The sequence below is a fragment of the Paenibacillus oryzae genome (genome assembly GCF_001675045.1).
Taxonomy (GTDB): domain Bacteria; phylum Bacillota; class Bacilli; order Paenibacillales; family Paenibacillaceae; genus Pristimantibacillus; species Pristimantibacillus oryzae.
This window is the reverse complement of the sequence record NZ_LYPA01000031.1, coordinates 115,344-173,014: the sequence shown is the minus strand read 5'-3', so window position 1 is coordinate 173,014 and position 57,671 is coordinate 115,344. Positions and strand designations below refer to the sequence as shown.

Genomic DNA, 57,671 nt, shown 5'->3' with positions numbered 1-57,671 from the left:
CCAGCAGCAGGAGGTCCGCTTCCTTCAAGCGCCGCTTGCCATTCCTTCTGCATGACGGTGGCAAGCCCATAAGGGGAACCAAGCAGCTCGCTGGCTATCCGTTCGATAATTTCCCTGTGATTCGGTTTTTCGGTCGTCTCACGGTGGATATCATTGCGAAAGGCCAACAAAAGGGTACCGGAGGAAACGGCAACAAGCTCTCCGTCCTTAAGCCAGGCATGGAGGGTTACCTTCTCTTCCTTAACCCGCTGCAAAACGTTGCCCCATTTTGCCCGGGCTGCAACGGATTCCTGGCTTTCTGCGGCCGCTAGATAAGGATCAAGCTTCACCTTGCTCCGTATGCCGCCGCTGCCGCCGCCAAAAATCCCGCGTCCTGTGTTTCGTGCAGGAGCAGCCTGGCTTCTGCCAGACCCTTCGGTTGAAGATGAGGCCGTTACGCCGTTTTTGAGCAGCTCGCCAAGTTGGCGCTCCAATGCCGCTACTTGCTGGCGCAAGGCATTAATCTCGGCAGTCGAGGCGCCGCCAGAGACATTGGCGGATGCCGCACCCCTTGCGCCGCCGCCTTCTTCGAATGTGCAAAGCTTCAGCAGCGCCACTTCAAACAGCGTTTGCGGCTGCGTGGCATGCTTCAGCTCTCCCTGATAACGGCCCAATATATCGATCATGGCAAAAAGCCTCTCAGGCGTGTATGATTCCGCCATGGCCTGAAACCGCTCTCGGTCCACGACCCGCTCCGTCTCCGCGTTGCCCTGTGGAGCAAGCTTAAGCACAAGCAGATCACGGAAATAATATAACAGATTTTCCATGCATTTGTCCGCACTTTTGCCGCTCTGTGCAAGACTTTCCACTAATGGCAGCACTGCGGCCGCGTTTCGGTCGCGCACAGCTTCGGCGAGCTGATAGAATTGCTCCGCGGCCAATCCTCCGGTAACGTCAACGGCCGACTCCAGCGTGATGCCGCCCCCGCTGAAAGCGGAAACCTGCTCCAGCAGGCTAATCGCATCCCTCATTCCGCCTTCAGACAGTCTTGCAATATAAGCAATGGCATCCTCCTCATAGGTAATGCCCTCATCGGCGCATATCTCCTTGAGACGATCCATCTGCTCCTGAAGGGACACTTGCCGGAAGTCGAAGCGCTGGCATCTGGAAATAATAGTAGCAGGCAGCTTATGCGGCTCCGTTGTCGCCAGAATAAAAATAACATGGCCCGGCGGCTCCTCCAGCGTTTTGAGCAACGCGTTAAAGGCTTCCGTCGTCAGCATATGCACTTCGTCGATGATATACACCTTGTAGCGCACGTCGGAAGGCGCATACCTCACCTTGTCGCGAATATCTCTGATTTCGTCAATGCCGCGATTGGAGGCCGCATCTATTTCAACAACATCCATAATATGGCCTGCAGTTATCCCGCGGCAAGCATCGCATTCATTGCAGGGCTCAACCGCCGGACCGCGTTCGCAGTTAACCGCTTTGGCCAGCACCTTCGCTGTTGTTGTTTTGCCCGTGCCTCTAGGCCCGTTAAACAAATATGCATGGGAAACCCTGTTTTCCCGAATGGCATTCTGCAAGGTTTGAATAATATGCTGTTGTCCAACCATATCCCGAAAGGTCTGGGGACGCCAGGCTCGGTATAAAGCAATATGAGACACAGAATCCTTCCCTTTCAGCTTGCTTATAGTCCTTTACTTCGATTCACAATGCCTTTATTATACTACATCCCGCCAGCGAGAAAAATAAAGAAGTCCCGATATGCAAAAAAAGCCCGCATCATCTCCCCCAGACGGAGGCGATCATGCAGACTTCTATTGTGCAAGGCATGTCTAGCCTTGGATATACAGCATTAGGACCGTGCACCTGCCTTTGATACATGCGACCCAAGCGGCATTATTGCTCCACAGCTCGAGTCAGGCACTCCCCCGGCACATGAACAAACTTGCTTACGGCTGCTTCCTTCCGGACCTGACCGGGTTCACAAGCGTCCATTGCGGAGGACCCGACTGTCAACACTGCTTGCAAGCGCCAGCCTCACATCGGCATAACCTTGAGCAGGAATTCAACCTCGCTATAGCGGATTGCGAGTTACAGGGCACCGCTACCTCCCCATCTAGCACGGCAAAAACAAGTATAGTACATTCCAGCCCAAAGCGCAACTGAGTATCGAACAAGTCCGTCGCAAACGGACGGATTCCTCTTTCAGGTCTTATGGTCTTGCCATTCTGACGTTAACCTTGTAGTCTGGCATATTATATTTAACGGTTTCAAGGGCATGCTGCGTCAAGCGGTTCTGTGCCTCCCGCGTCAAGCCCTCTCTCGGAGTCAGAGTGACAAGCACCCGGCTTCCGCTAAACGATATTTTGACATCCCTGATGCCCTGAAAAGGTTCCAATACTTGCCGGATAAGCGCAGTATCCTCGCCGTACGAACGGGTGGAATGCCGGTTTATGGTGTTGGGATTGCTATTGGAAAAGCCCATATAGCCATCATGTCCATAAGAGCGGCGCTCCTCCTGCGATTCGCCGGAGCAGCCTCCCCCCAGCACCAATAAGACGCCTAAAACAAGCACGGCTGCTGCCTTCCATAGCCATCCGAGAACGGCCCCGGTATTGTTTTTGTCCATGAAAAAACCTCCCTTCATATCCATAGGATGGCTGAGGGAGGTTACTGTATTCTGCCAAATAAAGGCTAGACGCGCACCATATATTAGATGCCGTATTTCTTCTTGAAACGGTCGACACGGCCACCGGCATCCAGGAACTTTTGCTTACCCGTGAAGAACGGGTGGCATGCGGAACAAACTTCAACACGAAGAGTCGATTTGATCGAACCTGTCTCGAATGTATTTCCGCAAGCGCAAGTTGCTGTAATGACGTTATAGGTCGGATGAATACCTTGTTTCATCTTCTTCACCTCTTTCCGCCCTGGATCACATTCGAATCCAGAGTAAAATCACACATAGGAGATTATAGCACGAAGCCGCCTAAGCCGCAATGTTAATTCAAGGGCTGCCGCAATGCGGCCCCGTTCCAACCGTCCGTTATTGAGAGACGCGCTGCCGGCGCAGCTCAAGAGGCGGCACATGCGTATAGGAGCCGATCACAACATCGGGCAGCTCCTGACGGAATATTTCCAGCATTGTTTTCATGCCATAAATCTCGCCTTGAGCTTTGGGGATCAGCTCCAGATAGCTCTCTGGATCGATATTCAGATTGCGCATCTGAATAAGCTTAAGACCGCTGCGCTTTACAAATCCAATCATCGCTTCAATCTCTTCCTCGCGGTCGGTTACGCCGGGGAATATCAAATAGTTGATGGACGTATAAACCCCTTTATCCGTTGCATAACGGAGAGACTTCTCCACATTTTGCAGCGTATAGCCGCGCGGCTTGTAGTAAGCGTTATAGTGATCGTCCAGCGCGCTGATTGTGCTGACCCGCATCAGATCAAGGCCAGCGTCGACGATAGCGCGTATAAAATCGGTCAAACCGGCATTTGTGTTGATATTAATAAACCCGTTTGAGGTCTGGCTCCGCACTTCCTTCATTGCTTCCACAATAATTTTCACCTGAGTGGACGGTTCTCCCTCGCAGCCTTGCCCAAAGCTGATAATGGCATCGGGATGCTTCAAATGCTCCAGCATAATATCCACGACTTCCTGAACCTGAGGTTTAAAGTTCATCCGGGTTTGCGGAGCGACGAAGCCGCTATCGTCGGGCTGCTCCGAAATGCAGCCAAAACAGCCTGCATTGCAGGAATACGAGACGGGAACCGCGCCTTCCCAGCGGCCAAGGAAGGTGTTGGAGGCCGTCAGACACTCATAACCAAGAGCGCAATTGGACAAATGCTGGAACAAGCGGTTTTCGGGATATTTTTGGAGGAGTCTTTCCACTTGAACGTTAAGCTCCCCCTGATCGCAATTGAGAGGGTCCCAACGCTCGGGATCGTCGGATTGCTCCGCAGCTACGTAAAATCCGCCATCCTTCCATACAACAGCGGTATAGCCGAACAACGGCAGCTTTTCGTTTTTGTCGGCTTTGACGTAGCCGGGCAAGCAAAGGCGCGTATACCCCTGCGGAAGCAGCGCCCCGACTGCTTGAGCACCGTCCGGAACCACTTCCATATTACCGGATGCCGGATTGAGGCCAATCGGTTTAGTAAAAGGGAGGCTGACGAGCGTTGCCCCTTCGGGCAGCGGAATCAGCTCCTCCTCTAGCATTTCCACAATCATATCTCCGCTTCGCCCAAGCGCTTCATAATGGGGATGGTCAAATACGTTGCCGTCTTTGTCGGCATATACGAGATTCATGTTGTCCTCCTTCTGCCGCCGCGCTACGCGTTTGGCGTTGTCCGCGCAGCAGGCCTTCTGGCTCCGGCAGCCGATGACGAGCTTGCGCTGCTTCTGGCAGCTGGGCGCTCTTGTCGGCCTGCCTCTGCGGCAGATGTATCCAGCGACATCAGAAATTGTTCATTGTTATCGGATTCCTTCAGCTTTTTCAGGAAATTGTCCACAAAATCCGGAGTATCCGTCATGCTTTTGCGAATCGCCCATACTTTATCCAGCTCTTCCTTGGACAACAGCATTTCCTCGCGTCTAGTGCCCGATTTGCGGATATCCAAGGCAGGGAAAATACGTCTTTCCGCCAGCTTGCGATCCAGATGCAGCTCCATGTTGCCCGTTCCCTTGAATTCCTCGTAGATGACATCATCCATGCGGGAGCCCGTCTCCACAAGCGCCGTTGCCAGAATCGTCAGGCTGCCGCCTTCCTCGACATTACGCGCCGAGCCGAAGAACCGTTTGGGACGATGGAAAGCTGCCGGGTCGATACCGCCGCTGAGCGTCCTGCCGGAGGGAGGAATGACCAGATTGTAGGCACGCGCCAAACGTGTGATGCTATCCAGCAGAATGACGACATCCTTTTTGTGCTCCACCAGACGCAAGGCCCGTTCAAGCACCAATTCCGCTACCTTGATATGATTTTCGGGAAGCTCGTCAAACGTCGAAGCCACAACCTCCCCTTTAACCGAACGCTGCATATCCGTTACTTCCTCCGGACGTTCGTCGATCAGCAGCACAAAAAGCTCGATATCGGGATGATTTTGCGAAATGCTATTGGCGATTTCTTTAAGAAGCAGTGTTTTTCCCGCTTTTGGAGGAGCAACGATCAAGCCCCTTTGTCCAAGGCCAACGGGAGCCAGCAAGTCCATAATTCGGGTGGAAATTTTGTTTTGGGCTGTTTCCAGCACCAGCTTCTTTTCGGGGAAAAGAGGAGTAAGAGCAGGAAAATGAAGGCGTTCCGATGCCGTATCAGGGTTTTCGCCGTTTACCGCATTTACCTGAAGCAGGCCAAAATATCTTTCATTTTCTTTTGGAGGACGGCATTTGCCTGATACCAAATCACCGCTTCTCAGATCGAATCTGCGAATCTGCGAGGCCGATATATAGATATCCTCTTTGCTCGGAAGGTAGTTGATGGGCCGCAAAAAGCCAAACCCTTCTTGCAAAATATCCAATACGCCTTCCATAAACATAAGTCCGCTTTTTTCCGCCTGCGCGCGTAAAATAGCAAAAATCAATTCTTTCTTTTTCAATGTGCCGTAATAGGCGATTTGATATTGCTTCGCGAGCTTATAAAGCTCGGTAAGCTTCATTTCTTCCAGATCTGAAATCTGTAGATCGGACATATTCTCACCACTTATTCTCAAATGTATTATTGCGCTTCACTCTCATGATTTCCATATCATTCCATATCTATTCCGAATCATTAACCCGCCATACCTCTGCGCCCAGTCTGGACAGATTTTCAACGAGGTGATCGTAGCCGCGATCGATGTATTCCACGCCTGTAATTTCAGTAACGCCGTCTTCAACGGTCAAGGCTGCAACCACCAGAGCCGCTCCTGCCCGCAAATCGGCCGCCTTTACCTTAGCCGCATTTAGCTTGCCGCCTTCAATAATGGCGGAACGCCCTTCAACACGTATGTTGGCCCCCATGCGGGCAAGCTCGGGCACATGCTTGAAGCGTGTACCGTATACATAATCGGTCAAAATACTGACACCTTTGGCTTGGGTCAGCAAGGTAGTCATAGGAGATTGCAAATCCGTTGCAAAGCCGGGATACACCAACGCCTTTACATCTATTGCTGTATAATGCGGGCCTCCGACGATACGGATGGATTCGTCCATCTCGTGAACTTCTACGCCCATTTCCTCCAGCTTGGCTGTGATCGCTTCCATATGCTTGGGAATGATGTTGTCTATGAGGACATCACCGCGCGTTGCCGCAGCGGCAATCATGTACGTACCTGCTTGTATGCGATCAGGGATGATGGAATGACGGCAGCCGTGAAGCCGATCCACGCCTTCAATCCGGATCGTTTCGGTGCCCGCGCCTTTGATTGTGGCGCCCATCGCGTTAAGGAGAGTAGCTACATCTATAATTTCAGGCTCTTTTGCCGCATTTTCAATAATCGTGGACCCTTTGGCCCTGGAGGCCGCCAGCATAATATTAATGGTTGCACCGACACTCGCTACATCCAGATAAATCTTTGCTCCTCTGAGCTGTTTTGCCGTAATTCGTATGGCTCCGTGTTCATTGGTCACCGTAGCGCCAAGAGCCTCAAACCCTTTAATATGCTGATCGATGGGACGCGGTTCAAAATTACAGCCGCCGGGAAGTCCGATAATGGCTTCTCCAAACCGGCCAAGCATAGCACCCATCAGGTAATAGCTTGCTCTTAATAACTTGACCTTTCCATTAGGCATCGGTTTCGGGATCAGTCGAGAAGGGTCAATCTTCATCGTATCGCCGTTCCGTTCAACCTTGGCCCCCAAATCCTGCAAAATATCTGAATAAACTGCAACATCACTAATTTGCGGCAAGTTGTCCAAAACAACCTCTGTCTCCGCTAGTATAGCGGCAGGCACCAGGGCCACAGCGCTGTTTTTCGCTCCGCTGATCTGAACGGTTCCGCGAAGCGGCCGTCCGCCGCGTATCATCAATTTCTCCATGAAATCATTGATCCTCCCGCTCTGTTGGAAAGAGAATAAAGGAAAAAACCGCCGCGGCAAGCAGGAGATACGGTTATGCCGAATTCATCCTGCTTGCACTGTTCAGGCGGTTTGCATGCCTTTAACTCCGAATGACTGGATTAAGCTTGGTTGTTGCTTCCGAACAAACGGATTTTTTCTTTGATGACTGCCTTCATAGCTGCGCGTGCAGGAGTCAAATATTTACGAGGGTCGATAACTTCGCTGTTAGCAAGCAAAACTTCGCGGATTGCGTTTGTGCAAGCCACTTGGTTTTCGGTGTTTACGTTGATTTTGCCAACGCCTGCTTGGATCGACAGACGGATCGCTTCGTCCGGTACGCCGGAACCGCCATGAAGAACGATTGGCACTGGAATAGCGTCAGCAACCTTTTGAATGATATCATAATGAATTTTAGGCTCGCCTTTGTACATGCCGTGCGCTGTGCCAACAGCAATTGCCAGACAGTCAACGCCTGTTTCTTCGTAGAAACGGATTGCTTCAGCAGGGTCAGCCATTTTTGCATCAGCTTCGTCAACGCTCAGGTCGTCCTCAACGCCGCCGATTGTGCCCAGCTCGCCTTCAACGGAAACGCCCATTGCGCGTGCAGCCTTAACCACTTCTTTAGTCAGGGCGATGTTTTCTTCCAGACCATAGTGGGAGCCGTCGAACATAACGGAAGAGAAGCCAGCGCGGATACATTTCATAGCTACGTCAAAGCTGCTGCCATGGTCAAGGTGCAGAGCGATTGGCAATCCCGATTTATCAGCTGCGGCTTTAGCCATAGCTACTGTAAACTCGATTCCCATATATTTAAGAGCGCCTTCGCTTACGCCGTAAATAAATGGAGAATTTTCTTCAATGGCGGCTTCAACAGTCGCTTGTGCAAACTCCAGGTTGTTCATGTTGAATTGTCCTACCGCATACTTGTTTGCCTTAGCCTTAGGCAATAATTCATTCATTGATACGAGTGGCATAGTTCTGTTCCTCCTAATAGTAGCTTTCTGTTTAAAATCTTCTGCACCAAGCCCGTTCCGACTTGTTATTCTGTGCTATTATACCATAACCCGCACAAAAGTAATAATGCTGTATATCACAATTAAATGAATCAGCCACAGGCGCCTCAAAAAACGGCATTGCCGCTTTTGGCGTCAATGCCGTTCCCTATCTGTCAGGAGCTTACCGCAAACCGGTCAGGCGGGTTTCCGCCTTGCAGATGGCGATTAACCTCCATCCGCATCTCGTCGATGTCAAAAGGCTTGGTGAAGTGCATGAGCGCGCCAAGATCCGTGGCTTCCTTAATCATATCCAGCTCGCCGTAAGCCGTCATCATGATGACCTTGATGTCGGGATTAATCGCCTTGATATGCTTCAGTATTTCGAGACCGTCCATACCCGGAATCTTCATATCCAGCAAAACCAGGTCAGGGGCTTCCGAGCTCACAATTTCCAAGGCAATCTTGCCGTTTGGCGCTTGAAAAGTGTGATATCCCTCGCTGTTGAACACTTCCAAGAGCAGGATGCGAATGCCGTTCTGATCATCTACAATCAATACCTTTTTCTTATCCAAGCTACATCTACCCCCCGTGGCTGAACTTCAACATGAGACAACTTCCATCCATCGAAGCACATTGAGGACGAGCGGCCGCGTTCACAAAGACGGCAGCAAAACGTGGACAACTCTCCCATATTTAAATATATATTCGAGAAGTGTAGGGAATTTCCTTCTCGTTTATACAAAATCCTGCATAGTCTGCTGAAATTCTGACAAACGAGATTGGAAATCCTGCATTAACGCTGTCCGTAGGCAAGCGCAGCTTGGACAAAACCTTTAAATAATGGCTGCGGACGGTTCGGTCTGGACGTAAATTCCGGATGGAACTGAACCGCCAGGAACCACGGATGATCGGCAAGCTCAACCATTTCCACCAAACGGCCATCCGGGGATGTTCCGGAAATAACCAATCCCGCAGCTTCGATTGCTTCGCGATATTCATTATTGAATTCGTACCGGTGACGGTGACGCTCGTAAACAAGCTCTTCCCCGTACTCCCTGAACGCGGTTGTTTCATGAGAAATTTTGCAAGGATACAAGCCCAGACGCATCGTGCCGCCCAGGTCTTCAATGTCCTTCTGATCCGGAAGCAGGTCAATAACGGGATATGGCGTTGAAGGATTGATTTCCGCACTGTTGGCGCCGTTCAGGCCAACGACATTGCGCGCATATTCAATAACTGCAACCTGCATGCCAAGGCAAATCCCGAAAAACGGAACGGAAGATTCCCGCGCATAACGAATGGCGCTGATTTTGCCCTCGATACCGCGGTCTCCGAATCCGCCCGGCACCAAAATGCCATGTACCCCGTTCAGCTCGTCCGCTACATTTTCGTCGGTCAGCAGTTCGGCGTCGACCCAGCGGATTTTCACTTCGGAATCCGCGGAAATGCCTGCATGTCCAAGCGACTCAACAATGCTCAGGTAGGCGTCATGAAGGGCGACATATTTGCCAACGATGGCGATTTCAGTCGTTTTGTGCAGCGACTTGACGCGGGCAACAAGCTGTTCCCATTCCGTCATATCCGGCTGGCCAGCTTGCAGCTTGAGGTGATTGACAACAATATCGTCGAGCCCTTGCTCCCGAAGCATCAGCGGCACCTCGTACAGCGTGGAAGCGTCGCGGCATTCCACTACCGCCCCGGCGTCAACATCGCAGAATTGGCCGATTTTGCGTTTCAGATCGTCAGCAAGCGGATACTCCGTGCGGCAAACGATAACGTTTGGCTGGATGCCGATGCTGCGCAGCTCCTTGACGCTGTGCTGGGTCGGCTTGGTTTTTACTTCGCCAGCCGCTTTAATATAAGGAATAAGCGTAACGTGAACATACATGACATTGTCCCGGCCAATGTCGCTTTTGATCTGGCGGATCGCCTCAAGAAACGGCAAGCTTTCGATATCGCCGACCGTGCCGCCGATTTCCGTAATGACCACATCGGAGCCGGCTTCCTTGCCCGCGCGGAATACGCGTTCCTTGATTTCGTTCGTAATATGCGGAATCACTTGCACCGTGCCGCCAAGATAGTCTCCGCGACGTTCCTTCGTAATGACATGAGAGTAAATTTTACCCGTCGTGACATTGCTGTTTTTGGACAAGTTGATATCAATAAAACGCTCATAGTGGCCCAGGTCCAGGTCGGTTTCCGCGCCATCGTCGGTTACGAACACTTCGCCGTGCTGATACGGGCTCATCGTTCCCGGGTCAACGTTGATGTAAGGATCAAATTTCTGGATGGTTACTTTAAGTCCTCTGTTCTTCAGCAATCTGCCCAATGATGCCGCCGTAATCCCCTTGCCGAGCGAGGAAACCACTCCGCCGGTTACAAAAATATACTTGGTCACTGTGATGATACCCTCCATGCGCTTATGCTATATTTTAAGTCTGCCCAAAATTCAGAGCGTCAAAGCCTGTAAAAACGGCGAAATGCTCCAGACATTCCGCCATTCAAACAAAAAAAGTGACACCCGTAGCTACGGGGGCACTTTTCTCTTTATGCATAAATATATGCGTTATTTGCAACCAAATCTAAAGCCCATGCAATAGTTTACTCCGGCCCATTGGACATGTCAAGCTAAAGTAAACGCAAACTTGATTAACGTTCCTCTTCGTCATCCACATCTTCAAAATCGTCTTCTTCCTCTTCGTCCTCAAGCTCTTCGTCGAGCTCTCCGTCCACTTCGTCTTCCAGATCTTCGTCTTCGATTTCTACTTCTTCATCCACTTCAGACTCTTCCGTTTCCTCGAAGTCTTCGTTTTCTTCATCATAGCTATCGAAGTCGTCTTCTGCGGAGAATGAATCATCCTCTTCTTCTCCGTACAAGTCGTCTTCCTCCAGATCGTCGTCGTCATTGATAATGCGCGTACGCTTCGCATTGCCGACCGGATCTTCGGAGCGCTCTACCGGATACCAGCGCTTGAGGCCCCATGTATTATTTCCAACGCAGGCAAAACGGCCGTCTATATTGATTTCGGTATAAACCTGCGCGATGAACTGATTAATGCCGTCCTGGGACAAACCCCGTATTTTAGCGATCTCCATCATCAGATCGCGATAATAATAAGGCGTATTAGCCGCTTTCAGCACCTCGAAGGCCAAATCAACCATCGGCATTTCCTTCATGCGTTCAGGATCAAGCTTTAACGTCAGATTGCTGCCGCTCATATCGACACATCCTCTCTTGCACTCAAAAGTTTTACTGCCCGTTTTTTCTAAGGCTGCTTGTTAGTCACAGTATAGTAAAACCTATTTTATGCAAAAAAGCAAGCGCTCTGTAACGCGCCCCTCACGTCACGCCAAAAAAGCGAAGGGTCGCCCCTTCGCCGTGACTGTATCCAACCGGCTTTCACCGGTGATGTAAGAGCCCCAAGCTCTTCATTTATTCTATGTAAACGGGGGAGTTTTGACACGGAGCCCCGCCTATTTATTTCATACGGGGCAAGTGGCTCATGCGGCTCCAGAGGGGGCTTCATAGTATAGTGGAGCATCGTCCTTCGGGAAGGGGAAGCCTACAAATGGATATTGCCACACTATTGCACTGGCTTCAGCAAGCCGCGACTGAACGGCCCGCCGCCCAGTGCATCATCCGCTTCCGAAGCGGCAGCTATTACCGCCGCTTCCTCTATCGGCTCTCCAAAGCCGCATCGGCATCCGGCCTTTCGGATGTTTACAGACCGCTGCCCATTATCAGGGGCATCTGCTGCAGGCTGCCAAACGATGTCGAACTTGGTACGGCAACCGGTCCTATCTGGATTGAAAAGGATTGCAAAATCAGCGTCAGCCCTTCGCTCAAAAAATATGCTTCCTTCGAAAACGGCGTCCAATGGGGCGTAAAGCAGATCAAAGCGCCGCAAGCATGGAGCATCACTACGGGACATCGGATCAAAATCGGCGTCATCGACACCGGCATCGACTTTGGGCATCCCGATTTGCAGCATTCCTTGCTCAGGGGCATCAATTTGCTGAACAGAAGCAAGCTGCCTCACGACGACAACGGCCACGGCACCCATATCGCCGGAACAATCGCCGCGGTTGGCGGCATACACGGGATGACAGGCGTTGCTCCGCGCTCGCTAATCGCACCTGTCAAAGCCTTTGACCGCAATGGCAGCGCCTATGTGTCGGATATCATTCTGGGCATCGACTGGTGCGTCCGCAACGGCATGAATATTATCAACATGAGCTTTGGCATGAAAACCCGCAGCAAGGCGCTCCTTAGCGCAGTCAACAATGCATACAATTCCGGCGTCATAATTATTGCCTCCTCGGGCAATGACGGAAAGCTGCGCTCCGTGGATTATCCCGCGCGTTACCCGCAGACGATATCGGTCGGCGCCACCAATCGACAACGAAAGGTCGCGTCATTCAGCAACAGAGGCGCATACATCGACATTTACGCCCCCGGGGACAAAATCCCCTCCGCTTGGCTGCGCGGCCAATACAACGAAATGAGCGGAACCTCAATGGCCACCTCGCATGTAAGCGGCGCGGTAGCCCTTCTATTGTCCTTGTACCCGGGGCTTTCCCCCGGCGAAATCAAAGCGATTATGAAACGTTCCATGCAGCCGCTAAAAAACAGCAAAACTCGCCGCAATGTCGGCGAGCTGGATATTTCGCGCATGCTGCAAGCCGCAAAGCAGCGTTAGTGCGTGTCTTCAAAAGAAGACACCCTTTAGCTTTGCGGCTTGGCTTTTGGACACTTCCGGCAATACTCCGGAGCCATCTCATAATAAAGGCAACAGGTTTTGCGAACCCGCTCCGCCAAAAACGAAGCTTTTGGCGAAGCAGGCTCCAAAAAGGCCAACAACGGATTGCGACGTTCCCCGAACAATTCGGCGGACGCCCCGCTTACGATATAATTGTAATCCTCTCTAGCTGTTTCTATGAAGAGGACGTCTTCAAATACCGGCGCAATGCGAACCGCCGCATTTTCCCATAATATAGCCTTTGGAACGCCGCCCGCCTCCGCCAAGACGCGAAATAAAGGGGCGATATGGCCGGCAAACAGCTCCTTCAATATGTCATCACGCCAGGGAAATCTTTCGCCAGCCGCCGGGATAGACATCATTAAGGCTTGCCCGTCCAGAAGAAGCTCCGGGAATTTCGACCTTTCCGGCAATATTCCGCTATAATCCGGCGTAATCAAACGGCAGTTGTCAAGCGATAGGCCTAACCCTTTGTTGTACCCGGTCATGGCATGCAGAACCGGAGCGATAACGAGGTAGGCGTACCGTTTGGCAAGCATGGAGGCCGCCACCCTTCGGGAGGGCGCTCCGATATGAGCGCCAAGCCAATCCAGATAACGGACGCAATTCTCCTTGTCCAGCAGCTCGGAGGCCAGTATGGATGACAGTAAAGGCATCTCAATCTCCTTTGCATCCATGGCAAAACGGCTTGGAAGCCCCTCCCATTCCTTGGGCGTCAGAAACAACGGGCTGTTAGCTGCCGCCAAGAATCGCTTCCTCCACTTGATCCACGATCATATTGATAGCGATTGGACCATAATACGCAATCCATAGAGTCGTATCCACCGTGTACACATGGTTTTCCTTAACCGGCTTCAGGGATTTCCAGGTTTCTGTATTCTGGAATTCTTGAACCTGATCCTTGAACATATCGTCCGTCAGCAGGAAATAATGGTCGGCGCCAACGTCCGCCAACGCCTCAAGCGAAATATGATAAGCAGTGTCATCCTGCTGCTTGACAGCTTCCGGTACGGTTAATCCCAAATCGTTGTACAAAATAGCTCCGGTGCGGTGAGCCGCCGTATGAACGCGAATTTCGCCATCGCGAGGACGCAGAAGCGCAACGCTTTCTCCGTTCAGCTTCTCTTGCAGCTTTTCCTTCAGGCTGGCAACCTTCTCTTTGTAGTTATCCAGCACAACATTTGCTTCCTGCTCTTTACCAACGATTTTGCCTACCGTAACCAAGGTGTCCTTCCAATCCTCGTCAAAATCCAGCATGATCGTTGTAGCAATTTTGGAAACCTGGTCATAAACCTTCTCCTGGAACCCCGTTAAAATGATCAAGTCCGGGTCCATTGCCACTATCGCCTCCAGATTGGGCTCGTCACGCGTGCCCAGCACCTTGACGTCATTCAGCTGACCAGCCAAATATTCCGGGAAGTCGGAGTCCGATCCGGCAGCCGTAACACTGCCCGCAGGCATCTCTTGCAGCGTTACCAGCTGATCGACGAATTTGGTGTCCAGCACCGCAATTCGCTCCGGCTTTTGCTCCAGTGTAACGTCGCCTCTCAAATCCTTGATGGTTACAGGGTAACTGGCTTGCGCCGCTTGCGTCGGGGTTGAGGTCGCCGCTGCCGTTGTGGATGTCGGTGATGGCGAAGCTCCTTCTCCGCCATTGGTTCTTGCCCCGTTTGCTCCGCCAGAGCATGCCCCTAATATAAGCGTCAATGTAAGCATGACGCTGACTGCCAGCATAGATGTTGTTCGTTTAGCCACTTGTGTATCTCCTTCGCTTTTGTATTGATAATGATTTGCACTATCAAAACTATACGGGAGATACGCTTCGCCTCCAATGGAATTTAACGACAAATCGGATGTAGAATTGCGACAGCGGTTGCGGTATTGGAGGGGAGAATAGCCGCTGTACTTTTTGAAGGCGCGGCTGAAATAATAGCTGTCCGTATAGCCAGTAGCCTCCGCAATGTCCCGCAAGGTCGCTCCAGTGCCGGCAAGCAGCTCGCTTGCCCGCTTCATGCGCACCCCAATGAGATAATCCATAGGCGTTACGGCAAGCTTCGATTTGAATTGGCGCTGCAGCGATCTTGGCGCCGCCTGAAGCGCAGAAGCAAGCTCCTGCAGCGTAATCGCCTCCCCGTATCGCGTGTCCATGTAGTGCACCGCCTGGCTGACCAGATCGTCTCCGCGCGCTCCCCCATGCTCCTGCTCGCTCCGCTGCCGCAGCAGCTCTCCTGCCAGTTGATAGAATAAGGCTCTTGCCTGAAACCTCTCCAGCTGCCCTCGTTCTCTCCATAGCCGGTGCATTTCTTCCATTAGAGTAAAGATAGCAAGATGGCGGCTTGGGACAAAGCCGAAGAAATCGCAAAACGGATTGTTGTCCCTTTGGATTCGGAGCAGCCCCCTCCAGTAGGGCGGTGCCAAAAACGCCTTGTAATAAACAAGATCAAATTCCAGCGGCTCCTGTACAAGGGTAACGGTCAGACGAAATCCCTTGGGAACATGACATATGTAAGGACCGCTGACCCGATGAGGGGTTCCGTCAAGCTCAATTATTGCATTTCCCCGATGAACCAGAAGAAATGCGCTGCCTGCCATGTCGGCGGCTTTTGTTTCGTTACGCTGCACGACCATCCGGCGGATGTCGTTTACAAACAAGGCCGACCGGTTCCATACTTGCAAATGCTCCTCCAACGACACCACTCACGCCTCCCGTGCATTTCTTTTCCACCGATTATATCAAGAACAATTCTCATTATCAACGCTATTAATCAAGCTTTACAATTGATTATGCTTTGTCCGAACATACCGGAACAGTCGGCCTTGGCTACAACCTTTTTCCCCAGCCTGCGTTTATTCTAATGAACTATATTCAGGAGATAATTTGAAAAAAAGGAGAGTGTTTGTTATCAAAAAGTTTCTATTGGGTCTGATATGCGGACTGGCACTGTTTGCGGCAACGGCAGCCGCAGCGTCCAATGAGATCAGAGCGCTCATCAGCAGCATTGCCGTGAGTTATCACGTGGGGGGAGAAACGCTGGACACAAAGGATGATGGCAGTATCGCGCTGAATTACAAAGGACAGCTCTATGTCCCCCTCAGAACGTTTGCAGAAACGTTAGGCGCCTCCGTCTATTACCACGGTCCAGCGAACGGGGAAAGAGCGAAGGTAGAGGTTTATTCCGAGGATGACCGCGATCTTACAGTTAGAGACAAAGAAGGCTATGTGCGGGCGGGCTATTTGGAGCGTACCTCCTTTACGTACAACGAAGCCGGGAAGACTTTGACGGGCAGCCCGGAGGTGTCGGGAACGATACGTTTTGTCAAAAGCATACCTGCCGGGAAGGAGCTTGCTTTTGCATTGACAGACAAATCAGGCAAGCAGTATGGTCTATCGGGAAGGGTTACACTAAAAACGCTTCATAACCGCGAAACGAGTCTTTATCAGAAAATGCCGGGCGACCTTGCCCTCTTCACGGCCCCTCTCCCTCTGCTGGATAATCTGGAGGAGCTTGAACTGACACCAGTCGTGATCGACAAGCGTGACTGGTCGTTCGCCCAGCATCCGGTTGAAGGCTGCGCCTGCGGAGCAGGAGGCATGAATGGCCATCCGCTTGCCGTCAATATTGACTACAGAGATGTTGGCTCGCAAATGAAAGAGAATACCCCCTGGATAGTCACTATGATTAACTTTGATGATGACAGTCACGTTACCTTAACTCATCCAATTTCGTTTACAATCAACATTTACCGGGCAGACGAGTCTCGTAAAATCGTCCGCACCTTAACCACTAAGGCATTTGAAGGTACGGTTTATCGCATGAGAGGCGCAGTGCAAACGGAGATCGTTTGGGACTGGAAGGACAGCAACGGCAATCCCGTCGCTCCGGGACAATACGCTGCGCAAATGGTATTGCCCCAAACCGCGACAGGCCATTGGGGAGAGAACGAGGGAAGTGAAACTTCGTTTACGTTAGAGGATTCCATGCAAGCTGTATCCTATACAGACGTTACAAAGCAATAAACCCTGACTCGACCGTGGCGCACAGCCATATCCTTTTACTGAACACCATCCTGGGCTATATTCGCGAAAAAAAGCAAGCCCCCGGGAACGCAGCATAATGAGCGTTTTCCGGGGGTTGCTTTCTTCTTTATTTATCGGGTCAATGCCACAGGTCTACATCCGTTCTGGCGCGGACACGCCTACCAGACGCAGCACGTTGGCGAGGGCGACACGAACAGCGGCCAGCAAAGCCAGACGCGCAGCAGTCTGCTCGCTATCCTCCGTAATGACGCGTTCAGCGCGATAATAGCTGTGAAGCTGCGAAGCAAGCTCATAGACGTAACGGATCAGACGGTGCGGAGCATAGCCGGACGCTGCATCCGCCACTTCCTGAGGCAGCTCGCCGATTTTGCGCAGCAGATCATATTCCGCTTCCGAGTTCAGCTTGGACAGGTTTACACTGCCGATTTCAGGCAGCTTGATGCCTTGCTCCTCCGCCTGGCGGAAAATGCTGCAAATCCGCGCATGGGCGTATTGAACATAAAATACCGGATTTTCATTGGAGGTGGAAATCGCCAAATCCATATCAAAATCGAGATGCGAATCCATGCTGCGCATGCTGAAGAAATAACGCATGGCGTCTACGCCAACCTCGTCCATCAAATCCTCCATCGTCACCGCTTTGCCGGTGCGCTTGGACATTTTGACTTTTTCGCCGTTCTGGAACAGACTCACCATTTGGGCGATCAGCACTGTAAGCTTTCCGGGATCGTTGCCCAATGCTTCCATGGCCGCTTTCATCCGAGGGATGTAGCCATGATGGTCCGCGCCCCAAATATTGATCATCCGGTCGTATCCCCGGCTGTATTTATCACGATGGTAGGCGATGTCCGGCGTCAAATAGGTATAGGAGCCGTCATTTTTCACCAGCACGCGATTTTTGTCATCTCCAAATGTAGTCGTGGCCAGCCACGTTGCGCCGTCCTCCTCATAGACATGACCGGACGCCTTGAGCGCCTCCAGTCCTTGCACGACCTGCCCGGATTCATAAAGCGACGTTTCGCTGTACCACAGATCAAACCCAACGCGGAACCGCTCCAGATCGCGTTTGATTTTGCCAAGCTCCTTCTCCAGGCCAAATGTCCGGAAAAAAGCAGAGCGTTCCTCTGCGGACAGCGAAAGCAAACGGTCTCCCTCTTGCTCCGCCAGCTCCTTGGCAAAACCAACGATATCTTCGCCATGGTAGCCGTCCTCAGGCATTTCAGCCTCCTGGCCAAGCGCCTGACGATAACGGGCCTCCAGCGACAAGGCGAGATTTTCCACCTGTTTGCCGGCATCGTTAATGTAATATTCACGAGTAACATCATAACCCGCAAAATCCAGCACATTGCATAACGCATCGCCAACAGCCGCTCCACGCGCATGTCCCAAATGCAGACTGCCCGTCGGATTGGCGCTGACAAATTCCATCTCAACCTTTTGACCCGCTCCGATTGTTACCCGGCCGTAATCGCCGCCGCCCTGCAGCGCCTCGCTCACAACAGGATACAGGTAGCTTTTATCCAGGCGGAAATTAATAAAGCCCGGGCCTGCAATTTCGGCCGCCGTAATAAATGCCTTGCCTCCGTCCAGGTTGGCGATGATAGCTTCCGCTATTTGACGCGGATTTTTTTTGGCCAGCTTGGTCAGCTGCATAGCCGCATTGGTAGCCAAGTCGCCATGAGCCTTATCCTTGGGCACCTCCAGCACAAAAGCAGGCAGCTCCTCTCTGGCTGCAAGCCCCGCTGCAACAACCGCGTCAGCGATTGCGCCTTTTACCCCTTCGTACAATTGCTCCAACACATTTCCGCTCATCCTCAAGACTCCTCCTGTATATGGAGACAAATATGGAAGTTACCCGCTATTTGTCCGCCGACTTTCAATTTATACCGCCATTCCAAGTCAAAAGGAAGGCTGCCGGGCAGTTCAGCCGTTTCCCCCGCGTCCCGCTTGACCACAAGCGACGTTGTCGTCGTTTCAAGCTGAAAAGCGGCCTGCGGCGTAGTGTAGGAACCGACTCTGCTCTGCCCCGGAACAAAAAGCTGCTCCGACGACACGCCTCCGCTTCGTTTAAGGGACAGCTCCCCCGGCGTATACCGAAGCAGCGCTTGATTGCCCTCGCCTTCGGCATAGCGTATGTAGATCGACTTTTCCTTGCGGAACCACTCGCCCTTGTAGCGGTGGACCTCCTTCCGGCCATCGATCCTGCTCTCCAGCACAAGCTGGACCTTTGCTCGCTGATTCATGGCTTCGCTCCCGCATTCCTTCCATTCATATGTTACTACTATATACAGGAAGGCTTTTAAATTCAACACTTCATTGCGCCTGCTATCTACATTGTATAACACCGCTTATGACTCTTCGGTAAAAGGAATAATAACCTTCCATGCGGCAACACGGTCTTCCAGATTCCTCATCGTTCGGGTAGGGATAGGGCTGCTTGAAGGAAGCTTGAGCAGCGTCACGTCCCCGGCGGCGTTTGCGCCGTGAGCCTTCATGTAGGTATCATAAGCTTTACTCCCGTTGAAGGCCACGCATCGGATGCCAGGGTAGCGCCTTAGCAGGCCCGGAATATCGCTTGCCGTCTCCGATTTGATATTGACATCCAGACTGCCCTCGCGGGCGCAGGAATGAATAACGTCCCATAAGGCCAACCGATGATTCTGTAAAAAAGAAAGCCTGTTTTCGTAGATGGGGTCGGGCACGCCATAACCCTCGTCGCCAGGCATCAGGCCCTGGAACAGCGCATAAACAATCCTCCAGAAGTAATTTTGAGGGTGACCGTAGAATTGCCCTCTCTCCAATGATTTGACACTAGGGGCCGTTCCCGCCACCAGGACGCGCGCCCGTTCGTCCACGACGGGAGGAAACGAATAAATGAACGACATGCTCGCCACCTCTTTTCTTTTTCCATTATAGCCAAATATCAATAGTCTTTGAAAACTCCGCAAAAAAACCTTGAACCGCAGCAAGGCGGCGCAAGGTTTTGAAAAGCGTAATCTACGTTAAGTCCCGACAAGCAATAAGCCGCTTATTTCGGCGTTAAGCCTGACTTGCATTCTCCTTTAGCATTCTGACAATTTCTTTAATTTGAAGCTTGAGGGAAATAGGATCATTACCCCAGAACAAGTCGGGATCAAGCGGCATGACACGGTTATTTTTGACGGCATCCAGCGACTTCCATACCCCTTCATTGTTGCCCCACACCTCGGAAATCATGGCTCCCTGATCAATAAAGATGTAATCGCCCGCATATTCATCCACGACCTCATACGAGATTTGCCTGTACTGCTCCTTCCCGATCATCTCTTCCAGCTGCTTTCTCGGAGGTGTCAGCTTCAGATGCGTATAGATGGCTTCACCGCCGCGATAACCTCCATCGCCATAAATATAGAAGCCGCTGTCTACTACAAATACGCCCATTAATGCAAAGGTAGACTCCGGCTCGACGATACCCTCCAGCTCGGCGCGCGCTTCAGCGACAGTCTGATCCAGCCCCGCCAGCCATTCCTCGCCCTCCGCTTTTTTATTCAGCGCATCGCCCAGGAAGCCGATCGTTTCATGAATGCTGTTGAAGTAACCATACGGCACAGAAAGAGTCGGGGCGATTTTTTGATATTGCTCCAGAATGGCCATGTCCGATGTCCACGTTACAATCAGGTCCGGCTCAAGCGAGAGAATCACCTCAAGCGATCTTTCTCCTGTGCTTTGAATGCCTTCTATTTGATCCTGAATCACCTTGTTTTCCAGTTCAAAGCCAGTGGAGCCAACCGGTTTGACGCCAAGCACCAGCAATTCGGGCAAATACCCGTCGGTGACAATTCGCTGCGGATTTTGGGGAATTTCAACATCGCCTAACGGCGCTTTTACAATCTTGGTAAAGGATTCTTCATGGGTATCAGGCGCAGCTTCCGGCGTCTGGTTTTCTGCTGCTGTCGGGCTTGGAGCGTTGGCCTCGTTGCCATCTCCTCTACTGCTGCAAGCGCTAATAACACTCATCAATACAACCAAAATAATAATGACGAAAAAATGTTTTTGTTTCAAGCTAAACCCTCCATTAATAATGATTATCATTCGCGAACATAAACTCATTATAATGGTGGTTTTTACCGCAAGTCGACGTAGAAAAATTGGATACCTGTCTGGTACATTTGTTGGATTGTTATTCGCCAGTCAATAATGACACCATAATAGTCAACTGCTTCTGCAGTGACACTCCTTCATCCATCCAAAATTCATCAAGCGAAAGCATATAGAGACGGCAGCCTTGCTCCTGAACGAGCTGACGCCACACTTTTCGCTGCATCAGCTTGCTGCGATAGGTCTCCGGGTCTTTTCCGGGCACAATGACAAACATATGGCCGGCAGCATAAAGCGGAAGCTCCTGCTCTTTGATTCTGACTGCTTTATTAGGCTCCAGCACATCTTCCTCAATTCGCCTCGGAGCTTTTAATCCCAATATTTCGTACAGATTATAGGTGGAACGCACCGGCCAATGAGGAATCATCCATTGGTCCTCATACCACAGCTCATATATTCCAGCCGTTTCACTGTCTTTAACGAAAGACTGGACCACTTCACGAGCGGCGGCCCCCTGCGCCAGATACGAAGCTATCCATTGCTCCGCTTGCGGCAAACGCCCCAGCAGGCCTCCAACCTCCCTTACTTCCTCCAGCTTGTTTCTCTCGCCCCATGGAATAAGCACAACGGGAGCAATACGTTCCAATGCCTTTAGCACCTCTGGATAATGACAGTAATAAGCCGGCGCAACAATCAGCTCCAGCTCCAGCGCTTCCAGCACCTCCGTTTGCCCCAAATGCTCCATAAGCACAAGCTCTCCCAGCTCCTCGTGAAGCAGCACGGATGATCGCCAGATTTCATGGGTGCCCGCAAGCGGCTTCACCCCTATCGCAAGCAGCGCCCCATAAAACTGCATAGCCGCGATACGCCGGGCTCCCCTTCTTTTACGGAAGCTGCCCGGTGACATTAAGGCTACTCTCTGAAAGGCTTTGCCAAAATAGGAAGCATCGGAAAATCCGGTGCGATAGGCAATTTCCCCTAAGCTCTGAGTTGATGCAAGCAGCAATCGCTTCGCTTCATCAATACGAGCTCGATTTACATATTCGCCAAATCCCCAGCCTGTTTCTTTCCGGAACAACGAGGAAAAATAGCTTTCGTTAAAGCCTGCCAGCTGCGCCGCCGACGCACGGGTTAATGGCTTGGCAAAGTTGCGGGCGATATAATCAACTGCTTGCCTGATGGACTTGTCCCGCACAGGGAATCCTTCCGCGAACAAAGCCCGGGTGGATATTGCCTCTATCAGTTCTTGGAGCAAAAGCCTCATTTTGGGCGACTCCGCCAACGCTAATGGGCTGCTGCTCCTGGCCTCTTCCAGCAGGCTCGCAATCAACGCGGCGGCATATCTTGTTACGTCTATGACATGACCATGCCCGGGAAGATGATCTATGCTGACGCTGTAGTGCAGATTCTGCGCGTCTCTATGCACCAGACGGTAGCTCTGAAACCGGACGCCGCATACATCCCCGAATCGCTCGCCCGCCTCTGGCGTTAAGCGCCATTCTCCGCCTCCCCGATGCAGAATAATAAGCTGCTTTTTGCCAACCCGGTGGATTTGTTTGCCGTCAGACACGGCAATCCCTTCCGAGGGGATCAGAATGAGCGGAGACTCGGGCGGGATGGAGACAGGGATGTGCGTCCCTTTATCAGCCAATAATCGTATGTCCAACAGCTCGTACATGATGCTGCTCATCATACCCCCTCCTTTCCCTCCTTTAATCCAAACATATTCCAATCCTTCCGTCCAGCAGCAATAACCGTACCCCGGCATAATGACCGGAATACGGTTATTTAGAAGCTTCATGAACGCAAGCTTGCGTTTACTGCGAAAATGGCAGCCGCCTGCTGCTTAATTATATCCGTTCAATAACGAAGGAGAAGGAATGATCCTCGTCGCCTCTGATCTGGAACTCGTCGTACACCGGCGCGCCCCAGCTGTCATCTCCGCCAACGCCCATCTGGCGTCCCGCTACTGTCACTACAGTGTAATGAACCTGCGGCAGCTCATAATGATGCTGCGCGTTCTCCAGCTCCAGCGCCGTATAAGGCGATACGCCGCATTCCACTGGCTCGCCATTGGACAAGATACGAATGCCCCGGCCTCCGGCGTCTGTAACTGCCAGCTTGCGCACGCCCATCCGGTTGCCGGATTCCTGCGGCATAAGATAGCCGGATACATTGCCCGCAGCCGTTCCTGTAAAGCGTGTCAGACGCGCTCCGTTTGCGCGGTCCGCATAGTTTTCGTCCGGACCGAGAGCCAGCCAGTCCAGCTGATCATAATCTGCCGAAACCTTGAAGGAAACCGCAAAAATCGGCAATCTTGGCAAACCTGCCGAGCCCTTGTAATCGGATTGAACCAAAATGCTTCCATCCTTGCGCACCGTATAGGAAATGCCCGCTTCCGCTTCAGGAGCAACGGAGAAGGTGTAGCGGTACGCTACCGTCACGCTTCCGCTTTCTTCATCAACGGATGCATCGACAGATATGCATTTGCGCGCCAGACTGGCGGCAAACCAGATGCCTGCGTCGTAGCCTTGCGCGTAACCGCGGTCATTGTCGGTTGTCGCACGCCAGAACAGCGGCGCCGGAGGCGCAGCAATCATCTCGCGTCCGCCGTAGTTCAATGAAATCAGGCTCATGGCCTGCTTGGAGAATATCATGCTGAAATCGCGGCCTTTGACGCCGATATTGACATCGCCGTGAATAACCTTCAGCGGCGCGTACTCGTCGTACTTGTTATAGCCGGACGCAACATCGGTTGCCCCCTGGACGGCAAAAATGTGTTGACCAAACGCAACCTCATGTCCGGCGGAAGCCCACAGCGTGCCTTCCTTCAGGCGGAACGAGGCGTTCAGGGCATATTCGCCGCCCTGCGAAGCCTGCTCTGCAAGAGCGGACGCAACGCAGGCCTTTTCACCAGCCGCAACATTAACGGACAAGCTTTCTTTAGCCAGCTCTACGCCGTCCTTCTCCAAAGAAATGACCAGCTCCAGGTGCGACGTGTCCGCAAACAAACCTTCGTTTGCGATCTCAACGCCTTTTTTATCTACCGACAGCTTAAGATCCTGGTACAGGAATTTAACCTCCTGCATTTTTGGAGAAACCTTGCGATCGGCATACACGATGCCGTTTGTACAAAAGCCGTAATCCGTTGGACGGTCGCCGAAGTCGCCGCCATAAGCAAGAAACTCCTTGCCGTAACGATCCTTCGTCAGAATGGACTGATCAATATAGTCCCAGATGAAGCCACCTTGGTACATTGGATATTTATTTTCAAGATCGGTGTACTTTTTCATGCCGCCAAGCGAGTTGCCCATAGCATGCATATATTCGCAGCTGATATATGGCTTGTCCGGATTGTTGTCCAGATATTGCTCAATATCGGCCGGTTTGGCGTACATGCGGCTTTCCATGTCGCTGGCTTCCGAGAAGTTCCGATCGTAGAACACGCCTTCGTAATGAACGAGACGACTGGAATCGGAGCTGCGGAAAAAGCGGGAGACGTTAACCAGCACCTCGCCTACATAGGATTCATTGCCAAGCGACCAGATCAGGACGGAAGGATGGTTTTTGTCCCGTTCATACATGGAGACGGCACGGTCCATCACGATATCCTGCCATTCCGGCCGGTTATGCGGAATATTCCAGGACGGCTCGACCGCCCCCATCTTCTGCCAGGAGCCATGCGTCTCCAGGTTCATTTCGTCGATGACATAAATGCCGTATTCATCGCAAAGCTCATACCATAATGTCTGGTTAGGATAATGGGATGTCCGAACCGAGTTGATATTATTTTGTTTCATGGTCTGGATATCCCAGATCATATCTTCCTTAGTAATCGCGCGGCCGCGGCGGATATTGAACTCATGGCGGTTAACACCCTTGAATACAATCCGTTTGCCGTTGAGCAGCATCAGCTTGTTCTTCATTTCAAAGCGGCGGAAGCCGACCTTTTGCGGTATGGCCTCTACAACCTTGCCGCTGGCATCGGTTATGGCGATAATCGCCAAATACAGATTGGGCTGTTCTGCGCTCCACAATGCAGGCTTGTCCACGGCAAGCTCCAGCTTGCTGTATTCACCAGAAACGGAGCCGGCTGCGCCAAGCTCGATGGAGGCTTCGCCAACCGCAGAGCCATCCTTGCCGTACAGGGTCAAGGATGCCCGTGCTCCGGCAGGAACAGACGCTGCAAATGCCAGCCCGGCTGTCAGCTTGCCCGCCGTAAAGCTTTCATCCAGCTCTGCGGCAATATGCAGATCGGATACATGAATTTCAGGAATGGTATACAGATACACCTCGCGGAAAATACCGGAGAATCTCCAGAAATCCTGATCCTCCAGCCAACTGCCCGTGCTGCGCTGGAACACCTCGACGGCCAGCTTATTTTCCCCTTCCTGCACGTAAGGCGTCAGTTCAAATTCCGATGGCGTAAAGCTGTCTTCGCCGTATCCGACAAAATGACCGTTCAGCCAAACGTAAAAAGCCGTCTCCACGCCCTGGAAGGAAATATAAAGCGGCTTGCCCTCCATATGGCTTGGCACAAAGAAGGATTTGACATAACTGCCGACAACATTGTCGGTTTGCGAAATATGAGGCGGACGCAATTCCTCGTGTCCGTCCCATGGATACATTGTATTCACATATTGCGGCTTGCCGTAACCTTGCATTTGAATATGTCCCGGCACTTCGATTTCCCCCCAGCCGGATACATCAAAGCCGAGTTCTTGAAATCCTGCCGGTCTGGCGGCAGGATTAACCGCATAATTAAATTTCCAGATGCCGTTTAAGGTGCTGCGCATCGGCATGTCGCCTTGCGCTTTGGCTTCATCCAGCGACGCATAATACTTGTGATCGGAATGCGCAGCAAGACGGTTTACTTCAAATACGCTGACATCGCTGAGCCAGTCGAGTGACGGCTTAGATGCTTGAACCATGATATCTGCTCCCCTTTGACAAAAGTGCATGTAATGTTGTGGTGTGTATCTCTTCTATTATACACAAAGGCTCCGTTATTTCACGGATCCGGTCATACCCGCCACAAAATGTTTCTGCATCAGGAAGAAAACAATTGCTGTTGGCAGGGTAGCGATCAGAATAACGGTCATGATTACCCCGTAATCCGGTGTATAGCTGGACCCCAGATTGGAAATAAGCAGCGGGATTGTGCGTTTTTCCGGCGACTGCAGCACAACGAGCGGCCACAGGTAGTTGTTCCAGCTGGACATAAAGGTAATAATCGACGCAGCGGCATAGGTCGTTTTCATCGTTGGCATGTAAATGCGGAAGAAAACGCCAAGTTCGCTTAACCCGTCAATCCGGCCAGCCTCCAGCATATCCTTTGGAAACATCTTTGTGCTTTGGCGGAAGAAGAAAATCAGAAACGCCGTAGTTACCGACGGTAAAATAACAGCCGAAATGGTATCGATCCCGATAAACGGCATAGTCTGTGAAATACTGCCAAACATCCGGTACAACGGCACCATCAATGCCGCAAATGGGATCATCATAGACAGGAGAAGAATCGAGAAAATACGATCCTTTACCTTTGTCCTGAAAATTTCAAAGCCATAACCCGCAAGCGAGGCAATAAGCAGCGACAAAGCGGTGGTTATAAGCGATATTTTGGCTGAGTTCAAAAGCGCCGGCACCAGATCGACCGTGTCAAAAACCTTCTGCAAATTTTCAAACAGGTACGCTCCGGGGAGCAGCTTGCCTCTTGTTACGTCGACTGAGCGGTTAGTGGAGCTGACGATCATCCAGATAAACGGAAAAATGGAGATCACCGCAGCGGCGCTCAAAAACAGATACATGAATACGCGTTTCAGCTTAGCCATTTTTATCACCTGCCAATTTGAACTGAAGAATGGAGAAAATGACGATCAGAATAACGATCGCATACGACACGGTAGCTGCATAGCCAAAGTCCGGCGTATATTTAAACGACAGGTTGTAAATGTATTGAGACAGCGTCATCGTTGCGTTGCCCGGACCGCCCTTTGTAATATTCATGACCTCATCGAACAATTGCAGCGTGCCGATCGTTGAGGTAATGGACGTAAACAGGATAATCGGCTTGAGCAAGGGAACCGTTATGCTGAAAAACTGGCGGCTGGAGGAAGCCCCGTCAATTCTGGCCGCTTCATAAATGGAGTTGTCGATATTTTGCAACGCGGAAAGGTAAAAAATCATGTTGTAGCCGGTCCAGCGCCATGTAATTGCGATAATAATCGTGATTTTCGCCCAGAAGGGATCGGTGATCCATTGAATTGGCGTTGTAATAAGATGCAGATTCATCAATGCTGTGTTGATCAGTCCGTCCGCTCCAAACAGGTATTTGAAAATGACGGAATACGCAACAAGCGACGTAACGGCCGGCAAAAAGATCGCCGTCCGGAAAAAGCCTTTCAATTTCAGGTTTTTATCATTGAGTAGCACGGAAATAAACATAGCCAAAATGATCATGATCGGTACCTGAATGATCAGGTAAAGAAATGTATTTTTCAGCGCAGCAAGAAATGTTGTATCCGTAAGCAAACGCTGGTAATTGTCGATGCCAACAAAATTCAGATTGGTGCCCGTACCCGATTTGAACGACAGGATAAGCGCCTGCACCATGGGATAGAAATAGAACACGCAAATCATAAGGACCGCAATGGAAATAAAGGACCAGCTGACTACATTCGTTTTTGATTTGATATTCACTACAGTTCCTCCTTCTCAAGACAAAAACCCGGTCCATGCCGCCAGCCTGCTCCTTTATTCAGCAAGCGAGGCCATGTCCCAGGTTTTCATCCATTTAAATCTAACTATTTGATTTGCGCATCTGCTTGTTTTTGAGCGTCTGTCAACACCTGGTCGATGCTTTTGCCGTTCAGGTAATTTTGCATTTCCACAACGATAATGTCTTCTACCGCGTAAGTGTGCATGCCATAGTTGACGTTAGGAATTTCAGCCGTCCACTTGGAGAAGTCGCTCACAATGTTTTGTCCGCCGAAAAATTCGTTTGGAGCTTTGTAAGCTTCGCCTTCAGCCGCAGGTTTGTACGTGCCGATAGCGCCTACGTCAGTGATCAGCTTTTGGTACAGGTCTACGTTGGAGCCGAATGTTGCGCCTAAGAATTCAGCCGCTTTTTCCTTGCCGTCCACATTCAGGACATACCAGGAGCTGCCGCCGAGGTTGGAAGCATGAACGGATTTTGCGTTGCCCGCCAGTTTAGGGAACGGTACAATCGCCCATTTGCCCTTCTGATCTTCCGCCGCTGTAATGGAAGCAGTAAACCAGTTGCCTGTCGGTACGGAAGCTACACTGCCGTTATTGTAGTTGGCCACATATTGGCTCCAGTCGGAATGGATTTTCACAATATTGGCGTCCATCATGTTTTTGTACACTTCAAACGCTTCTTTCAGCGCTACGTTGCCTGCCAGATCGGCGCTTTTGCCGTCAGCTGTCAGGTACCACGAGCCCGCAGATTGAATCATCATGCGGATGATGCCCATGTCGTTAGGATCAAGGGAAATCCAGTCCTTGCCGGTTGTTTCTTTTACTTTTTTGCCGATTTCGATGTAGTCGTTCCAGGTAATGTCCTGCAAATCTTCTACTTTGTAGCCGGCCTGCTCCAGGTAATCGGTTCTAACATATACGCCAGCTACGCCGGAATCAAACGGAAGGCCGTAGTTTTCGCCGTTTACGCTTGTAGGTCCAAGCTTGTATTCAGCGAAGTCGGATGCCTTGAAGTTTTTTGTAATAGGGTAAAACGCGTCAGGATATGCTTGCATGAAGCTTTGAGCGCGATAGTCCTCGATCAGCACGATGTTAGGAAGACCTTTTGTCGTACCTGAGCTCAAGCCTGTATTCAGACGTTGTACGATATCGTTTTGAGCATTTTCCACAATTTCAACGTTTACATCAGAATGATCCTTGGCGTAAGCCTCTTTCGCCAGATTCATAGCCTTAACGTTAAAGTTGGCATCCCATGCCCAAACGGTTACTTTTGTTGCCTCGTTGCCTTTGTCACCGCCGGTAGTGCCGCCGTTGCCATCTGTCTTGCCGCTGTTGCCGGATGAACATGCAGCCAGCAGCATCATGCTGGCCAGCAATAAAGCCATCATTTTTTTCATTGTGTCGACCTCCAATTTTTCTGTCTGCAAACATTTCGTGCGAGTTCCTCTGTAAGCGGTTCCTGATGCCTTGTGTTCATCTTAGCACCGGGTCTTTGCTGCACGTTAGAATTATCTTTGCCAACACTTGTGAGATTATTACGGGTTTGCTAAATGGTTAAGTGCGGCAATAGAAATATATTTAGAAAGTTGGAGGATTTTTATTCTTTAATGATGGGAAGTCTTATTTTGACCCTTGTGCCTTCACCCGGATGGCTGTTAATTTCAACGCCGTAGGACTCGCCATAAAGCAGCTGGACCCGTTCATGCACATTACGCACACCGATGCCGGTAAACAGCTGGCGCTTCCCGGATGATTTAAGATTCTCCGCGCCTTGGTCGGTCTTCATATCGAAGCCGTCGCCATTGTCCACCACCTCGCAGATAAGGGCATCCGCTTCCTTTGAAGCCATAAAATAAATATGCCCCTCCGCCTTGGCGTTAAAGCCGTGAAAAAAGGCGTTTTCAATAAAAGGCTGGATAATGAGCTTCGGCAAATGGCAGCCCAAACAATCCGGTGCGATAAAATAATTCATTTTGATCCGTTCGCCGTATCTGACATGATTGATCAGCACATAGTTTTTCATGTTGACCAGCTCTTGGCTGAGGGTAATGGTTTCGCTGACATTGCCGATCATATTCTGAAGCAGGGAGATCAATGCGTTAATGGTTTCCGCAGCCCGTTCTCGATCGCCATGCTGCACCATAAACTTGACCGATGCCAAGGTGTTATAAAGGAAATGCGGATTAATCTGGCCCTGCAGCGCCTCCAGCTCCGCATTTCTTCTCTGCTTCTCCGTCTGCACCAGCTTGGCGACATAATCCTGAAGCTCCTCCAGCATTCCGTTAAAGGCGAGCCCAAGCTCCCGCGTTTCATAACTGCCCCCGACAGACACCTTGTGATGAAACTCATATTTGGATATAGTCGATATTTGCTTCACCAGCCGCGTCAACGATCTGGTCAGCCGTCTGGAAATGAGAAAAACGATAATAAGCGCCACGCCTACGATCACGCCTACGCTGATAATGATAGAGGGCATGTCCGTCAGTTGGCCGATAGCCGTTTTTTTATCAATCAGATTGACAATATAATAATCCAGAGATGACAAATAACGGGACAACACAATATGCTCCCGGTTCTGAATGGCGACATTCATATAAGGCTTGCCGGCTTCCTCCATGCTTTTGACATAAGCCAGAAGCTCCCTGCCGTCCGTGCCAATCCATTCCTTTCGACCCGAGGAAACGATGGTTCCGTTGCCGCTAATGACAGCCACTTCATTGCCTTCGCTCGTATAGGTGTTGTAGAAACCGGCAAACTCCTTTTCGGTCATTGTAAAAAAAATCATTCCGTACACCTTGTCCGTCGTTCGATCACTCAGCGGCCTCGTAGCGACCAGCAGCGGGACTCCATGTTTGGAATTTATATGCTGATACAGAATTCTGCGGGGACTCTCCAATGAACGGAGCGTCAAGGGATGCTGCATCAGTTCGTCATGCGTCATGGCCAGCGGAGATTGGCCGGAGGAGGCAAATATTCTCCCGTTAATGCCAGCAACTGTAATGTCGATCCCATAGGCATCCAGTCCCGAATTAATGCGTTTCATGACATCGCCCATCGCGTAGAAGGAACGGAAATTGGCGAGCGAGCTGCCGTCAGCCTCCGTCATAAACTCCCTGGCCGTACCGCTCTGAGCCAATTTGTTTGTAGCCAGCGCAATGGAATAGTTAAAGGTATCCAGGTTATTATTGATCTGGTTGATGACCTTGGTGTTTGTAATGCTGAAGGTTTCTGTAAAAACCCGTTCGGAAACGTTGATGGTGGTCCACGTAGTCGTCACGGAAACCGCAATAATACTGACGACCATAATAATAAACATTTTAATAAACAGGCCATTGTATTTAAATCGGTCAAATAGCTTGCTCATGCGTCCTCATCCTTGTCCCCGAAATTGCCTACGATAGCGACTGGGCGAAAAGCCGGTGCTTTTTTTAAAAACTTTACAGAAATAGCTATGATCCGAATAACCCACCATGCCGCTGATTTCGGAAATGGGCTCATCGCTTGTGCGCAGCATTTCCTCCGCCTTGCCAATCCGCACCTTGTGCAGGTAGTCAATAAAGCCCTCTTCATTATGAGCGGTAAAGTAACTGGACAAATAGGACGGATTAAAATGAAAATGACGCGCCATATCGCCAAGCGTAAGCGGCTCTGCGTAGTGCTCCTGAATATAATTCAACAATTTTTTCATATTGTCATTGCCTTGTCCCCGCTCCTTGATGGCGATTTGCGTCTCTGCTTCGCTTATAAAGCGTTCCATAATGGCAAGCGCTTCGAATGCGCTTTGGGACTGCTCAATCTCTTTGAAGTAGCTGTATTTGGCAGCCTCCAGCTCCTTCACGTCATATTCCATATTGCCTAGCAGTACGGTCATATTAAAAATAAGATTGCCCAAAAATGTTTTATATTCAAAGACGTCGCCAATATAATAGGAAGCCAGCTCTGCCGAATGGGAGCGAAGGGACTGGAATGCAGCCTGAAACTGTCCGCGTTTGAAGATTTCTGTGAAGCGATTCAGATGAAACGGCTCCGGCGGCTCCGGCAGCGGGGGCAGCTGACCTTTTTTAACAGCCTTACTTCAGGCAGAAAAAAAGAATAGTCCAGCAGCTTTAGCAAGGAATTCCGGTATTGCGGGCGAGTTTCGCCAAGCTCACGGAACACATCCGTTACAGCAACGATACTGCCCGCTATTTCGTTAACCTGCTCGGAGACCCAGTGCTCTAATGCTTCCATGGCCTCCGCCGCACCGTTCACCACCGCTATGGAAAAGCCGCTATATGCCGGTAGTCTATAAAAAACAGCCTCCAGCCCCTCGCTTTCGTCTATTTTGCTTAAACGCTCAGCCAATTCCGTTTGAACGGCAGCCCCGTTTATACCGGCTTGCTCGTCATGCCGCCCATTTCCTGAAGATTGATTAACGGCGACAAGGCGGAAAAGAGGATAAGGAAAGGCTGCTTGCACATCCTCCGCTGGATAGTCGCTTTCATATCCGCCCAAAACCATCTCCAGCAAACGGTCTCCAGACAAACGAAAGCTGCCTGAGCTTCCCTGCTGAAGTGAAGGAATCCGCTTGACCGCCAGCTTAAGAACGGCGAGCAAATGCTGAATATCCAGTTTGGGCTTTAATATATAATCCGCTACTCCGTTTTGGAACGTTGAGCGCACATATTGATATTCGCCAAAGCTGCTAAGCACGATGACCTCTATTTCCGGGTGCTTCAGCTTGATTTCCTTGGTCAACTCTTCTCCGTCCATCAACGGCATGACAATATCCGTTATGACAATATGAGGACTCAACTCCTGAATCATCCGCAGCGCTTCAACACCGTTTGACGCTTCGCCCACAATCTGAAAGCCTTCCTGCTCCCAGTTCATAAAATGTTTGATCCCTTGTCGGATCAAAACCTCATCATCGACGATCAGCACTCTGCAGTAACCGGATTCACTCATATCTGTCCCTCCTATCCGTTGTTTTCAAGCAGATATAGTATATCCGCTATGTTCGCCATAAACCATAGCGTTCGTCAATTATACCGACTTTTACGCAGTACCAAGGGCATTAATGAATAGGTATCTCTTCATTTTTCCATACTAAGGAAATAAGAGGATGTGTTAAGAAAAGGAGCCATTTTTATGAAACAGACCTCTAAGCGCCCCCCCAAGCCGCGACGCCAAGCCCTATTCCCGGGCATTTCCGAAAGGCTTTTGCCGTTTATGCTAAAACTGAATAAGTGGCTGATACGCACTGCTGTTGCGATGGCCGCCGCGCTTGCGCTTTGCCTGGCTTTATTCCTCTATGTCCGTTCTCAACCGCTGCCCGTTGCCGCCATCAGCCAAACCTCACAAATGCTGGATTTGCATGGCAATGTTATCGATACATTTCACGCTGGCGAGAATAGACGCTCCGTCCCGCTGGAGGATATATCCCGTGATCTCATTCACGCTACCCTTTCCATCGAAGATCGCCGCTTTTATGAGCATGATGGATTTGATCTGAGGGGATTGGCGCGTGCCGTTGTTGTTAATGTGCAAAGCATGTCCGCACGCCAAGGGGCTAGCACGCTGACTCAGCAGCTGGCGCGCAATCTCTATCTCAGCCATGAAAAAACGTGGCAGCGCAAGCTCAAGGAGGCTCTGTATACAGCCAAGCTGGAGATGGACTACACCAAAGACGATATACTGAGCATGTATTTGAATCAAATCTATTACGGTCACGGCTCCTACGGCATTGAAGCTGCTTCCATGCTTTATTTTGACAAGCATGCCTCGGAATTGACGCTGGCGGAATCCGCCATGCTTGCCGGCATCCCGAAAGGCCCCAAATATTATTCACCCTACATGGATATGAAAAATGCCAAGGATCGTCAATATCTCATTTTGGAGTCGATGACCGAGGGAGGTTTTATTACAAAGGAGCAGGCAGAGAACGCTTATCGCGAGGTGCTTGATCTAAAACCCCTTGACTCTGGAGAGCCGGAAGGGTTCGCCCCTTATTTCCGTGACTACATCCGCCAGCTCGCCCTGGACGAAATCGGCATTCAACCTTCTGTATTGAACAAAGGCGGCATTACCATCTATACAACGCTGGATCAAAACATTCAGAATGCAGCCGAGGATGCGATCAAAAACGGAATTCCCGGCGACTCCGGACAGCAAGCGGCACTGGTGGCCATCGACCCCCGAAATGGCTACATCAAGGCAATGGTAGGCGGACGGGATTACCGTACCAATCAATATAATCGGGTATTCGCCCGAACGCGCCAGCCCGGTTCAGCTTTTAAGCCGCTGCTGTATTTGACAGCTTTGAGAAGCCGATACATGACGCCCGTTACGCAGTTCCGCAGCGAGCCGACCGTCTTTAGTTACGATGAAGGGCGCAAAAGCTACGAACCGCGCAATTATGGCGACAAATATGCTAACGATCTTATTGATATGCGAAAAGCCATCAGCACCTCGGACAATATATACGCCGTCAACACACTGATGACGATTGGCGCAGACAAAGTCATTCAAACCTCAAAGGATCTGGGAATAAGCAGCCCGCTGGACCCGGTGCCGTCGCTTGCTCTTGGCTCCTCGCCTATTAGCCCCTTTGAGATGGCTTCCGCCTATAGCGTATTTGCCAGCGGCGGATTCCGCGTAGAGCCGATTGCCATTCTTCGGATTGAAGACCGCAAGGGCAAGGTGCTCTATGAAGCCAAGCCTGTTATGAACCAGCCTATCAGTCCGGCTGAGGCATATGTTATGACCAGCCTGCTGGAAGGCGTATTTGAGCAAGGCGGCACTGCCAACCGCGTTTCTTCTATTATAAAGCGTCCCGTTGCGGGCAAAACCGGTACAACGGATTATGACGCCTGGCTTGTCGGCTATACGCCTGAATTATCCACAGCCGTATGGGTGGGGCATGACAAAAACAAAAAGCTTACGCTCGCAGAGGCTCATCGGGCGGCTCCAATTTTTGCAAGCTTTATGGAGGGGGCTTTAAGTGCTGTTCCACCCAAAATGTTTGCGGTGCCGGAGGGGGTAAGCACCGTATACATCGAGCCTTCCACCGGGCGCCTTGCTGCCGCAAGCTGCGGGACAAGACGACTTGAGACCTTCCTATCAGGCACGGAACCCACAGAAATATGCGGTACCAGCGATCATGCAGACGGCCATGAAGAAGGCAACGTCACGGAGCAGCAAACCCGTTCGAATGAAAAAACACGCAAAAAAAAGGCATGGTGGCATGATTTCAAAAAATGGTGGTCCGATTAAGGAAAAAACCGAATCAAAATCCGCTTGAGTTTTTGTCTAAATTTTAAACAAAATGTGAAATTTATTTGAACATTCTGCATAAGATATGATATAGTGTAACTAAGAAAGCACTTACAACATATTCGGGAGTGTTCGATATGACGACAAAAACAACAAGCATGAATCACCTCAAGACAGTAAAGCCGGACGTTAAACGTCTTGTTAACTTCATGACGGCGGTGGCTTGGTTTATTTTAGGCATCGGCGTTCTTCTCTCCCTTATTAATTTAAGCCATTTCAGCGATCAAAACACAGGATTGATGGTTGGCATTGGCTTCCTGATCGGAAGTGTCCACATTTATGTGATTGGCACAGCCATTGGTCTCGTGCATGCTCGTATGGTGCAACATGCCGAGTCCAAAAACGCCTCTCTTCCTGAAGAAGAGCCGATTTCCTGACAACAAACAACCGCAGCTCTGCTTATTCAAGCCCGCCCCAACTTCCAAGGAAGATTGGGCGGGCTTATTTATTTGTGTTAAAATGTACACCTCAAATTCGGACTGGCCTTAGTCATACTCCGCGATGAAATGTGAACATTTCAACAGCGATTTTGGCAGGAAATGTATCATTTAAATGAGAAAATGAACAAAACACCAATCATATGTCGAACAGGTGACTGAGGTATGGCGAATTATCGAATATTTATTTACGTTATTGTTAACCCAGCAGTCACGAGAGTTTGAATCTGTTATCTTTATCATATGCTAACTTTAAATGAGGAATAGACTGAGGAGTGAAACCTTGATGAGACGTTATTACCGAATGCTTATGACCGTGCTTTTTCTCACAATGGCATTCGCGTTATCGGGTTGCAGCGGCGCGCAATATATTGTGCTGGACCCCAAAGGGCCTATCGGCCAGTCGCAAAAAGATTTAATCATTATTACAACTCTTTTGTGCGCCATCATTATCGTTCCGGTTCTGATTCTGACAGCCATAATCGTTTGGCGCTACCGTGATCGCCCGGGCAGAAAAGCTTCCTACCAGCCGCATTGGGAGCACAGTACAAAGCTTGAGGCTACCTGGTGGGCCATTCCGATCGTTATTATCGCTATCATTGGCGTTGTAACCGTGAATTACACCTACATGCTGGAGCCGTCAAAACCTCTCGAATCCGATAAGCAGCCCATCACGATTCAAGCAACGTCAATGGACTGGAAGTGGCTGTTTACGTATCCGGACGAGGACATCGCTACAGTCAACTATATCAAATTCCCTGAAGGGGTGCCCATCCGTTTCCAATTGACAGCGGATACGGCAATGAATTCCTTCTGGATTCCGCAGCTTGGCGGACAGCTCTATTCCATGTCGGGGATGGCGATGACCTTGTATCTGCAAGCCGATGAGCAGGGCAGCTACTACGGCAGCGGCGCTAACTTTAACGGCAAGGATTTTGCTCAAATGACCTTTACGGCGGACGCTGTATCGCAAGAGGAATACGACAAGTGGGTTAGCGAAGTCAAGGGGGATGCCCCTGTCTTGACAATGGACGGCTATGAATCGCTGACCTCTCCTGGACCATCGGATGTTCAACTGTTCTCCAGCTTTCCGGAAGGTCTGTTCGACAAAATTGTAACGCAATATGTTGAGGAAGGCGGCGGAGGCCACGGGCATCACGGCGCTTCGGCCAGCGATCCCAAAACGGATGATTCGCAAACCGCATTCAACACTAATTCAACTCAAAATGAGCATGCGGGGCATTAAGGTTACCGCTCACGAAAGGAGATTCCATCATGTGGGATAAAATCAAGGAATTTTCTTCCGAGTTTTTTGTGACGGGCGACCCCCTCATCCTCGGAGCGCAAGTATCGATCGGCTTAACTCTCGTTGCCGTCGTATTGGTTTTGACCTATTTTAAAAAGTGGCGCTGGCTGTGGTCGGAATGGCTGACCTCCGTTGATCACAAACGCATCGGCATCATGTATATCATCTGTTCCATTCTTATGCTGTTCCGGGGCGGCGTTGACGCCCTCCTTATGCGTACGCAGCTTGCTGCGCCTGAGCTAGAGTTTCTGACCGCAGAGCATTACAACCAGATTTTCACAACACACGGCGTTATCATGATCCTGTTTATGGCGATGCCGCTGATGTTTGGTTTGTTTAATATCGTAGTGCCGCTGCAAATCGGCGCTCGCGACGTAGCCTTCCCATTCCTGAACTCTCTGAGCTTTTGGATGTTTTTCTTCGGGGCTATGCTGTTTAACCTGTCCTTCGTTATCGGCGGTTCGCCGGATGCAGGCTGGCTTGCTTATCCGCCGCTCTCAGAGCTGTCAGGAAGTCCCGGCGTAGGCCAAGACTTCTATATCTGGGGTATTCAAATCTCCGGCATGGGCTCGCTGGCAACAGGCATTAACTTTATCGTTACAATCCTGAAAATGCGCGCGCCAGGCATGAAGCTGATGAAAATGCCGATGTTTACCTGGTCCGTGCTTTCTTCCAGCTTAACCATCATTCTGGCATTTCCGATTTTGACCGTAACGCTGTTCCTGCTGTTTCTTGACCGTTATGCAGGCGCGCATTTCTTCACCCTGGACGGCGGCGGCAACCCGATGATGTATATCAACCTGATCTGGATGTGGGGACATCCCGAGGTTTATATAGTCGTCCTGCCAGCTTTCGGCATCTTCTCCGAGATTGTATCCACATTCTCGAAGAAAAGACTGTTTGGATACAGCTCCATGGTTTATGCCCTTATGTCAATCAGTATCGTATCCTTCTTCACCTGGGCCCACCACTTCTTCACCATGGGCTCCGGAGCTAACGTCAATGCGTTTTTTGCCGTATCAACGATGATTATCGCAATACCAACGGGCGTTAAGGTGTTTAACTGGCTATTTACGATGTTCCGAGGCAAGCTAAGCTTCCCAACCCCGATGATGTGGACCATTGCTTTTATTCCATGTTTCGTAATCGGCGGTATGACGGGCGTTATGTTGTCCGTTGCGCCTGCGGACTTCCAGTACCATAACAGCTACTTCCTGATTGCTCACTTCCACCAGACCTTGATCGGCGGCGTAGTGTTCGGATTTTTCGCAGGCCTTTACTACTGGTGGCCAAAAATGTTCGGCTTCAAGCTGCATGAGGGCTTGGGCAAATGGGCCTTCTGGTTCTGGAACATCGGCTTTTATGTTTGCTTTATGCCGCAATACGCGCTCGGCTTCATGGGCATGACGCGCCGCTTCAACGAATACAACTTTGATATGGGCTGGCAGCCGCTTAACGTGGTATCCACGGTTGGCGCCTTCCTGATGGGTATTGCCTTCCTGTTCCAGGTATGGCAAATCGCTCACAGCATTCGTTTCTACAAAAAAGAACCAACTGGCGACACATGGAACGGCAGATCTCTGGAATGGTCTATTCCGTCTCCTGCCCCAATGTACAACTTCGCTCGTACGCCTATTGTCACTTCCCGTGACGATTGGTGGGAGAAGAAGGAACGCCGCCGAAAGGGCGAGCCTGAGCTTCCGCATGTTGCCAAGGCGGAGCAAGCTCCTCTGGAGCCGATCCATATGCCTCGCAACTCCGGCGTGCCGTTTGTGATGTCCTTCTTCTGGTTCATCGCCGGCTTCGGGTTTGTGTGGGATTGGACATGGATGGTTATTCCGGGACTGATCGGGGTAATTGTCTGCATGCTCGTTCGCTCGTTTACCTATAATACCGATTATTATGTTCCTGTTGATGAAATTGAACGTACAGAAGCCGCGGCAAGGGGGGCACATTAATGGCACAGAAAAAGCATAAAGTTGCCGTGGCGCACGGCAGCCCCGCCGCAGGCGGACATCACGAACATCACGGCGGTCATCACGACCATGGCCATCATGATCAGGAAGAGCTCAAAACATTCGGCTTTTGGCTGTTTCTAATTACGGACGTTATCCTGTTCGGTACTTTATTCGCAACCTTCGCCGTTCTTCGCCTTAACGTAGCCGGAGGACCAACCGGAGGCGATCTGATTGAATTGCCGGGCATCATCGCATCGACCTTTATTTTGCTAACAAGCAGCTTCACCAGCGGCCTTGCGCTTCTGTCGATGAACAAAGGCAACAAAAACGGCTTGATCGGCTGGTTGATCGTTACCGCCCTGCTTGGCGCGTCCTTTATCTATCTGGAAGCCACCGAGTTCATCCACCTCGTGAATGAAGGAGCCAATATCGGCACCAGCGCTTATTGGTCGGCTTTCTTTACACTGGTCGGCACGCACGGCCTTCACGTATCGGTTGGCCTTGTCTGGATGATCGCATTGATTATCCAGCTTTCCAAACGCGGCATTACGCCGGTTACAAAACGTAAAGTAAATATTATCAGCTTGTACTGGCATTTCCTTGATGTTGTGTGGATTTTCGTCTTTACGATTGTTTATCTGATGGGGGTGATGTAAGATGGCCAACCATAACCAAGCTCATGATGGGCACGGCGAAAGCCATGGCTCTCTGAAATCTTATATCATCGGTTTTGTTCTTTCGATCGTCCTGACCATCATTCCTCTCGTTGTTGTCATGAACGAGATGTTTGACAAAAAAACAAATACCGTCATCATTCTGATTGCCGCGGTGCTTCAATTCGCCGTTCAGCTTCTCTTCTTCATGCATCTGCGCGAAGAGAAAAAACCGCGTTACAATTTGACATCGCTTATTTTGGGCCTTATTATTCTGCTGGTCATTGTTGGAGGCTCCATCTGGATTATGACCTACAATGCAGTGGCTGTATAAAACGGCTACGTCGTCCTCTTGAGGGCATGTAATCGCGTTTAGCAGCAGGTTTTAACGCCAATAAAATTTGCTTCAGCTTGCATTAAAACCGTACCGGAGCTTCCGGTACGGTTTTTTTACATTCACAGAGCATGCCGCGCCAACAATTCAGTTATAACTGAATTGGCCCCTATCGCCTCCATTTCCCTCCTGTCATACTTGAGTAAATAGATGAAAACAGAAACAGGGAGGATCTAAATGATGACTTTTTATTTAAGAGAGCTGGATTTGCCCGGCGATTACGAGGCATTGGCACAGCTGCAAAATCAGGACAACTCTGAGCCTGTTACAGCAGAGATTCTGGAGGCCGAAGATGCCAAGATGTATGAAACGGGGCATACCTGGAAGGACGAAAACGGCCTACTTGCCGGTTATGACCGTACGAGACGGGTAGCTGTTAACGATGAAGGGGTTATAGTTGGTTATCTCAACAGCTGGAGAGCGCCCTGGACGGAGCCTGGCTACATTTGCAACCATCTGATTGTAGACAAAAACTATCGCAATCAAGGAATCGGCAGCCTGCTGCTGGCGCATGCACTGGATTGGAGTCAAGGGATTGGAGCATCAGCACTAATTAGCGCTTTATGGGACAACCAGCCGCAATATTTGCAATTTGCCGAAAACCGCGGGTTTGTGGTTGAGCGGCATACTTTTCAATCTGTTGTCCCTTTAGATAGCGAGCAAGCAAAAAACCTGCCCTCCTCCGAGGAGCAGCTTGCCGCTTCAGGGCTTGTTATTAAAACGTTGGCTGACCTTTCCGACGATAACAGCCTGCAGAAGCTGTTTCAGCTTTCCATCGAAACAATGCCCGATATTCCCGGCTATATGGGAACCGCGCCGGATTACGACAGCTGGCGCAAGTGGTATCTGGAGGTGACAGGCTTTTCGCCGGAGCTGGTGCTGATTGCGGTTGACGGAGAGCGCTTTGCAGGCTACACCAATGTTATTTTCAATCAAGATACCAACGGACTTTATCATGAGTACACAACCGTCCATCGCGATTACAGAGGCCGTAAAATTGCTCAAGCTCTAAAACTAAAAGCTATAGAACTAGGCATTGAACGAAAAGCTGCTTATATTCGTACGGATAACGACTCTCTTAACGTACCAATCTTAAGCATCAATCGAAAGCTCGGCTATTTACCCGAACGCGGCCATTATCGCATTCTCGCGCCTATTGAATCCGTCATCGAAAAAATGGCGGAACGAGCTACTTAAGCTACCTGCTTAAAAACAGCAAAAAAGCTGGAATAACCCTTTAACCCCAAAAAGTTGAAGCGAATGTTGAACGCTTCAACTTTTTGGGGTTAAAGGACATTAAGCAGCTTTCCATCTCATCAAGAGCATGCTCAGGGTTGCCTAAAGACTAGCCGCTCCATGCATTCCTCATCTTTCTTCAAGCTCCAATCCGCGCGGCAGCGCCAGCATAAGCTCTGAATATTGGGCATATTCAGGAGCAATACCATTTTCGCGGCGGTCCAGATCACCGATTATTAAAAACAAGGTTTCCCCCACCACATAACTGTTCATCAAATCCCGCTTCACGGCTTCCGGTTTGTCAGGCGACCAAAATCGGACTTGCCCCATCAGCTTCACTTCATTTGCGTCCGTTTCTTTTATGGCAATGGAGACCGTGGATTGCAGCACAATCTTTTTTACAGTTGCCGGAACCTCCAGATTATCCGATTCAATAAAAACCGTCCGCTGTGTCATATTAAAATTACGTTGCAGCTCACTAAACAAACCAGATGACATCAGTAAAGCCAGAAGAAGACTGGATACGCCAATTAGACCAACAAACAGAACACTTAACCAATCATACTGAATCACAGCTCTGTGTTTGCCAGACAGCGCCAAATAGAGCAGCAGCTCCAGTCCCAGCAAAATGAATACAATTGGCGCAACCCACAGCAGCAATTGGTACACATCCGATTCCTGCCATAACGATACGGCAAATGCCGTACCGATCATCATCAGCGTAATGCCCATCGACAAGGAGCCTACCCGCCATGTCCGCCGAGTTTGAGTCATTCCTCCGCCAGCCGCCTCCGCTCCTTGTGGAAACGGAGACATCATCCTGTCCACATTCATGAGGAGGCTCCTCCCCTCTTCTCCGAATCCGTATCAAGCCGCGGCGGCTTGCCAATAGCCAGAATGCTTTTGCTTCCAAAAGCCAGCCTCATGCCTAACAGGATCATAATAAAGGCGATAATAGCTGTTGGCAGCATATATTTATACATTTGATATTGCCTTGCGATAAACGGCCAGAAGTCTCCGATCACGTTCATGATGATCCGATCAAACAAGAAGTATACGCCCACCAGAAACAACGTGACCCCAATCCATCTCTGATATGGAACCAGCACCGGCAGATACGGCTCGTCAACAAGAGCGCCCCGCTCATACCTGCCTATCTGGCTTATGGCGTCGAATAGAGCAAAACACCAGAAGAGAGGCAGAAGAAAAAGGAAGAGCGACAACCTTAGCGTGTCCATAATATAAATGCCCAGCAGAAATATCGCCATTAATTGCAGCCCGCGCTTCTGCAGCCCAAGGTACAAATGACCCGCCCCCGGGAATATAGCCAAAGCTATAGTCAACACCTTGTTTTTAGTGCCGGAGGCAATATGGGATTCGATACCGTCAAACAGGGATTTGTCCTGCACAACCTGCCCCCGCTGCCTGGCGTCCAGCAAACTGACTGCATCAAACATTCCATATACCCATATGACGGGCAGCGCCAGCAGAAAGGTCAAAATAGCTCCGGAGTTCATAACAGCGCTCAAAAAGACGATAATCGCAAACAACCCGATGCTGGAGATCAAAAAAGTAATGCCTCTCTGCATCAAACCCATACCCATGTGTCCGAGTCCGGGAATGATGGATAAAAGAATTATGCGGGTTTTCTCTTGTTGATGTTGCGCGTCATAAGGGCCTCCAGAAGCGCTATTGGAATAGCTGTAGCCCCCGGCCCCATTATATTCATGAGCGCTGCCGTGCGGATACCCTGCACCGTAGCCGTAATCACCAGGTGTGCCTGAAGAATAATGCGGCGCGGAACGAGGGCCCTCTGTAGCCTTGCCAATCAGCAGCGTAAAGATCATATCGATCATATTGATAAAAGCTACAAAGCCGGATACAAGCAGCATGGCGAATGCCATGTCACCGCTAGAGTATCCGTTTACGATGGAGAAGAGCACAAACATGACGATTGGACCAAAGAAACCTCCCGCATATAGAATACAGCGAATATACCGGCCCAAATAAGCATGCCCCATGCCCGGGATAAAAGCTAACAAAAACGCGACTAACGGACTTTTTTTCAAATGAGCTCTTCCTTTCTCCAATCTTTATTTGAATCGGGTCTCTTGCAGACCATCCAGCCATGTTCCAGCGCGATTCATCATGCGCTCCGACCAGGTAGGCTCCAATTCCCGCGGCTCATCGGCTAAATATGGCATTTCCTCTTGCCGGCTTTCATCCAGCTTCATCAATTCCCCGGCAACTCCGCCCAGAATGCCGGAGGTCATGAGCAATAAGGTAATGGACGCCGCCACCGCATATTGGACAACCGGATTTCGAAGCAGAGAAAAGCGGGAACGAAGCTTTTGGGACGCCTTCGGAGAGGTGTGTGTAGACAAAAGCTCTTCCATATCTTCGCAAGCGGAATCACTCGCCGGAAGCAAGGATGCTGCAAGGGCTGCTCGGGATTGATGTTCCTCTGTCAGCTTACCCAGAACCTTTTCTTCCAGTTCCGCCATGTCGGGATATCCGCGAGGCGGCTCCAGTTCCAGCTCCGGAAAAGCCTCTTGATTATCCATAACGTCTATCCATACCTCCAGACAACGCTCGCAGTCCGCAAGCTTCTCCTCCGCCGCCATCCTCTCCCATGGCTCCATTCCGCCTCTGGCGTAATCAAGCAGCTGTTCCTTTGTCATATGGCTGCACAAGCTTTCTCTCATTCAAAATCCTCCTTCCGCCAATGCTTTTTCATCCAGTCCCTTGCCCTGTACAGACGAGACTCCACGCTTTTTTTCTCCAGCCCCGTATCCTCGGCAATTTGCTCATAGCTTTTATTGTCCATATAAAAGGCCAAGACGACCTCCCGGTATTTAGGAGGCAATGCATGAACACGCTCCACCAATAGTTGATGCTCCTCATGCAAGAGCGCGATCTCTTCAGCCGCGGGAGAAGGAGCAGCATCCAGCATCCCTTCGACCAATCCCGCGCATCCCTGCTCCATAATTGCCTGGCATTCTATCAATTGCTCCGGCTTCCTCGCCCGGCTTCTTTTGAAATCAATCGCCTTATTGACGGCAATTCGGGTAATCCACGCTTTCCATCCGTCCATTCGATAACCCGGGAGGGAACGATAGATTTGAAGCAGCACTTCCTGAGTCACATCCTCGGCATCATGCTGCGATTGCAGCACGGCGTAGACAGTCCTGTATATGTATGTGCTGTAGGCTTTTACGAACGGCCGAAAATGCTCCGGTCCATCTTCACGCACTGACCGAATCCATGCCTCGTCAAAAATGCGGTTCCCCTCCCTTCCACTTATATAGACGTCCGAAGACATACAAAACCCTGCATTTTCTCAAAAAAAGCTCAATCCAGAAATCAGCGGTTGACTTGGGCCGAGATGAAAAGCTAAGGGACAGAGGGTTCTTCCGCTTAGCTGTGTTTTCTGTAAAGTACTGATTATTAGGTTGAGCCAAAAAAGCACCAGTCTAGATCCCACCGTCATGTAATATTCATGTGAGTTATATTAATAATTATTTACTCATGTTATTTCTCTGCTATCACTCGCATATTAATATGAACTATGCTATTTAATTATTCATTCAATATAAAATAGCGATTATCTAAATTATTTATTAGAAATAACAATCTAGAAGGAGATATAACGAGTATTTCAACGATAAATTCATATGTATACGCTTTATCTTAGCTATTTCAACTATGTTAGTCATTTGTAATGTTATATAACACTTTGTACAATAGTTTTTAAGATTACAGCATTTCATTACACGGAGGGAGAGTTTATATGACACAAAGATTAGGGAAGCTTGCTGCAAAAAAAATGATGTTTTTTATTTTGGCATTATCACTGGCCGCCGCATCGGTAAGCACGATTGCCGTACGAGGACTGGTAAATGCCGCTGAGGGCGTAGAGCTGCCCTCATTTGACATCCCGGCGCTTTCCGCAGAACATCAGAGCTCTCCGCTGCCTAACGTCATTGTCGTTGCCACAGGCGGCACATTGGCAGGCGCCGCGAGAAACGGCGACAAAACCAACTTTCAAAGCTACTCCGCCGGCACGTACCCTATGGCCGATTTGATTGCACAGCTCCCGGTACACAAAAGCGCCGATGTTTCCTCCTATCAATTCGGCAATAAAGGCTCCGGAGGATATACCATCAAAGACCTCTATGATTTATCGCTGGCTGTAGACGCCGCGCTTGAAATTTACGATAGCGCAGTTGTTACAACCGGCACCGATACTATGGAGGAAATCGCATATTTCCTTGACTTGACGGTTCGCAGCGAAAAACCGGTGGTTGTAACCGGGGCGATGCGCCCATGGGATGTTATCGGCACGGATGGGCCCGCCAACTTATATCAAGCCATCAAGGTTGCAGGCAGCAACAAAACAAAATGGTTTGGCACGGTTGTGATGCTAAACGATGTTATCTATGCGGCGCGCGAGGTTACAAAAACCAACTCGCACCGGAATGATACGTTTGACGCACCGATGTTTGGCGCACTGGGTTACGTAGATGACCCTGCCGTCCGCATTTACCGGGCCCCGGCCAGAGCGTTGAAGGCAGGCAAAGCGGATTGGGCGTCTCCTTTTGATCTGAAAACCATTTCGAAGGACAGCTTGCCTATTGTCGAAATCGCTTATAACTACCAGGCAGCAGGCGGCGGCGCTATTCGCGGCTTTGTTGAAGACGGAGCCAAAGGCATCGTAACGGCGGGGACCGGCGCTGGCGGCATTTCTTCCGCAATGAGCACTGCACGGACAAACGCCATTCGCGATCAAGGCGTCGTATTCGTCTCCACTACTCGGACCGGCTCCGGCTCCATTTATGGCGGCAGCGGAAATACGATTGCAGGCGATAACCTGAACGCCCAGCACGCAAGAATGCTGCTGCTTCTGTCACTGGCTTTCACTAACGATGTTCCCACAATGCGGGGCTGGTTTTCCACTTTTGGCACACAGGACGTTGAAATCTCGGTTGATGAAAACACAGTCCTCTCCGCATCGGTAGAAGAGCCGGCAATCGAAGGGCCAGCCGAGCTGCCTTCACCGGAGCCAACTCCTGTCAGCGGAGAAATCGAGCCTTCTCCGTCGGCTGAGCCGACTGCATCACCGGAGACAAGCGGTCCGGCGGCAGCACCGGAAACGAGCGAGCCGACAGCAAGCGAGCCGGCAGCCGTGGAACCCGTAACCGCGCCATAATGCTAGAAGAGGGAGGTATGCCGCAATGACTATGCAATCAAAACAAACCATCTGGAGCCGGCGGCTTGCCCCGCTCCTGATCATGGCCATGCTGACTGCGCTTCTATCGGTTACAGCCATTCGGGTACAAGCCGAAACTGAAGCTATCGTCCTTCCCACCTTTGACATTCCGCCTCTGAGCGAAGCGCATATCAACTCGCCGCTTCCGAATGTCATTGTGGTAGCGACGGGCGGAACGCTGGCGGGAGCCGCAAGAAACGGCGATAAAACCAGCTTTCAAAGCTATTCTGCCGGAACTTATCCCATGGCGGACTTGATCGCTGAGCTGCCCGTTCACAAAACAGCCGATGTTGCCTCCTATCAATTCGGCAACAAAGGCTCCGGCGGCTATACGATGAAGGAGCTTTACGATTTGTCCCTGGCTGTCGACGCAGCGCTGGAAATTTACGATAGCGCCGTAGTCACCACGGGAACGGACACGATGGAGGAAATAGCCTACTTCCTGGATTTAACCGTCCGCAGCCCAAAACCGGTGGTCGTAACCGGAGCTATGCGCCCATGGGATGTCATTGGCACCGACGGACCCGCCAATCTGTACCAGGCCATCAAGGTGGCGGGCAGCAACAAAACGAAATGGTACGGAACCGTCGTTATGCTGAATGACGTCATTCATGCCGCAAGAGAGGTCACCAAATCCAATTCGCATCGTATGGACACATTTGAATCCCCTATGTTCGGGGCACTGGGATATGTGGATGACCCGGCGGTTCGCATGTACCGCCTTAACGCAAGAGCGCTTAAAGCCGGACAAGAAGGCTGGGCAACTCCCTTTGATTTGAGAAAAATATCCCGGGACCAGCTTCCGATCGTCGATATCGTTTACAACTATCAGGAAGCCGGAGGAGGAGCTATCCGCGCGCTGGTGCAGGATGGAGCCAAAGGCATCGTGACGGCGGGCACAGGCGCCGGAGGAATTTCCTCCAAGATGAGCGCGGCCCGCGCGGAAGCCATCAAACAAGGAGTAACCTTTGTTTCGACTACTCGCACAGGCTCCGGCTCCATCTATAGCGGAGGAAACGGCATCATTGCCGGCGACAACCTGAACCCGCAGCATGCGCGTATTATGCTGATGCTGTCTCTGGCATTTTCCAATGATTTCAATACGATGAAGGGCTGGTTTGAAACGGTTGGCACTCAGGACATTGCCGTGGAAGAAACAGAAGCTCCAACCTGGCCGCCTGGAAGCCTGCTTGAAGTCGAAGCCTCCTCATCCGCCAGCCTGACGCTGAAATGGCCGGCAGCTACCGACAACGTTCGGGTTGCGGAGTACGCTATTTATATGGCCGGTCAAGACGCGCCGCTGGCGAAGGTTCCGGCTAATGCTAACACTTATACCGTGAGCAGCTTATCTCCTTCCACCGCCTACACCTTTGTCGTCAAGGCTATCGACAGCAGCGGCCTGGAGAGCATCGGATTAACGGGAAGCTCCACAACGCTTGCTGCTCCGTCAGGCGGCGGAGGCGGGATAGTGACAAATCCATCCGAAAAAACGGAAGCCACTATTAATCCGGCAAATGGCGGAACCTTAAGCTACGGCAGCGAAATTACCGTTCAAGTTCCTCAAGGAGCGTTGGAAACCGCGATCCAGCTTATCATCGAGAAGCTGACCGGCAGCGGCGGTTGGAGCCAAGGCCCTGGAACGACTCTATCGCCCGTCTATGAGGTAACCAAAAATACGGAAGGCCATTTCCTTAAGCCGGTCACTCTTACACTGACTTTTAATTCTTCGCTCCTTGGCGATGGAGAAAAAGCATCGATCTTCTATTATGACGAAATTTCAAAGAAATGGATTGAAATGGGCGGGACCGTCAGCGGAAACCGCATTTCCGTAGAAACTGACCACTTCACCAAGTTTTCGGTCTTTGCTGTAACCGACAAGCAGGAGCCCGCTCCCTCATTCCATGATGTTACAGGACACTGGGCTGAAGCAAATATTGCGGCAGCTGTATCCGCCGGCTTTATTAACGGCTATGGCGACGGCACCTTCAGACCGGACAACAAGGTCACCCGCGCCGAATTTGCCGTCATGCTGACCGGAGCATTAAAAACCGAAGCAAGCACCGTCAAGTCAAGCTTTACCGACGAAGCTGCCATTCCGGACTGGGCAAAAGAAGCCATCGCGACTGCTACAGCGCAAGGCATTGTCAGCGGATATCCGGGCGGCGCCTTCCGGCCATCCGCAAGCGTTACTCGCTCGGAAATGGCCGTGATGATTGCCAAAGCGCTGAAGCTGCCGCTTGACTCAAGCGGAGCAAGCAGCTACTCGGACAAAGCATCCATCCCGGCTTGGGCACTAGGAGCTGTTGAGGCGCTGACCTCCGAGGGGCTGATGCAAGGACGTTCCGGCAACCGTTTTGCGCCAGATGCAACCTCCACCCGCGCTGAAGCCGCAACCCTTCTAATGCGCGTGCTGCAATACAAACCATAGCCGTCTTTGCCTCTTGGGAGGCAAATGTACAGACTGCTCTATGGCAGCGGCCAGTTCCGCAATGATTGGCAAAACGAAGCATAACAGAGCAATATCAAGCTTATAACCGCTGCCCGATTGTCGCAGTCATCGGTTGCACGCAGTCATCGGTTGCATGCAAAACAGCCTCCTTGCCGCATTTGGCAGGGGGGCTGTTTTTTACCATAAAAATTGGCAAGCTCACAGGCTGCACCGCTTGCATTCCCGGGTTAAACCCCCAGACCGGAGGACACTTAGCTCAGAAGCTGCTTCAGCTCGTCGGGCGAGCGGTCCCACCACTCCGCATTATGCTCCACCAACAGCTTGCGAAGAGCCGCTTTTTCCGTCTCCCCTATATTGTCTAGCATAAACCGGCGTTTAATGGCGTAATCCAACCGATTGACATGATCGGCAAGTATTTTCCATCCGCGCTTCGCCTCGGTATCCACCAGCATTTCGCAAGAGGTTGCACCCGCATAGAAAGCTCCTTCTTCATTGCGGTCAACAGCTACCCAAACGATCCAGCAAGGGCGTCCATTCGGCACATCCTCCTTGTTCGGGGAAAAACGAATGCCGCGCTCAACCTTGCTTTTGGCATGCATAATGCCGACATCAATGTAAGCGACGCCTTCATCAATCATGACGCAAGCCACGTCGCTCAGATCGATGGAGCCAGCCCCGAAGCCTCTATGTTTCTTGCCGCTCACCACATTGAGCGACAGCGACTTTTTTTCCTTCACTTCCGGCTTTGCCGGTTCATTGCTTTCATTTGTCACCGCAGTTCCCACCTTCCCGTACAATAATTCCATTTTAGCTAATAATCCTGGAAAAGCAAACATATACATGCTGTAGATGCTTGTCAACGGGAGGGAAACAGTAATGACTCCACGCTATATTAAACGCATATTATTCGGTTTACTCATCGGATCAGTCACCATCATCTCGGCGCAAAACAACTTTGGATTTGCCTGGAAATCCCAATATACATACGCGCTTGCTCCAGCCGCTCAAGCTCCGTCCGGAATAACGCCCGTCGTATCGGAGCCTTCCGCTCCGGGAGGCGCGCAAAAGCCCGATCAAGCTCCGCCCCCGCTTCCGGAAGCGTTAAGTAAACGGGTCGCCGAATATCACATTCAAGTCACTCTGCGCGAAGACGGCAAGCATCTGGACGGCACGCAAAACGTAACCTGGACCAATCCCGGCAAAAAACCGGTGTCCGAGCTGTATTTCCATCTGTATCCCAACGCCTTCCAGTCACCCAAAACAACTTTTATGACGGAGTCAGGCGGCAAGCTCAGAGGGGACAAGGCTACGCCCGCTGGACAAGGCCATATGGAGCTGCTGTCGCTGCAAACCGAGAGCGGCGCAAGCCTGCTGCCGCGCCTTCAGGCCATTCAGCCTGATGATGGCAATGTGCACGACTTTACGCTCGCAAGACTGCGCCTGATCGAGCCGGTGGCGCCGGGCGAATCCGTCACCTTGAAAATGGGTTTCGAGGTGAAGATGCCGCAGGTTTTTGCGCGGATGGGCTATTATGACGATTTTGTTATGGCTGGACAATGGTTTCCCAAGCTGGCTGTTTACGAAACGGCAGGAACACGAGGACGTGTGGCGGAAGGCTGGAATGTCCATCAATATCATGGCAACTCCGAGTTTTATAGCGATTTTGGCATTTACAGCGTTCGTATATCGGTACCGGAAGCCTATACTGTTGCCGCTACCGGTTTTCAAACCAAACCCGCAGCCGCAGCAGAAAACGGCTACAAATCCTTTCAATTCTACGCAGAGGATGTTCATGACTTTGCCTGGGCCGCTTCGCCGGATTTCATTTATAAGGAAGAAGCCTTTTCGGACAAGGGCGTTCCCGGCGTTCGCATCAAGCTGTATTTAGACCCTGCCCATGCGGACCTTAGCGACCGTTATATGCACGCCGCCAAGTCGGCGCTGGGCAGCTATGCCAAGTGGTATGGCGCTTACCCTTATAGCACCTTGTCCATCGTAGTGCCGCCCGCCGGCGCGGGAGGAGCCGGAGGCATGGAATACCCGACGCTTGTGACAGCCTTCTCAGCGGAAAAGACTTCGCCCGGCTACGAGCTGGAGCGTACGGTCGTGCATGAGATTGGCCACCAATACTGGTACGGTATGGTCGCCTCCAACGAATTCGAGGAGGCCTGGCTGGATGAAGGCTTCACCTCCTACGCGGAGGACAAGGTGATGGAGGAGGCGTATGGAGTCAGCCCCAACCTGCGCCTGGAGGCCAGCTATATGACCAGCCCCGCTCCTCTGAAGCTGGCGTCCTGGGAATATAGCAGCCATCGCGAATACGCGGAAAATGTCTACATGCGAGCCAAGCTTGTTTTGCTGGATATCGAAAATAAAGTTGGCGAACGCATGATGGCCAAAGTGATGCGGTCTTATTTTCAGAAATACAAATTCAAGCATCCAACAACCGGCGATTTCCAGCGTATCCTCGAAAATAGCACCAAAGCCAAGTGGAGCGATTATTTCAATCAATACATTTACGGCAGCCAAATGGCGGATTTCAGCGTTGAACTGGCAAACACCCGCTCCTTGAGCGGGCAGGAAAAAACGATGTACGAATCCAAGGTGCTGATCAAACGCAACGGCGGCGTCGCCGGACCGATTCCCATCCAGTTTAAATTTAGCGACGGCACATTAATCTCCAGGGAATGGGACGGCCTGGACACCCATGTTCAATATACCGAAACATCTCCTTACCCGCTGGAATGGGTTATGGTTGATCCTCAGCAGGCCAATGTGCTGGACAATAAGCTGATCAACAACTTTATGCTGGCCGAGCTGCCAAAGGAGACGCAGATCCGCTGGAGCCTGTCCGCTGCCAAGCTGGTTCAGGGTCTGCTGGGTCTTGTAGGCTGGTAATCCATGCCGAGTAACGAGCTTTCTGAACAAACAAGATAAGGAGAGGACCATCCATGAAAACATTTATGGCACAGGGCTGGCGGTTGTCCTTAAATCACTTCCATCTCGTATTGCTGCTTTTTTTGTACCAGCTGGTTTGGGGGCTGTTAATTTATCGGACAATGGATAACGTGGTCGCGCCCCTCCTCAAGCGGCTGCCCCCCGCTGAAATGGTCAATGCCTCATCCGGCGTTCTGGACAGTATAAAAAGCCAGTTTCTGGCGGAGGCGCAATTTCAATTGTTCAAAACGGATTTAGCCTATCCTTATCTCTGGATGCTGGGCGGCCTGCTCGCCGCCCGCATCCTTCTAAGCCCCTTGTTTAATGCAGGGCTGCTGTATTCCATGCACCAAAGGGGACAAGGCAGCGGAAAAAGCAGCTTTTTGACGGGGATTCGCAAAAAGTGGCTGCCCGTCTCGCTCCTTTATTGGCTGCAAACGATTCTTGCGCTCCTTCCCGCATGGTGGCTGCTCCCGCGAGGCTTGCAGACTGCCTTGCAAAGCGCTTCAGCTTCGGATGCGGCAGTCGCCCTGCTCCCCGGTGCCGCATTATGGCTGGTCTGGGGCGCGCTGTTATCGCTTTTGTTTTTGGCCATGCAGATTGGTACGGTTACCGAAGAAGGCATTTGGCCGTCGCTTTGGCATGCTTTGAAACGATTTTTGCCCTATGCCGGACTTACGCTGGCTATGTGGGGAATCGGCCTGCTGGCCAGCTTCACGGTGAGCAGCTTATCCTTCCTCTGGGCGGGCCTTGTCGCGCTTTTGGTCCATCAGGGCTATTATTTCGCAAAAACGCTGCTTAAGGTATGGACGATGGCTTCGCAGCTGAAATGTCTGCAATCCAGCTCCGACACCTGACGAGGGGTACACCTGGAAGCTGTAACGGATATATTCTTATAAAGGAAAAATGTTGTCTATTTGTTACTCTTCTGCTTCGCGGAGCGGCGACGACAGCCGCAAATAATCGCTTAGCATAGCCAGCCGCCACGGCACAATCATGCCAAAGGCAAGCAAATAAAATATCGCGCCGGTCTGCGGGATGGTCATGTAATTCTCAACGACGCCATGCAGCAGCAGCCGGATAAGAAGCAGCACGGCCAATATTGCAATAAACGCTTTGGAGCGCCTCACATAAATGTCCTCCTGCACTTTTTCAAGCCGGGTAGACACGACAAGCGGGAAGGAAAACATGAGCAGTCCCGTACCAAAGGCCGATAGAGCCCACAGCCATGGAATATGCGTGACGGGGAAGGCAAACATAATAAACCCGGTCGCCATCCCCAGCGGCGGCATCACGATTTTGCGCAGCGTGGCAGGCCGCCTGCCTGCACGAATACGCAGCGCAATCAGCATGAGTCCGCCAAAAAGCGGCATTGCGATCGAGCCGGCTTGTATAACAGGATCAGACCAGTTCAATGGCGCTCCTCCTTTCCGATTCAGCTTGATAGTACAGTCATACCGTCCCTGTTAATAGGAGCCTCGAATATAAGGATGGACCTGCTCCTTGTAGAAACTCCTTATCCGGTCAAGCTCCTCATCTGTAAAAGACGGGACATGAAGCGCCGCCAAATTGTCGCGGACCTGCTCCTTTGTTTTGAAGCCCGGAATCACGCAGCTTACGGCATCATGATCCAGCAGCCAGCGAAGCGAAGCGCGGGTCATGTTGTCGCGCCCTTCCTCAATCCAGCGCAGCTGCTCCGCGAGCTCCACGCCTTTGGCCAGGCCAAGTCCGCCAAACGTCTCGCCTACATTGAAGTGTTCGCCGTTTTCATTAAAGCGGCGGTGATCATCGGCCGGGAAGGTGGTGTTGAAGGTAAACTTGCCCGTCAGCAAACCGCTGGCCAGCGGCAAACGGACCAGAATACCCACTCCGCGTCCCTTGGCCTGCTCCAATAATTCGTCAGCCGGCTTTTGCCGGAATAAATTGAAAATAACCTGAAGCGCGCGTACGCCGGGATAGGCCATACAAGCCATTCCCTCCTCAACAGATTCCACGCTCACTCCATATTCCTTTATTTTACCCTCAGACTTCAACTTGTCCAGCACATGGAATACGCTTCCATCTTTAATGATGGAAAGCGGCGGACAATGAATCTGGTACAGATCAATTGCCTCTCGTTCCAGCCTCTGCAAGCTGGCTTCGCAATAGTCGGTAACGCGGCGTTCGGAATAGGTCTCCGGATCATGGATATCGCCCCCGCGGCAAAACTTCGTCGCAATGGCAATCCGGTCGGCTTTACCTTTGGTAGCTTTGGCCAACAGCCGTTCGCTATGACCATCGCCGTAAACATCCGCCGTATCGAAAAAATTAACTCCGGCGTCAATCGCCTCGTCCAATGCCCGAAGCGCCTCCCCGTCATCCCGGTTTCCCCAAGCTCCGCCAATGGCCCAAGTGCCAAAGCTCAGCTCGCTGACCTCAATCTTCGATGAGCCTAATCGTCTATAATTCATTTGATTTACCGCCTTTCATATAAGTGGTGAATCATTCCCATTTTAACCCTGCAAACGGCCGGAAGCAAATGCGCTTGCTCACATGTGAAGGAGCCAGATGGACTGTATGTCTTCATCCGTCTGCACGGCTCCAGCCCATGCCGCTTTTGCTGTTGACACAGTTGTCTAATTTCGTTAGACTGAGTTTAGTCTAATGACATACGACAGGAGAAATGCTTATGGAACCGTACAAACTAGGCGAGCTGGAGCAACGATTTGCCGATATCATCTGGGAACATGAGCCGGTCAGCTCGCGCACCCTCACCGAATTATGCGCCGAAGCCTTTGAGTGGAAGCGCACCACCACCTATACGATGCTCAAGCGTTTATGCGACCGCGGCATCTTTGCCAACAACGGCGGCACAGTCACGTCGCTGATGTCCAAAGCCGAGTTTGGCGCCGCGCAGGGCGAACAGCTTTTGAATGAAAGCTTCGGAGGCTCCTTGCCGAAATTTTTGGCGGCTTTTACCCGCAGAAAGAAGCTGAGCGCCAAAGAAATTAGTGAAATTAAAAAGCTGATTGACGAGCATAAGGAGGAATAACCGCCATGCTTGAAAAATTATTTTTGCAAACTCTCGATATGAGCTTTACTGCAAGCATGGTTATTCTGGTTGTGCTCGCCGCCCGCCTGCTTCTGAAAAGGGCGCCAAAAATATTTGCCTATGCACTGTGGAGCGTCGTGCTGGTCCGGCTCCTTTTTCCCGTTTCCTTGGAGAGCGTTGCCAGTCTGTTGCCGCTTAAGACAGCATCCGTTACGGGGAGTATTACCGGCATGGCTCTGCCGGCCGTCCCGACAGAAGCTGTTGCCGTGATTCCCGCGGCTCCTGCGGGTTTGGAGACCTCGCTTCCTCCTTCTGCGCCTTATGCCAGCGCGGACCCGCTGCAGTTATGGATTTTTACCGGCGGTCTTATCTGGGTAATCGGCTTTGCCGCATTGCTGCTTTATAGCCTCATCAGCCTACTTAAGCTGCGAAACTGCCTAAAGGATGCGGTTCACTGCAGTGAAAATATTTATACTTCCAACCGAATTCATACGGCGTTTGTTATGGGTGTTTTCCGTCCAGTCATTTATTTGCCGGCGCATCTTTCCGATAAAGAGAGAAGCTATATTTTACTGCATGAGCAAACCCATATCAGGCGCTTTGACCCTATCATTAAGCTAGTGGCGTTTCTGGCACTGTGCATCCACTGGTTTAATCCCCTTGTATGGCTAGCCTTTTTCTTAAGCGCAAAGGATATGGAAATGTCCTGCGACGAAGCGGTTATCAAACGTCTTGGGCATGATGTAAAAAAGGACTATTCCTCTTCGCTTTTAACGCTTGCGACGAGCAATCGAAGGATAGGCGGAGCGCCGCTTGCTTTTGGAGAAGGCGATACGAAGGACAGAATAAAAAATGTGTTGCGCTATAAAAAAACCGGGGGCTGGGCGCTAGCCCTTGCAACACTTGTGCTGATAACCCTCTGCTTCGGACTCCTGACCGATCCCGTTGGATCACGCGGAGCTGAGATGGCGCCTCGTCCATTGGATTTATCCGATATTGAACAAATGAACATTGGCGCAGAAATGCCGTGGCTGATGTATGGGGATGGGACGAGGGCTATTATGCAGGGTACATTCGGATTGCTGGTGTACGACATAGAGAACCGTAAAATACACAGTCGTATTTCATCTGACGAGCTGAAGGAGCAAAACATAGGAATCCCTTTTCTTCACGCGGCAGCTTCGGACAACGGAAACGCAGTATATTTGGGGAGCGATGCGGCCACAGGAGCTGTATCAGACTTTACACATGTATTGGATGTAAAATCGTCGCGTATCGGCACCTTTTCAGGAGAGCCAAAGCCGTTATTTAAGGGTGAATCTCTGTCTGATACCGGGAAGTATGCTGAATACAGCACCAAATACTCTGATTTCCAGACAAAGCTGATTGGCGATGCCATCGTTGAACATGGGGACTCGTTCTTCTACTTGCGTGCAGACAGCGACTGGAGCATAAAAAGCCTGGAGCTTGTACGCCGTTCCCATTCGGACAACACGGAGGATGTCTATCGGATTTTTGATCAAGCGAGATAACAAATATGTCTATAGAAAACGAATGGGACTGCCCGAAAGGCCCGTTACGATGAATCATTATTCAGCAAAACCCTTCCCCTCCGGTCCTCTCTGCTGAATAATGATTACTTCCGATTGACTTTTCGGACAGCCCCGTTTTTAGTTAATCGCAAACGTTTGCTATCCTTTGCAGGCTGGCAAGAGTATCCTCATAACTACGGTAAGCTCCTGCCGCCTTAACGAGATTCCATTTATTTCCACGCTTCAGGTAATGCACCGTAACGGCGCTAGGGAACAGGCCGACATATTCATCCTCTATCTGGAACCCTAATAGATTTATGCCTAGTTGTCCCGCAAGCCCCCTGGCACCCTCCAAGGTATATAGATGACCAAACTTCGATGCGCCGGCCTCCGTACCTGACCAAATGTCCACGCTATCGAATAAGTAAGCAGCGCTGTCGCAACAAAAAGTGATGTTCACTGAATATCCCTCGTAATTGAAGCTGAACACTTTCGCGCCGCCATCTTCCCATACCTCGTCGGCCGCCACATTTGCCTGTTCCAGCGTAATAGACATACCTTCGGGGAAACATCGCGGCAATGTTCCCTTTTGCACATACTCCTCAAAAGAAATAGCCCTTAAAGCTTGCTTAACCTGAGGACTCTCCACAGTTCATCCACCGCCTTTCCGCTTGCTCGGAAAACCCTTTATTACCTGAGCGTCTTCACAATCGCGGCAACTTCTTCGTTTCCATAACCTTCTTTTATCGCCCGGCTGAACATCCTCTCGGCAAATGCGGGCAAGTCATTATTAATTCCGGCTTCCCGAGCCTGCTGCTGCAGCAATTTAATGGTGACCATGCAGGTGTTAATTGATGTTTGGGGCTTTGCATATTGTTCAGTATGGATAACTTCGCTTTCGTACTTCATTACATCCCCTATCATGGGCGAGATGCTCGCAATCAGCTGGCCCAGACCGTTGACCTCCAGGCCATCCGACTCCATGATACGCGCTGCATGAAAAAAGCCAATATATGCCGCAAACAAATAGGCAAGAAAAGCCAAATCTGTTGTGGAAGCCGCACTAACCTTTTCTCCAAGAAATGGAGCATATCCTGCCAAGCTATTAATAATATCTGTATTCTCATCATAAGCAGCCTTTGCGCCAGAAAAAAATATGGCCGCTTCCGGTTGTCCTATTTGCGAAGGCGATGCTGCGATGGCTCCATCCAGATAACTGGCTCCCTTGGCAAGCATCCATGCTTCGAGATCTCTTGCCTGCTGCGGGCTTCCTGTGCTTAATTGCAGCACCGCACGTCCTGCAAGGGCCGAGTGAGCGTCCAAATGAACAAGAACTTCATAGGACGCTTCGTAATCCGACAAACAGAGAATCGTTGTTGTACTAGCACGGATAACTTCATCAACAGTTGACCCAAAATGCGCCCCTTTTTGAACAACTTCTTGCGCTTTATCGGAGGAACGATTCCATACATAAACCTGATATCCCTTATCCAGCAAAACATGCGCTATCGCGCTTCCCATTGATCCAAGTCCTATAATC

48 protein-coding genes and 1 other RNA gene (2 of these 49 cut by a window edge) are annotated in these 57,671 nt (G+C 50.8%); 15 read left to right on the top strand and 34 right to left on the bottom strand.

The genetic code is table 11. From position 1 onward, the window contains the following. The 11 genes from dnaX to rpoE all read right to left on the bottom strand — a co-directional run. Window positions 1-1,649, bottom strand: partial view of a DNA polymerase III subunit gamma/tau gene (gene dnaX / locus A7K91_RS05020; RefSeq protein ID WP_068680283.1) — the 5' portion only. The gene continues 127 nt to the left of window position 1, outside the view; 1,649 of the gene's 1,776 nt are visible here — the first part of the coding sequence; its start codon is at window positions 1,647-1,649; the stop codon falls past the left edge of the window. A 197-nt stretch (window positions 1,650-1,846) separates the two neighbouring features. Further along, window positions 1,847-2,113, bottom strand: an RNA gene (gene ffs / locus A7K91_RS05015) — signal recognition particle sRNA large type. Window positions 2,114-2,200: 87 nt separating this feature from the next. Next, the gene (locus A7K91_RS05010; RefSeq protein ID WP_068680281.1) at window positions 2,201-2,617 is read right to left on the bottom strand and encodes a hypothetical protein; all 417 of its coding nucleotides are present in this window, start codon (window positions 2,615-2,617) and stop codon (window positions 2,201-2,203) included. 83 nt (window positions 2,618-2,700) lie between these two features. Then, on the bottom strand, window positions 2,701-2,898 hold the full coding sequence (rpmE, locus tag A7K91_RS05005; protein WP_068680279.1) for a 50S ribosomal protein L31: 198 nt from the start codon (window positions 2,896-2,898) through the stop codon (window positions 2,701-2,703). 136 nt (window positions 2,899-3,034) lie between these two features. Next, window positions 3,035-4,303: a radical SAM family protein gene (locus A7K91_RS05000; protein ID WP_068680277.1), complete on the bottom strand. Its 1,269-nt coding sequence runs from the start codon at window positions 4,301-4,303 to the stop codon at window positions 3,035-3,037. Window positions 4,304-4,326: 23 nt separating this feature from the next. Then, the gene (gene rho, locus A7K91_RS04995) at window positions 4,327-5,679 is read right to left on the bottom strand and encodes a transcription termination factor Rho (RefSeq protein WP_068680275.1); all 1,353 of its coding nucleotides are present in this window, start codon (window positions 5,677-5,679) and stop codon (window positions 4,327-4,329) included. 67 nt (window positions 5,680-5,746) lie between these two features. Continuing rightward, complete coding sequence (locus A7K91_RS04990; protein WP_068680273.1) at window positions 5,747-7,006, bottom strand: UDP-N-acetylglucosamine 1-carboxyvinyltransferase; 1,260 nt, start codon at window positions 7,004-7,006, stop codon at window positions 5,747-5,749. Between the two features lie 140 nt (window positions 7,007-7,146). Continuing rightward, entirely contained in the window at window positions 7,147-8,001 is an 855-nt protein-coding gene (fba, locus tag A7K91_RS04985) for a class II fructose-1,6-bisphosphate aldolase (RefSeq protein ID WP_068680271.1), read from the bottom strand. A gap of 194 nt (window positions 8,002-8,195) precedes the next feature. Then, entirely contained in the window at window positions 8,196-8,594 is a 399-nt protein-coding gene (locus tag A7K91_RS04980; protein WP_068680268.1) for a response regulator, read from the bottom strand. Window positions 8,595-8,815: 221 nt separating this feature from the next. Next, window positions 8,816-10,420, bottom strand: a complete 1,605-nt coding sequence (locus tag A7K91_RS04975) for a CTP synthase (RefSeq protein ID WP_068680267.1) — start codon at window positions 10,418-10,420, stop codon at window positions 8,816-8,818. Window positions 10,421-10,671: 251 nt separating this feature from the next. Then, window positions 10,672-11,241 (bottom strand): DNA-directed RNA polymerase subunit delta, encoded by a 570-nt coding sequence (gene rpoE / locus A7K91_RS04970; RefSeq protein WP_068680265.1) that lies wholly within the window; start codon window positions 11,239-11,241, stop codon window positions 10,672-10,674. Window positions 11,242-11,591: 350 nt separating this feature from the next. On the opposite strand from rpoE, the gene A7K91_RS04965 reads away from it, so the two are divergent. After that, a complete protein-coding gene (locus A7K91_RS04965; protein ID WP_068680263.1) occupies window positions 11,592-12,722 on the top strand; it encodes a S8 family peptidase in 1,131 nt (376 codons plus the stop codon). Window positions 12,723-12,748: 26 nt separating this feature from the next. On the opposite strand, the gene A7K91_RS04960 is transcribed toward A7K91_RS04965, so the two are convergent. Together A7K91_RS04960 and A7K91_RS04955 are read right to left on the bottom strand one after the other, a co-directional pair. Beyond that, window positions 12,749-13,528 (bottom strand): IucA/IucC family C-terminal-domain containing protein, encoded by a 780-nt coding sequence (locus tag A7K91_RS04960; protein ID WP_068680261.1) that lies wholly within the window; start codon window positions 13,526-13,528, stop codon window positions 12,749-12,751. Then, a complete protein-coding gene (locus A7K91_RS04955; RefSeq protein WP_068680259.1) occupies window positions 13,515-15,476 on the bottom strand; it encodes an ABC transporter substrate-binding protein in 1,962 nt (653 codons plus the stop codon). The genes A7K91_RS04960 and A7K91_RS04955 overlap by 14 nt, the downstream gene beginning before the upstream one ends. Before the next feature lie 184 nt (window positions 15,477-15,660). Here A7K91_RS04955 and A7K91_RS04950 point away from each other — a divergent pair, with 184 nt between their 5' ends. Further along, window positions 15,661-16,800: a flagellar hook assembly protein FlgD gene (locus A7K91_RS04950; RefSeq protein ID WP_068680257.1), complete on the top strand. Its 1,140-nt coding sequence runs from the start codon at window positions 15,661-15,663 to the stop codon at window positions 16,798-16,800. 153 nt (window positions 16,801-16,953) lie between these two features. On the opposite strand, the gene argS is transcribed toward A7K91_RS04950, so the two are convergent. The 12 genes from argS to A7K91_RS27360 form a co-directional block, all read right to left on the bottom strand. After that, window positions 16,954-18,633: an arginine--tRNA ligase gene (gene argS / locus A7K91_RS04945; protein ID WP_068680255.1), complete on the bottom strand. Its 1,680-nt coding sequence runs from the start codon at window positions 18,631-18,633 to the stop codon at window positions 16,954-16,956. Window positions 18,634-18,635: 2 nt separating this feature from the next. After that, the gene (locus tag A7K91_RS04940; RefSeq protein ID WP_156739327.1) at window positions 18,636-19,064 is read right to left on the bottom strand and encodes a YwiB family protein; all 429 of its coding nucleotides are present in this window, start codon (window positions 19,062-19,064) and stop codon (window positions 18,636-18,638) included. Window positions 19,065-19,169: 105 nt separating this feature from the next. After that, the gene (locus A7K91_RS04935; protein WP_068680251.1) at window positions 19,170-19,706 is read right to left on the bottom strand and encodes a DNA-deoxyinosine glycosylase; all 537 of its coding nucleotides are present in this window, start codon (window positions 19,704-19,706) and stop codon (window positions 19,170-19,172) included. A gap of 154 nt (window positions 19,707-19,860) precedes the next feature. Continuing rightward, window positions 19,861-20,862: an ABC transporter substrate-binding protein gene (locus A7K91_RS04930; RefSeq protein ID WP_169833375.1), complete on the bottom strand. Its 1,002-nt coding sequence runs from the start codon at window positions 20,860-20,862 to the stop codon at window positions 19,861-19,863. 118 nt (window positions 20,863-20,980) lie between these two features. Beyond that, window positions 20,981-22,591 carry an AraC family transcriptional regulator gene (locus tag A7K91_RS04925; protein ID WP_169833374.1) on the bottom strand — a complete coding sequence of 537 codons (1,611 nt, stop codon included), beginning with the start codon at window positions 22,589-22,591 and terminating at the stop codon, window positions 20,981-20,983. 157 nt (window positions 22,592-22,748) lie between these two features. Beyond that, window positions 22,749-25,829 carry a beta-galactosidase, LacZ type gene (lacZ, locus tag A7K91_RS04920; protein WP_068680244.1) on the bottom strand — a complete coding sequence of 1,027 codons (3,081 nt, stop codon included), beginning with the start codon at window positions 25,827-25,829 and terminating at the stop codon, window positions 22,749-22,751. A 75-nt stretch (window positions 25,830-25,904) separates the two neighbouring features. Further along, on the bottom strand, window positions 25,905-26,729 hold the full coding sequence (locus A7K91_RS04915; protein ID WP_068680242.1) for a carbohydrate ABC transporter permease: 825 nt from the start codon (window positions 26,727-26,729) through the stop codon (window positions 25,905-25,907). Next, window positions 26,722-27,537, bottom strand: a complete 816-nt coding sequence (locus tag A7K91_RS04910) for a carbohydrate ABC transporter permease (protein WP_082967247.1) — start codon at window positions 27,535-27,537, stop codon at window positions 26,722-26,724. Before A7K91_RS04910 ends, A7K91_RS04915 begins: the two co-directional genes overlap by 8 nt. Window positions 27,538-27,701: 164 nt before the next feature. Beyond that, window positions 27,702-29,012, bottom strand: coding sequence for an ABC transporter substrate-binding protein (locus A7K91_RS04905; RefSeq protein ID WP_068680238.1), 1,311 nt, complete (start codon window positions 29,010-29,012; stop codon window positions 27,702-27,704). A gap of 200 nt (window positions 29,013-29,212) precedes the next feature. Beyond that, complete coding sequence (locus A7K91_RS04900; protein ID WP_068680236.1) at window positions 29,213-30,979, bottom strand: cache domain-containing sensor histidine kinase; 1,767 nt, start codon at window positions 30,977-30,979, stop codon at window positions 29,213-29,215. A gap of 6 nt (window positions 30,980-30,985) precedes the next feature. Continuing rightward, the gene (locus A7K91_RS27365; RefSeq protein WP_342671728.1) at window positions 30,986-31,507 is read right to left on the bottom strand and encodes a helix-turn-helix transcriptional regulator; all 522 of its coding nucleotides are present in this window, start codon (window positions 31,505-31,507) and stop codon (window positions 30,986-30,988) included. A gap of 119 nt (window positions 31,508-31,626) precedes the next feature. Continuing rightward, window positions 31,627-32,562: a response regulator gene (locus A7K91_RS27360; protein ID WP_342671727.1), complete on the bottom strand. Its 936-nt coding sequence runs from the start codon at window positions 32,560-32,562 to the stop codon at window positions 31,627-31,629. A gap of 183 nt (window positions 32,563-32,745) precedes the next feature. On the opposite strand from A7K91_RS27360, the gene A7K91_RS04890 reads away from it, so the two are divergent. From A7K91_RS04890 to A7K91_RS04860, 7 genes are all read left to right on the top strand, one after another. Continuing rightward, the gene (locus A7K91_RS04890; protein ID WP_082967238.1) at window positions 32,746-34,869 is read left to right on the top strand and encodes a transglycosylase domain-containing protein; all 2,124 of its coding nucleotides are present in this window, start codon (window positions 32,746-32,748) and stop codon (window positions 34,867-34,869) included. A 137-nt stretch (window positions 34,870-35,006) separates the two neighbouring features. Next, window positions 35,007-35,306 carry a hypothetical protein gene (locus A7K91_RS04885; RefSeq protein WP_068680234.1) on the top strand — a complete coding sequence of 100 codons (300 nt, stop codon included), beginning with the start codon at window positions 35,007-35,009 and terminating at the stop codon, window positions 35,304-35,306. A gap of 346 nt (window positions 35,307-35,652) precedes the next feature. After that, a complete protein-coding gene (gene cyoA / locus A7K91_RS04880) occupies window positions 35,653-36,612 on the top strand; it encodes a ubiquinol oxidase subunit II (RefSeq protein WP_068680232.1) in 960 nt (319 codons plus the stop codon). Between the two features lie 29 nt (window positions 36,613-36,641). Then, entirely contained in the window at window positions 36,642-38,630 is a 1,989-nt protein-coding gene (locus tag A7K91_RS04875; protein WP_068680230.1) for a cbb3-type cytochrome c oxidase subunit I, read from the top strand. Beyond that, window positions 38,630-39,286, top strand: a complete 657-nt coding sequence (gene cyoC / locus A7K91_RS04870; RefSeq protein ID WP_082967237.1) for a cytochrome o ubiquinol oxidase subunit III — start codon at window positions 38,630-38,632, stop codon at window positions 39,284-39,286. The genes A7K91_RS04875 and cyoC overlap by 1 nt, the downstream gene beginning before the upstream one ends. A 1-nt stretch (window position 39,287) precedes the next feature. Then, window positions 39,288-39,617 (top strand): cytochrome o ubiquinol oxidase subunit IV, encoded by a 330-nt coding sequence (gene cyoD, locus A7K91_RS04865; protein ID WP_068680228.1) that lies wholly within the window; start codon window positions 39,288-39,290, stop codon window positions 39,615-39,617. A gap of 237 nt (window positions 39,618-39,854) precedes the next feature. Then, window positions 39,855-40,874 (top strand): GNAT family N-acetyltransferase, encoded by a 1,020-nt coding sequence (locus tag A7K91_RS04860; protein ID WP_082967236.1) that lies wholly within the window; start codon window positions 39,855-39,857, stop codon window positions 40,872-40,874. A 168-nt stretch (window positions 40,875-41,042) separates the two neighbouring features. Here A7K91_RS04860 and A7K91_RS04855 read toward each other — a convergent pair whose 3' ends face one another. From A7K91_RS04855 to A7K91_RS04840, 4 genes are read right to left on the bottom strand one after another with little or no spacing between them, the layout of a single operon-like run. Then, on the bottom strand, window positions 41,043-41,747 hold the full coding sequence (locus A7K91_RS04855) for a hypothetical protein (protein WP_068680225.1): 705 nt from the start codon (window positions 41,745-41,747) through the stop codon (window positions 41,043-41,045). Further along, complete coding sequence (locus A7K91_RS04850; RefSeq protein WP_068680223.1) at window positions 41,744-42,982, bottom strand: hypothetical protein; 1,239 nt, start codon at window positions 42,980-42,982, stop codon at window positions 41,744-41,746. Before A7K91_RS04850 ends, A7K91_RS04855 begins: the two co-directional genes overlap by 4 nt. Before the next feature lie 24 nt (window positions 42,983-43,006). Next, entirely contained in the window at window positions 43,007-43,618 is a 612-nt protein-coding gene (locus tag A7K91_RS04845) for a hypothetical protein (RefSeq protein WP_068680221.1), read from the bottom strand. After that, on the bottom strand, window positions 43,615-44,235 hold the full coding sequence (locus A7K91_RS04840) for an RNA polymerase sigma factor (RefSeq protein ID WP_082967235.1): 621 nt from the start codon (window positions 44,233-44,235) through the stop codon (window positions 43,615-43,617). Before A7K91_RS04840 ends, A7K91_RS04845 begins: the two co-directional genes overlap by 4 nt. 468 nt (window positions 44,236-44,703) lie before the next feature. On the opposite strand from A7K91_RS04840, the gene A7K91_RS04835 reads away from it, so the two are divergent. Together A7K91_RS04835 and A7K91_RS04830 are read left to right on the top strand one after the other, a co-directional pair. Then, the gene (locus A7K91_RS04835) at window positions 44,704-46,122 is read left to right on the top strand and encodes an asparaginase domain-containing protein (RefSeq protein ID WP_068680219.1); all 1,419 of its coding nucleotides are present in this window, start codon (window positions 44,704-44,706) and stop codon (window positions 46,120-46,122) included. A 25-nt stretch (window positions 46,123-46,147) separates the two neighbouring features. After that, window positions 46,148-48,610, top strand: a complete 2,463-nt coding sequence (locus tag A7K91_RS04830; protein ID WP_068680217.1) for an asparaginase domain-containing protein — start codon at window positions 46,148-46,150, stop codon at window positions 48,608-48,610. A 272-nt stretch (window positions 48,611-48,882) separates the two neighbouring features. Here A7K91_RS04830 and A7K91_RS04825 read toward each other — a convergent pair whose 3' ends face one another. Then, window positions 48,883-49,437: a YwhD family protein gene (locus tag A7K91_RS04825; protein WP_082967246.1), complete on the bottom strand. Its 555-nt coding sequence runs from the start codon at window positions 49,435-49,437 to the stop codon at window positions 48,883-48,885. A gap of 70 nt (window positions 49,438-49,507) precedes the next feature. Between A7K91_RS04825 and A7K91_RS04820 the strand changes: the two genes are divergently transcribed. Then, entirely contained in the window at window positions 49,508-51,529 is a 2,022-nt protein-coding gene (locus tag A7K91_RS04820; protein ID WP_068680215.1) for a M1 family metallopeptidase, read from the top strand. 53 nt (window positions 51,530-51,582) lie between these two features. Beyond that, complete coding sequence (locus A7K91_RS04815) at window positions 51,583-52,425, top strand: hypothetical protein (RefSeq protein ID WP_068680213.1); 843 nt, start codon at window positions 51,583-51,585, stop codon at window positions 52,423-52,425. Between the two features lie 63 nt (window positions 52,426-52,488). Here A7K91_RS04815 and A7K91_RS04810 read toward each other — a convergent pair whose 3' ends face one another. Beyond that, complete coding sequence (locus A7K91_RS04810; protein WP_245697244.1) at window positions 52,489-52,983, bottom strand: CcdC family protein; 495 nt, start codon at window positions 52,981-52,983, stop codon at window positions 52,489-52,491. Window positions 52,984-53,034: 51 nt separating this feature from the next. Next, a complete protein-coding gene (locus A7K91_RS04805; protein ID WP_068680211.1) occupies window positions 53,035-54,018 on the bottom strand; it encodes an aldo/keto reductase in 984 nt (327 codons plus the stop codon). Window positions 54,019-54,236: 218 nt separating this feature from the next. Here A7K91_RS04805 and A7K91_RS04800 point away from each other — a divergent pair, with 218 nt between their 5' ends. Together A7K91_RS04800 and A7K91_RS04795 are read left to right on the top strand one after the other, a co-directional pair. Next, a complete protein-coding gene (locus A7K91_RS04800; protein WP_068680209.1) occupies window positions 54,237-54,599 on the top strand; it encodes a BlaI/MecI/CopY family transcriptional regulator in 363 nt (120 codons plus the stop codon). Window positions 54,600-54,604: 5 nt separating this feature from the next. Beyond that, window positions 54,605-56,131 carry a M56 family metallopeptidase gene (locus A7K91_RS04795; RefSeq protein ID WP_068680206.1) on the top strand — a complete coding sequence of 509 codons (1,527 nt, stop codon included), beginning with the start codon at window positions 54,605-54,607 and terminating at the stop codon, window positions 56,129-56,131. Window positions 56,132-56,273: 142 nt separating this feature from the next. Here the strand turns inward: A7K91_RS04795 and A7K91_RS04790 are convergent, their stop codons facing one another. Then, a complete protein-coding gene (locus A7K91_RS04790; protein WP_068680204.1) occupies window positions 56,274-56,780 on the bottom strand; it encodes a hypothetical protein in 507 nt (168 codons plus the stop codon). A gap of 41 nt (window positions 56,781-56,821) precedes the next feature. Beyond that, on the bottom strand, window positions 56,822-57,671 hold the 3' portion of the coding sequence (locus tag A7K91_RS04785) for an NAD(P)-dependent oxidoreductase (RefSeq protein WP_082967234.1). 29 nt of this gene lie beyond the right edge of the window; 850 of the gene's 879 nt are visible here — the last part of the coding sequence; its start codon lies off the right edge, out of view — the gene reads right to left on this strand; it ends in the stop codon at window positions 56,822-56,824.

What these genes read in the sequence shown, in the direction of transcription:
- A7K91_RS04830 (WP_068680217.1), top strand. Translation starts at nt 46,148, where the DNA reads ATGACTATGCAATCAAAACAAACCATCTGGAGCCGGCGGCTTGCCCCG.
- cyoC (WP_082967237.1), top strand. Translation starts at nt 38,630, where the DNA reads ATGGCACAGAAAAAGCATAAAGTTGCCGTGGCGCACGGCAGCCCCGCC.
- rho (WP_068680275.1), bottom strand. Translation starts at nt 5,679, where the DNA reads ATGTCCGATCTACAGATTTCAGATCTGGAAGAAATGAAGCTTACCGAG.
- A7K91_RS04855 (WP_068680225.1), bottom strand. Translation starts at nt 41,747, where the DNA reads ATGAATGTGGACAGGATGATGTCTCCGTTTCCACAAGGAGCGGAGGCG.
- A7K91_RS27360 (WP_342671727.1), bottom strand. Translation starts at nt 32,562, where the DNA reads ATGAGTGAATCCGGTTACTGCAGAGTGCTGATCGTCGATGATGAGGTT.
- A7K91_RS04835 (WP_068680219.1), top strand. Translation starts at nt 44,704, where the DNA reads ATGACACAAAGATTAGGGAAGCTTGCTGCAAAAAAAATGATGTTTTTT.
- A7K91_RS04910 (WP_082967247.1), bottom strand. Translation starts at nt 27,537, where the DNA reads ATGATTTGCGTGTTCTATTTCTATCCCATGGTGCAGGCGCTTATCCTG.
- A7K91_RS04800 (WP_068680209.1), top strand. Translation starts at nt 54,237, where the DNA reads ATGGAACCGTACAAACTAGGCGAGCTGGAGCAACGATTTGCCGATATC.
- A7K91_RS04820 (WP_068680215.1), top strand. Translation starts at nt 49,508, where the DNA reads ATGACTCCACGCTATATTAAACGCATATTATTCGGTTTACTCATCGGA.
- A7K91_RS04925 (WP_169833374.1), bottom strand. Translation starts at nt 22,591, where the DNA reads ATGATGAGCAGCATCATGTACGAGCTGTTGGACATACGATTATTGGCT.
- A7K91_RS04815 (WP_068680213.1), top strand. Translation starts at nt 51,583, where the DNA reads ATGAAAACATTTATGGCACAGGGCTGGCGGTTGTCCTTAAATCACTTC.
- argS (WP_068680255.1), bottom strand. Translation starts at nt 18,633, where the DNA reads ATGAGCGGAAATGTGTTGGAGCAATTGTACGAAGGGGTAAAAGGCGCA.
- A7K91_RS04840 (WP_082967235.1), bottom strand. Translation starts at nt 44,235, where the DNA reads ATGTCTTCGGACGTCTATATAAGTGGAAGGGAGGGGAACCGCATTTTT.
- cyoD (WP_068680228.1), top strand. Translation starts at nt 39,288, where the DNA reads ATGGCCAACCATAACCAAGCTCATGATGGGCACGGCGAAAGCCATGGC.
- rpoE (WP_068680265.1), bottom strand. Translation starts at nt 11,241, where the DNA reads ATGAGCGGCAGCAATCTGACGTTAAAGCTTGATCCTGAACGCATGAAG.
- A7K91_RS04935 (WP_068680251.1), bottom strand. Translation starts at nt 19,706, where the DNA reads ATGTCGTTCATTTATTCGTTTCCTCCCGTCGTGGACGAACGGGCGCGC.
- A7K91_RS04860 (WP_082967236.1), top strand. Translation starts at nt 39,855, where the DNA reads ATGATGACTTTTTATTTAAGAGAGCTGGATTTGCCCGGCGATTACGAG.
- A7K91_RS04915 (WP_068680242.1), bottom strand. Translation starts at nt 26,729, where the DNA reads ATGGCTAAGCTGAAACGCGTATTCATGTATCTGTTTTTGAGCGCCGCT.
- A7K91_RS04795 (WP_068680206.1), top strand. Translation starts at nt 54,605, where the DNA reads ATGCTTGAAAAATTATTTTTGCAAACTCTCGATATGAGCTTTACTGCA.
- A7K91_RS04990 (WP_068680273.1), bottom strand. Translation starts at nt 7,006, where the DNA reads ATGGAGAAATTGATGATACGCGGCGGACGGCCGCTTCGCGGAACCGTT.
- A7K91_RS04825 (WP_082967246.1), bottom strand. Translation starts at nt 49,437, where the DNA reads ATGGAATTATTGTACGGGAAGGTGGGAACTGCGGTGACAAATGAAAGC.
- A7K91_RS05010 (WP_068680281.1), bottom strand. Translation starts at nt 2,617, where the DNA reads ATGGACAAAAACAATACCGGGGCCGTTCTCGGATGGCTATGGAAGGCA.
- A7K91_RS04940 (WP_156739327.1), bottom strand. Translation starts at nt 19,064, where the DNA reads ATGAATCAGCGAGCAAAGGTCCAGCTTGTGCTGGAGAGCAGGATCGAT.
- A7K91_RS04890 (WP_082967238.1), top strand. Translation starts at nt 32,746, where the DNA reads ATGAAACAGACCTCTAAGCGCCCCCCCAAGCCGCGACGCCAAGCCCTA.
- fba (WP_068680271.1), bottom strand. Translation starts at nt 8,001, where the DNA reads ATGCCACTCGTATCAATGAATGAATTATTGCCTAAGGCTAAGGCAAAC.
- A7K91_RS04885 (WP_068680234.1), top strand. Translation starts at nt 35,007, where the DNA reads ATGACGACAAAAACAACAAGCATGAATCACCTCAAGACAGTAAAGCCG.
- A7K91_RS04845 (WP_068680221.1), bottom strand. Translation starts at nt 43,618, where the DNA reads ATGAGAGAAAGCTTGTGCAGCCATATGACAAAGGAACAGCTGCTTGAT.
- A7K91_RS04900 (WP_068680236.1), bottom strand. Translation starts at nt 30,979, where the DNA reads ATGAGCAAGCTATTTGACCGATTTAAATACAATGGCCTGTTTATTAAA.
- cyoA (WP_068680232.1), top strand. Translation starts at nt 35,653, where the DNA reads ATGAGACGTTATTACCGAATGCTTATGACCGTGCTTTTTCTCACAATG.
- lacZ (WP_068680244.1), bottom strand. Translation starts at nt 25,829, where the DNA reads ATGGTTCAAGCATCTAAGCCGTCACTCGACTGGCTCAGCGATGTCAGC.
- A7K91_RS05000 (WP_068680277.1), bottom strand. Translation starts at nt 4,303, where the DNA reads ATGAATCTCGTATATGCCGACAAAGACGGCAACGTATTTGACCATCCC.
- rpmE (WP_068680279.1), bottom strand. Translation starts at nt 2,898, where the DNA reads ATGAAACAAGGTATTCATCCGACCTATAACGTCATTACAGCAACTTGC.
- A7K91_RS04905 (WP_068680238.1), bottom strand. Translation starts at nt 29,012, where the DNA reads ATGAAAAAAATGATGGCTTTATTGCTGGCCAGCATGATGCTGCTGGCT.
- A7K91_RS04805 (WP_068680211.1), bottom strand. Translation starts at nt 54,018, where the DNA reads ATGAATTATAGACGATTAGGCTCATCGAAGATTGAGGTCAGCGAGCTG.
- A7K91_RS04965 (WP_068680263.1), top strand. Translation starts at nt 11,592, where the DNA reads ATGGATATTGCCACACTATTGCACTGGCTTCAGCAAGCCGCGACTGAA.
- A7K91_RS04875 (WP_068680230.1), top strand. Translation starts at nt 36,642, where the DNA reads ATGTGGGATAAAATCAAGGAATTTTCTTCCGAGTTTTTTGTGACGGGC.